The organism is Nodosilinea nodulosa PCC 7104 (genome assembly GCF_000309385.1).
Taxonomy (GTDB): domain Bacteria; phylum Cyanobacteriota; class Cyanobacteriia; order Phormidesmidales; family Phormidesmidaceae; genus Nodosilinea; species Nodosilinea nodulosa.
Window position 1 is genome coordinate 5,849,388 of sequence record NZ_JH976537.1, and the last position, 57,671, is coordinate 5,907,058.

The window sequence follows — 57,671 nt, forward strand, 5'->3', positions numbered from 1 at the left end:
CGCTGAGGGCGTTAAATCCCTGGAGCGCCGGGATAAACCGCTGCAAAAAGGGCGTTACCGTCAGCAGTGCGAAGTAGCCAAACACCACCGAGGCACCCCGGCCAGCAGCTCCAAAATCGACCTGCACGAGCTGAACCTGCTCCGATACCTTGGCTTCAGCCGCCGTCAACGTCGTCAGCCAGCGATAGCTTTCTTTCTCCTCTATCGGTTTATGCTGATGTCGCTCTTGAGCCGAGCGGTCTTTCTGTTTTACCGGGGGAACCGTCACGCACCCAGGTGTGTTGATGCAGCAGGCCCAGGGGCTCACCTGCTCCGCTGACCGCAAAACAGTTATGAACTTTGATCCCTTGCTGTTGGGTTTGATTGAGATAGCCCAGGCCAGTGGTTTGCGGATGACTCGTAAAATCAAAGTCGGTACTATCTTGAATCGACAACACCGTCTCACAACCTCGGGCTCGGGCGACGGTGCCCTCGCTATGACTGTTGAGAATCGCCTCACTGCTCACCGTAGGGTTTGACCAAAATCGGTAAATGCTCTGCGCTTCGCTACTGGTTTGACTCGCTAACGGCACACTGGCCGTGGGATGTCGGCTCAGTGCCGTTACAATCTTGCGCAGGCGTTTTGCGTGGCGCAGGTCTTGGAAATGACGGGGATTGATGTCTTAGCTCATCCAATCGTTCATGGCTTGGCTGACGGTTACAACGGCTTTTATCTTCCCGCAAATGGTTCCCCAAATGCCCGTCCTGTAACGCTTAGACATATTTGTGCCTAACGGATAGCTCCTTGGAGGGGTGCCCGAAGGGCGGGGTGGGTTAAACCTACGGCAAAATACAAGCTTCTAGATAGGGTGAGTTGCCATGCTGGCCTAGACAACCCACCCCTACCCCTCCCAAGGAGGGGACAGTGGGCCTGCTTTGCCAAGGTCTTTTCTTATCCCGAATTCAGGTTGAATAACATGACGAAGGCTATATGGCTACATAACCCCGGCCCTAGCCCCAGAGAAAAGGCCCCAGAAAAAAGGCGCGGCCAGCGCCGCGCCCGACTGCATCAGCACCGCCAGACGGCGGCGCTGGGTAGATGCATTACTGGTTCGGCACGTTGCCTGGACGCACCGTAAGGGTTTGCTCGCGGCCATCGCGCCGCAGGGTAACCGACAGCTCCTGTCCCACGGTGGACTGCTCTACGACCTGCTGCACGGCACCGCCATCTTTGACCGGCTGGCCGTCGATCGCCACAATCACATCCCCCGCCCGCAGGCCGGCCCTGGCCGCAGGGGAGTTGGGCATGACCTGGGCCACCAGCACCCCCTCGTCGTCCTGCACGGTAAAGGGGCGATTGGGCCTGCTGTTGATGTTTTGCTTCATCTCTGGCGACAGAGTCACCATCTGAATGCCCAGGTAGGCGTGCTCGGCGTGGCCAGTGGCCACCAGCTGACTGCTGATGCGCTGCACGGTGTTGATGGGAATGGCAAAGCCAATGCCCTGGGCGCCCTGAATAATGGCGGTATTGACGCCAATCACTTCGCCGTTGAAGTTGAGCAGCGGGCCACCGGAGTTGCCGGGGTTGATGGCGGCGTCGGTCTGAATGAACTCAACCCGCTTGTCGGGGATGCCAACATCGCGGCTGGAGCGCCCAGTGGCGCTGATAATGCCCGCCGTCACGGTGCTGTCGAGGCCCAGGGGGTTGCCAATGGCGATCGCCCCATCGCCGGGCTGGAGCTGGTCGGAGTTGCTAAACGTTACGGGGGGCAGGTCATTGGCGTCGATTTTAATCACCGCAACGTCGGTGACCGGGTCGGAACCCATCACCCGACCGACAAAGCTGCGTCCGTCCTTGAGGGTGACCTGCACCTGGTCGGCCCCGTCTACCACGTGGGCGTTGGTGATAATTTGTCCATCGGCGGAGGCCACAAACCCTGAGCCTACGCCGCGCTGCACCTGCTCGCCCTGGGGCTGGCTGTTGCCAAAGAACTGGCGAAAAAACGGATCTTGAAAGATGGGCGGCAGACTGGTCTGCACCGTGCGAGAGGCATCAATGCGCACCACCGACGGCCCCACTCGGCGCACGATGTCGGCGATCGCATTGGGGGTAGAGACCGAGGGCGCAATGGCCACAGCGGCGGGGCGATCGCTGCTCGGAGGCTGCATCTCGCTGGTCTGGGTGTCGCTATCCTGGCGGCTCAGAAGGCCGTTGTTCCAAAACACGTCGGTGGCGGTGGGCTGGCTGCTGGCCGAGGGCTGCACCAGGGCGCTGAGCGCCTGCCCCCCGATGGTGATCCCTGCCCCTAGCAGCACCAAAGCCAGCGATTTGGCCAGAGGCTGCCCGCCGCGCCCAAACTCATCCTTCTCCATTGTTGTGTCCTTTCGGGAATCTCGCATGATAGGTCTAACCATAGCCCCATGGTATGGCGGGTCAGTGGCGCGATCGTGGCGAAGCTGTGACACTTTGCCCTCAGGCCCTCAGGCCCAGGGGCCGCTAGTATTTAATCCGATCGCGGTCTTTGTCGGGGGCGGCGTGCTTGACCACAAAGTCGATGATTTTGCCCGCCACATCGATATCGGTGGCCGTTTCAATGCCCTCCAGACCGGGGGACGAATTGACCTCCATCACCACCGGGCCGTGGTTGGAGCGCAGCAGGTCGACTCCGGCCACCCGCAGGCCCATGGCCTTGGCGGCGCGAATGGCGGTACTGCGCTCTTCGGGGGTGAGGCGCACCCGGCTGGCCGACCCGCCCCGGTGCAGGTTGGAGCGAAACTCGCCGGGGGCTCCCTGGCGCTTCATGGCGGCCACCACCTTGTCGCCGATCACGAAGCAGCGGATGTCCATGCCGCCCGCCTCTTTGATAAACTCCTGCACCAGAATGTTGGCGTCGAGGCCGCGAAAGGCCTCAATCACCGACTTGGCCGCCTGCTGGGTTTCGGCCAGCACCACCCCAATGCCCTGGGTGCCCTCCAGCAGCTTGATCACCAGGGGGGCGCCGCCAACGATGTCTACCAGGCCGTCAATGTCTTTGGTGGAGTGGGCAAACCCCGTCACCGGCAGGCCAATGCCCCGCCGGGCCATGATCTGGAGCGACCTGAGCTTGTCGCGCGACCTGGAAATGGCCATGGAAGTATTGGCCGTAAATACCCCCATGATCTCAAACTGGCGCACCACCGCCGTGCCGTAGAAGGTGTTCGACGCGCCAATGCGGGGGATCACCGCGTCAATGTCCACCAGGGGCTGGCTCTGGTACATGACCTTGGGCTGGTGGGAGGTGATGTTCATGTAGCAGCGCAGGTGGTCAATCACCTGGATCTCGTGGCCGCGCTCCTCCCCAGCCTGCTTCAGCCGCCGGGTCGAATAGAGGGCGGCATCCCTGGATAAAATCGCAATTTTCATAGCGCTTTAGGCGTCATCCTCGGGGGTGGTTTAGGGGTAATCATGGGTCAAAGGGGGCGATTCGGGAAGGGGGTGCAGGTACGATCGCCCCGGATCCACCAGGTAGCGGCGGCGCACCGCCTGCCGTCCCAGCAGCATCCGAAAGCCCATTTCGTCGCGATTGGTCAAGGTCAGCTCAATGGCCCATACCGAACCACCCACCTGCACCTGGGCGTCAATCACCGGGCGCAGCTCCTCCTGCCCGCCCGAGTTGCGCACCACCCGCTCGTCTAAGAGCGCAGCTTCGGCGGTGACAATGTAATCGTCGTTGCGCTGAATGGGGTGGGCCTGAAAGCGTACCATCGCCCTGCCGCCCCGCTCAAACCGCTCCACCGCAAAGGCGTGGAGGGCCGACGATCGCGCCCCCGTATCAATCTTAGCCTTGATGGCATGAACCCCCAGCCCCGGCAGGGCGATCCATTCTCGCCAGCCAATGATGGCAGCCGGTGCAGCACCAGAATTCATACCGCCGTTGAGACCATAACAGGGAGCATAGCAGGACGGAAGCTAGGGGTCAGGTTAGGGGGCGGCGGTGGCCCCTTCCCCAACGCGATTGGGCGAGGGAGAAGCGCTGGGAGCAGGGGGCAAGGCGGGGGGAATGTCGTCCACCAGGCTGAGCCAGTAGGGGTCCATTCCCAGGGCATCGGCAAAGGCGGGCTGAAGGGCGGGCTGAAACCGCTGGTCGCCCTCCAGGGTGAGCTTGAAGTAGGCCAGTCCCAGCACCTGCATGTAAGACCATACCAGCTCGGGGCGCACCCCGATAATCTCCGGCGGAATAGCCAGGGGCTGATCCCCGGTGGCCACATCGCCAATGGTGGAAAAATGGGTGCCTCGGTCGATCAGCAGCAGGTAGCGATCGGGGGTGGTCAGCCAGGTGAAGGGCACAATCTGCTCCGGAAAGGCCGGGGCAATGGTGTCGGCGGTGCCTCCCACAATCATCACGGGCCGATCGATCCGGCCGTAGCCGGTCGGCCCAAACAGGGCGCTGCCGATCGGATTGATCACAAAAATCGATTTTACCCGGCGATCGGTCAGGCTCGCGCCGGGATCGCCTAGGTGCGCCACCTGGCACTGGAGCAGCAGCGAGGGATTAAAGGACAGGGTGCCGGGGGGACAGGCCGCAGCCAGACCGGCCAGGTCAAAGGTCGCTCCGGCCAGTGCCAGCGCCGTGTAGCCCCCAAACGACTGGCCCACAACTCCCACTCGGCTCAAATCGAGCTGCCCTCGAATAGGAGAGGGGCTTTTGTTGAGGCGATCGAGGGTGTTGAGGGTGAGGGACACATCGCGGGGGCGACGCAGGAACTCTTCGTCTTGCACCACCGCGTCCGATCGCCCTGCCAGCAAGGCGTAGAGCTGCTGATCGTTGCTGCCGGGATGCTCCAGGGTGGCCACCGCAATGCCCCCCTCGGCCAGGTACTCGGCCAGGTAGGCATAGCTGTTGCGGGTGCCACCCAGCCCGTGGGAGATCACCACCAGCGGAAAGCCCTGGCGGGGAACTCCCCGCCGCCCCGGCTGGACCTGGGGCAGGTAAAGCTGCACCGGGCGCGGCAGGCCGGGCACCACCACCCGAATCAGATCTATGCCGTACTGGCGCTCGCTCTGAACCAGCCGCAGCAGCGCCGCCGCATCGACTGGATTGGCCTCGGCCTCTTGCTTAGCCAAGGCCTGCACCTCCGCAAAGGCCGCCTCTGACTGCAAAACCGCCTGGTTGATCTCCTGGGCGATCGCCAATCCCTCCACTAGGTCAATTCGAATCGCAACGGTGGGGTAGGTTTTGAGGACGTTGAGCAGGGTAAAGCCCGACTCAGGGTCAGCGGCGGCCAAAATGAGCGCCCCCCGCAGAGCCTGTACGTTGGCCTGGCGCACCGGCGTTTGCACGACCCGGCTGAGCTGCTCCAGCAGCAGCACCCCCTGCTCGGTATAGAGAAACTGAGCCACGGCCACGGGGCTGAGGGTAGCCGGGGTAGTCAGCACCTCGCGCACCTGGCTGAGCTGAGCGTCGGAGAGCTGGAGCTGCCGGCTGTAGATTTTGAGCTGAGGCGTCAGCTCTCCAGTGGCCGCAAATTGCTCCAGATCGGCAATCGGAATCGATCGCTCCAAGATGCCGTAGGACACCAGCAGCGCCTCGGCGGCCTGGCCCGGGGTTGCCGTCACCAGAGCGCCCACCAGCCCCAAAGCCCCGACCAAACTGCGCCGCAGCCAGGGCCGGGCAGCCTGCGCTGAGGAGGGTATCAAGGGGTGCCTTAGGGGAGGGCCGTTGAGGGTCACAGGGTTACCAGGTCACTAGCGGGCGGTCGCCACAGGATGCTCGAGAACGTAATCCAGGAACCCTTCACAGGCATCGAGCAGCAGCTCGATAACGTAAGTAAAACCTTCGGGACCGCCGTAGTAGGGGTCGGGCACCTCGCGATCGGGGTGGGTACGGCAGTAGTCACAAATCATCCGCACGCGATCGCGGTGCTGGCCTGCCGGGTCCAGGGCCAGAATGTCGCGATAGTTCTGGCGATCCATAGCCAGAATATAGTCGAAGCGATCGAAGTCAGCGGCATTGAACTGGCGCGCCCGACCCACCAGATCGATTCCCCTGGCTTTAGCGGCCTGGGTCATGCGGCGATCGGGGGGGCTACCCACGTGGTAGCTGGCGGTACCCGCCGAGTCGCACACCACCCGCTCGCCCAGCTGCCGCTGCGCAATCAGGTAGTTCATAATATTTTCAGCCGAGGGCGACCGGCAGATATTGCCCAGGCAGACAAATAAAAGGCGGGTGGTCATAGGGCTGAGGGTCTATAGGCCTGGCAGGTTGAGGCCGCCAGTGAGCAGCTCCATGCGATCGCGCATGGTGGCCGTCGATTTTTCGTAGGCGTCTTTCATCGCCGTTGCCACCAGATCAGAGAGTACCTCGGCCCCCTCGTTGAGCGCTTCGGGAGCAATGGTGACGCCCTTGGGCTCCTGGTTGCCGCTCATCGTCACTTTGACCAGACCACCGCCCGACTCGCCTTCGATCTCCATTTGCTCCAGCTCTTCCTGCAGCTGCTTGGCCCCCTCTTGAATCTGCTGGGCTTTCTTGAAGGCTTCGGTCAGCTCCTTCATTTTGCCTAACCCAAACCCAAATCCTTGACCTTGTGACATGGAGTTTCTCTCGAACGTACAGCGTGCTGGTGGCGTCGCGTCAATCAGCTATACGATTCTAGCGCCCAGCGGCAAAATCGAAGAGACTATACCCAGTCCAGATCGGCGTCTATTGTTTTTTAACCGCTAAAATGCCCCTGCTGGCGGTTGAACTGCCCGCCGTGGCGCTGGTAAAAAGTAGGGTTATCTACCCTTGGCTGGGGGTTAGGCAAAACCTTAGGCTCTTAAATATAGAAAGCTCTATACAGACAGCTTCGAGTTGCCCACCTTAGCGCCAAGCGTAAAACGCGTAAAACCATGGGATTTTTTGATTCAGAAATTGTCCAGCAGGAGGCCATGCAGCTGTTTCAGGATTACCAATCGCTGGTTCAGCTAGGAGGCAGCTACGGTAAGTTCGATCGCGAGGGCAAAAAGATGTACATTGCCCAAATGGAAGCGATGATGGATCGTTACCACATTTTTATGAAGCGCTTCGAGCTATCCGAAGACTTTCAGGCCCAAATGACCGTAGAGCAGCTCAAAACTCAGCTGGGCCAGTTTGGCATGACCCCCGACATGATGTTTCAGCAGATGCAGCAGACCCTAGAGCGCATGAAAGCAGAAATCGAGACCTAAGCCCGGCAGCCTCCAGCATTGTTAAACCGATAACTAGGATATAACGGCATGCAAGAGATCGCTGCCGCCCAGGGCGAAGTGCAGCAGTACCGCCGCCGCCTGGATGGGCTATTGCTCTACGGAGGCACGTTTCAAACCCCCGTTGGGCAAGCATTTGCGGCGCTGCTTGCGGCGCTCCAGTCGGGCGATGCTGGCCTGAGCTTAACCGCCTACGGAGGCTGGTTTCAGGCCCTGGCGGCGGCGGGTACAAGCTGGGGCAATCACCTGCTGCGGCAGATTGTCTACGCCGAAAATCCCTTCACGGCCCAGGCCCAGCGCCACAGCTATAGCGATCTGACCCCAGCCCTGATCGAGGCTGCCCGCCACGATCTGGCGCAGCTGCAGGCGCTTTATCAGCTCGATGGCGCTCGGGTGTCGGGGTGGGTACAGGCGATCGCGCGCCTACCCGAGCCCCCTGTTGTCTGGGCGATCGCGCCAGAAGCTGCCTCGCCACTGCCGCTGCCGGCGGCGGCCCCCTGGGCTGAGGCTGTAGCCGAGCTGGCGGCGCACTACCGCCGCCACGGCGCCGGGGTGTTTGCCCAGTACCGTGCCTTTAGCTGGCGCGATGGCCAACTCCAGGGCATTGCCGAACCCGATCCGATTCGTCTGGATCAGCTCACCGCCTATGACCATCCCCGGCAGCAGCTGGTGCAAAATACCCTGGCCCTACTCAAGGGCTACCCGGCCCTCAATGTGCTGCTCTACGGCAGCCGGGGTGCGGGTAAGTCGTCGCTGGTCAAGGCGCTGGTGAATGAGTACGCGCCCCAGGGGCTGCGGCTGGTGGAGGTGGCCAAGGGCGACCTGCAGGCTCTGCCCGAGATTGTAGGAGAACTGCGATCGCGGCCGCAGAAGTTCATTATTTTTGTCGACGACCTTTCCTTTGAGGAAGACGACGATACGTTTAAATCCCTCAAGGTGGTGCTGGAGGGCAGCACCACCGCCCGCCCCGCCAATGTGGTGGTCTACGCCACCTCCAACCGTCGCCACCTGGTGCGGGAATTCTTTAGCGATCGCCCCCGCCCCAGGGACCAGGACGAGGTGCAATCCTGGGACACCATGCAGGAAAAGCTGTCCTTCAGCGATCGCTTTGGCCTCACCCTCACCTTTGAGCCTGCCGACCAGCCCACCTACCTGGCGATCGTCAGGCACCTGGCCCAACAGGCCCAGATTCCTTTGACCGATGAGGAGCTAACGGCCCGCGCCCTACAGTGGGCCACTCGCCACAACGGGCGATCGGGCCGCGCAGCCCGCCAGTTTATTGACTGGTTAACCGCTGAAATTGGGTTGGGCAATCAACCTGGCTGAGAACGTCTGGCCAAGACAATTTAGAGGTGACTCGCCTGGCCGATTGACTGGCAAAAGGTCTGATGTAGGTAGGTATTGAGCGAAGCGTTCGCGTAACGTCTCCGGCGGAGAAAACTCAACACCATAAACGGTTTTGTTGGGTTACGCTGGCGCTTCACCTAACCTACGGCAGCTAAATCCCCCTTTTTAAGGGGGGTGTGGGGGATCGGCAGGTGGCTAAAGCTACAGCGACTCACTTTTCAAACGCCCTTTAAGACCGCCAAAACTCATCGACCTGCAAGTGCTTTAGCTCCGCCTGAATCTCGCGAAAGTAGTCGCTCTCGGTAATTTGTGCCACCTGCTTTTGCAGCTTCGCCTGGTCGATTTCGATGGTCAGCTCCATCAACTGCTGTTTCAACTGGCTTTCGCGCTGCTGCACATGGGCCGCCATCAGCTGAAACATGCGGGCCAGCTGGCCCAGTTCATCGTCGCGCTGGGCTACCTCATCCAGCGTTGCAGGGTCAAAGGTGCCCGCATCGACGGCGGTGGCGGCGGCGGTGACCTGGTCTACCTGCTCGATGTAGTTTTGCATTTCCTGGTTGTGGTGGCGCAGGCTGGCTTCGGCCTGCTTGCGATCGCCAATTTCCGCGCAGATCTGCCCGTACATCTGCTTAAAGGTAGCAATCACCTCCCCCAGCTCATCCCGCCGCTGGTAGCGCAGCGAGGCAAACTCGGCGGCGCTGTCGTCGCAGGCCACGGTTTCGCCCGCCAGAGCCAGGTCGCGGCGCAGGGTCAGAATTGGGGTAATCAGCAGCCGACTCAGCAGCACCATCATCGCCAGGGTAATGAAGGCGGCAATCAGCAGCACCAGCCCGCTAATTCTGAGGATGTAAAACATCAGCGCCCGCTGGGTGCCGTCAGCATCGTGGCGCAGCACAATCCAGTGGTTCTCGGTCAAGTCGGGCAGCATGCCTTCGCCAATGCCCGTCGTCGTCCAGGCGATGTCGTAGCGGCGGCCCGCTGCGGTGGTAAAAAGCTGGCTGCGGTCCTGGCGGGCGCTGGCAGGGGATAGCTGCGGTGGTTCGCCAAAGGCTTCGACCCGGTTGCCTTCGTTGTCGTACACCGCGCCGCCCAAAATGCCCTGGAGCAACGAGTCTTTTTGCAGCTGTTGTAGGTGCTCGGCCAGCTCTGTCCCCGTGGCGGCGGGATAGGTGGTAACAATCCACCGCACCTTGCCCATAGAAACGTCTTCGATCTGATTGAGCAGTTCGCCCCGGCGGCGATGCACCGAGGGCACCAGCAAAATCGCTTCGATCGCCACCAAACTGACAAACATGCCTGCAATAATGCGCGACGAAAGGGGCGATCGAAAGAGACGAAGGGTGTCTTTGAGGGGCTGCATGGGGTGAGGGGGTGAGGGGGTGAGGGGGTGAGGGGGTGAGAGAGAAATTCAAAATTCAAAGTTCAAAATTTGCCCCGGCTACCAGCGGTCGAGGTCTGCATCGCCTTTGATCCAGCTGTCGAGGTCTTTGGGCGGGGGGGCCACATTAAAGGGGTGCAGGCCAAAGTCTTGGGAGAGCTGCTGGCAGACCCGAATGCCGCGCAGGCTGTTGCCCTTGGCATCGAGGGGGGGCGAAAAGGTGCCGATGCCCAGCTTGCCGGGCGAGACGGCGGTGATGCCGCCGCCGACACCGCTTTTGGCGGGCATGCCCACCCGGTAGGCCCAGTCGCCCGATGAGTCGTACATGCCGCAGGTGAGCATGACGCTGACCACATCCTGCACGTAGCGCTGGTCGAGGGCGCGATCGCCCGTCACCGGGTTGACGCCGCCGTTGGCCAGCGTCGCCGCCATCAGGCTCAGGTCGCGGGCGGTAACCAAAATCGAGCATTGCTGAAAGTAGAGGTCGAGGGTTTCGTCGATGCGATCGCTGACCATGCCAAAGTTGAGCATCAGGTAGGCGATCGCTCGGTTGCGGTTGCCGGTGGCCCTTTCTGACAAAAACACCGGCACATGGATGTCGTGGCTGCGGCCCGTGTAGCGGCTAAACATATCCAGCATGCGCTTTAGCCGTTCGGTGCCGTCTTTGCCCTTAATCAGGTCGGCGGTGGCGATCGCCCCGGCATTCACCATCGGGTTGTAGGGGCGATTGGTGGCCTCATCCAGCACAATGGCGTTGAAAGCTTCCCCCGTGGGCTCGACCCCGACTTTGCTATTCACGTAGTCGCGTCCGTGATCCTCCAGGGCCAGCCCGTAGACAAACGCCTTCGAAATCGACTGAATGGTGAAGGGCTGGGCGCAATCCCCCACCTCAAACACCTGACCCTCGACCGTCGCCACCGCCACGCCAAACCAGCTGGGGTCAGCCAGGGCCAGCTCTGGAATGTAGTCGGCCACAGTTCCATCGCTCAGGGGCAAATATTTGCGGTGCAAATCGCTGAGGTAGTTGCGAAAGGGCGAGGTCGCCGCCGCAATCGAATCTGCAAACGCCTTTAGCTTGCCGGTATTGCTCATCACCTGCTACTCCATAATCCGGCGGGCCACCGCCTGAAACTCCTGCGTCACCGAATGCTCGGGGTGGCGCGCGCAAAACACCCCCTCGCTCGCCAGTTTGACCACATCCTCCGAGAGGGGAAACAGCCCCGCTACGGGCACCTCGTAGGTTTCTTCCACCTTTTGCCGCAACGCCCCAGGCTCCAGGCAGGAAAGGGCCTTATTGATCACAATTTGCACATGGCGAACGTTGAGCTGTCGGGCCACATCGAGGGTGACCGCCGTGCCCTGGTAATCTTGCTTGTCGGGCCGCACAATTAGCAGCAAACAGTGGGAAATAGCGATGGTCAAAAAGGTTTCTTTTGACAGCCCTGGGTGCGTGTCAATAAATAGATAATCTAGCTCCAGGGTTTTCACCAGCTGACGAAACCCATCGTTGAGCAGGCGCACATCGTAGCCGTCTTTGAGAATGTGGGCGATGTCGTCGGCTTTGCAGCTAGAGGGCACCAAAAACAGTTCTCCGCCATTGCCAAGGTCCAGGTTTTGGCTGACATCGTAGGCCCCGTCAGCCAACTCGGCCTCGCCCCACAGGTAGCTGTTGAGGGTTTTAGTAATCATCTCTGGCTCCAGGCCAAAAATATTGTGAATGCCTGGGGACGGCATATCGGTGTCGACTACCCCCACCCGGTAGCCCTGCTGAGCTACGGTAGTAGCTAAATTTGCGGTCAAATTAGACTTACCGGTTCCCCCCCGATAGGAGTGAACTGCAATCACTTTTGGCATGGCCGATCGCCCCCGGGCGCAATTACGAGGATTCAGCTTAACTAGAGGAAAAGAACATTCAAATTTGTCTCAAAGGGCGTTTGAAAAGTGGATCGCTGTAGCTTTAGTCACCGACCGATCCCCCCTGCCTCCCTTAAAAAAGGGGTGTAAAAGTCCCCCTTTCTATAGACGCTTGCGGCTTCCCACAAGGTAGAAAGATTTAGGGGGATCTTCACTTTTGCTACAGAAAGCAAAACTTCTCAAACGCCCTCTCAGGAAATATCCATAAATCGAATCAGTGCCTCAGCTGTAAGCTCTATGATGAGGTCACCCTCCAGGTCAGTCAAGATCAGTTTTGGATCAGTAAATTGCTGATCCAAAACTGATCTGAAACCAATCCACGCCTGATCTTTTAATCCTGACATGGTTGAGCCACACTACAGGGGTACACAACGTATAGGGGTGCCCTTTAGCGGCCCGCCAGTTTTACGCTGCCCAGAGTGGCCGAGACTCTTTTGCATCAAACAGTTGCATCAAACGGTGCTGAGTTATAGTCCAGGCCCATCTCAGGAGGCTGCCATGCTGTCTACGCCCTCGGTGAATGCTTTAATGAACACCCCAGGCAGACTACCTTTGTCCCCAGGGCAAGATTTGGTGGTGATTAGCACGGCCCTAGAGGGCTATCGTTTTTTGGCCCAAAGTGTGGCACCCCAGGCGGAGGTACTGCTGTTGCGCCAGGAGCGGGATGGGGTAGCTGCGATCGCCCAACAGCTCGCCATCCTATCCCCCATTTGCCGCCTGCATCTGGTGACGCCAGAGGGAGACGGTTTGCGGCTGGGCCTTGTCACCCTCCGCTTCGACAACCTGCCCACCTACGCCAGCATGCTGGGTCAGTGGCGATCGCACCTGGCCCCGAGCGCAACAATTTTGATCTACAACGGCAAAATGGCCCGCACCGAGGCAGGCCGACTCTTAATCGATGTGCTGCATCACCTGACCGGGGCCGCGATCGCCGCCTGCACCACCCCGCCCAATGCCACGGCTCCCAGCGGCAGATGGGAGCTGGATTGCGCTACCCCGTCGCTATCGTCCTCGCTGGCATTGCCCTTAGCATTAGTCAGTCACAGCCTTGGGCATAGCCATGTCCCCAATCTACGGCGGGTAGCACCCCCCTGATCGAGATTGCAGGCGATCTGGTCTACTCAACATCGACATCGACACGTTTTATAAATCACCTGAAAGGATGATCGTTAAAATGCGGCAAACAGCATTGTGCTGCTTGCCGCATTTCAAGCCGGTAAAAATTAGCTGCGTACCAGGGGTGTATCGACCAAATGCTCTGCTAAGAACCAGACCTGTAGCTCATGGGTCCGCAGCGCCTGGCTAACCAACATATCATTCGTGCCGCTGTCCTGATTTGCGGCGGTTTTGTCGAGCGCCTCTCGCAGTTCTGTAATAATCAATTCGTGTATTTCTAACAGGCGCGACAGCATTACGGGCACTTCTTCCACCCCATTGGGAGGGCGTTTCACTTTAGTGACTTCGGCAACATGGCGCGGATCGGCGATCGCCACTCCCCCCAGCGTTTGGACTCGCTCCCCCATCACATCGATGATTTCGAGCTGCTCGCTGGCGTGTTTGTCGAGCAGCAGATGCAGTTGATAAAACGTGCTGCCGCGCATCATCCAGTGATGCTTTTTGTAGAGGTGATAGAGAATGATAGTGTCGGCTAAAATTTGGTTGATCAGGGTACAGCTTTCGCTGCGGGTCTCTGGGCTGAGGGCGATCGGGGTGTTGACTAAGCTGCCGTAGGCCTGAATCTCATGGCCTTTTTGGTGGAGTAGGGGCTGGCTGTCGCTGGTTTTAGAAAGTTCGATCGAGCTTGGTGCAGACATGTGGTTATCTCCTAAGGCGGTTAATGTTTACAATTTGACGATGCAAAGCTAACAAAACAGGATTGTCTTCCTAAAAGACAAAATTCAAAACTATCGAGACCTCAATGGGTTAGACCTAAACGAAGCGATCGAATGGCCGCCTGGGTACGATCTTTTGCGCAGAGCTTCTTCAAAATATTGCAGACGTGACTTTTGACTGTGCCCGTGCTGATGTATAGCGTCTGGGCGACTTCCCCATTGCTGCACCCATCCACAATCAGCTGCAATATATCTAGCTCGCGCTCAGTCAACGGCTCAGCCATAAAAACTTGCCTGTATTCAGGCTCGATCGCCCGAATTGCTATTATTTCCGCAGGGCTGCTGCCCTTAGATTGATCCAGATAGCCGTATCGAAGAAGCTCGGCGACCTCCTGGGTGACGGTGATGAAAGCACGATTGATGGGGCAATTCATCAAAGAATCCGATTGATTTGATCCTTTGCTATATCCCAAATTGTCGTCGCTCAGTGACATTGTAGATGGCATAGGAATGTTCTCTGTAGGTACTGATTGCTGCGGTAAAACCATACCTGGACTGCGACTCCGCTTGTTTGGCGATCGGCACAAATTATGGTCTGCTTGGCCAGACTGCCAAGGATACCTTGACTTTTCAGCAATATAAATGGATTGCTTCCGTGGGGGTTGAGTCATCTGTGCCGCCTCAATATTCTGATGAATGTTCTGATGCCCTAGTAGGCTATGGGCTGGAATTGGCAATGGCTGCCATCAGTTGTAAAATGTTCCAGCGATCGCGATAGCGGATTCCATTAATAAATAAAGCGGGTTCAGTCACCACACCGCTCTGATGTCCACTGGCGATATCGTCATTAACCCGATCGGCGTAGGTTTGTTTCGAGATATCCTGTAAAAATCGTGAGATATCTAGCCCTAAGTCGTTGGCGTATTCCACCAGAAAACCATTCCCTAGCGACTGCTGATGAATAAACAGGCTCTCGTGCATTGGCCAAAATAATCCCTGAGCGGCAGCAGCCTCTGCTGCTTCGGCGGCGTGCTGAGCCTGGGGATGAATTTGAGTCTGGGGAAAATGGCGGAAAATGAAGCATAAATCAGGTGCTCCAAATGAGTTTCTAAGCTGGTACTGAACGGCTTTGATTAATCGATAAACCTTTGCACTTTGGGGAGATTCATAATCTCCATACATCACTAAAACTGCGGCAGCGCTCAGTGCGCCTTGCCTATGATCCTGTGCTGAAGGTGGAACGGCTAACGAACTGCGGTCACGGTCATCGCTCACTAATACCCCCGAGGTAAAGTGTGGCGATCGCAAGCGAGCATCTAAACCTGACTGTCTGACATATTTCCAACGTAGGTTGGGTAAAACGCAGTGGAACCCAACACGAGCCGATAACCTGATGTCTGTTGGGTTTTGCTGTCGCGCCACCCAACTTTCGGGATATCAATGCTTTCCAAAGTTGTGTCAGTCAACCAGCATCTAACTTCTCTTCTTGCGATCTTTATAAAGTAAGCTTGAAGCCTATAAATCAAATGTTGCATGACTTTTTTGGCATGACCTTACTATAGGTAACTGACTTAGGCTTGTCGTCACCTCAGAGTTGAGACTTTTGCCCCATAAAAGGATTGGGCAACGAATCAACCTGATAGGGGAAACTTAATTCCAACTTTAGTTGGAATCTAAAGCGTACTGTCGGGATAGCGCTCTGAAAGTTCGGCGGCGGTCTCGCCCGTAACGGGAGCAAAGACAGTGACGACCAGACGATTAGGCTCTGGGATGGGCGAGACGACACTTGCCAGAGAGTGCTGCAAGGGTACACAAGCCGGGTATGTTCCGTTCAGTTCAGCCCAGTCGACGTGAGTCTGTCACTTGATGCAGAGCCGATTTTGGTCAGAGGTAATCAGGATTAAACCATTGAGCTGTAGAACCCAGCAACAGGTGAATGCTTCAAGACGTTGAGAGCCGATCGCCTCTACGAAGGCATGGCTATTCAAGGCACAACCGGGCTAACGGCATCTCAAAGAGCCACGCTAAAAACGTTGGGGGCGATCGACCATTAGGACTGTAGCCGAATCAGCGTTTTTGTTCCGGCAGCATCACTAATTGAAAGGGCTACCATCTGGCCGGTTTCACTTTGCCCGGTCAAGACTTCAATGGGCGCATCGATGGTGTGCGCGTAGGTCACTTCGTCTTTGCCGACTTCAATCACCAGGTCATTGCCTTTGCCGGGGCGATCGTAGACGATCGCCATCAGCGGTGCATTTTGAATTAGCTCTTCATCACCGAGTTCTGGATCGATGATTTCAATCAAGATGTGCCGTCCCCGATTGCCGTTGGAAAATTGGTCAAAAAACTCGCCCCAGCGCTCCTGCGGCAGAGATTTGTTAATCTCAATCTTGTTGTTCATAATACGATTCCTTGTGAAAAAGCTTGGTGTAAAAACTCGACATTACAGCAGCGGAAAACCCAGCCGATTTGTATTCCTTTTATCTGCCCACGCCCGCCCCCTGCCCAGGCTGCGGCAACTCGCCGGAGATAATGTCCTACGACTCAAAAGCTGAAATATGCCAACTACTCCAGCTCCCCTACTCCCTCGCAATTGGCAATAGTCACCAACTTGTGCCGCAGTCTACTAGCCAGCCTCCCAAAACATTCATCCTTAAACGAACGTATTGTCGATATAGCACCAGCGCCAATCTTCGCCCGGCTCAAACGACTCGACAATGGCATGCTGAGTAGCGTGAAAATGCTGGGTCGCATGCTTGTTTTTAGAAGAATCGCAGCAGCCCACATGCCCACAGATCAGACAAAGGCGCAGGTGAACCCAGCGATCGCCCATGGCCAGACATGCTTCACAACCGCTAGCGCTCGGTGTTACTTGATGAATTTGGTTGAGATGGGTACAAAGTTGATTCATGGTTTTTCCACACAATGTGAATCCAGCCGATCGCAAGCCATCCGGTATCAATATCCAGCCCCCGTCAAACAATCGATCGCACGACCCCTCCATCAACCCGCAGGGCCGCCCCATTAGTTGCCGACGACAGCGGGCTGGCAACATAGGCCACCATAGCAGCGACTTCCTCGGGCGTGGCAAACCGCTTGATCAGCGATGAGGGGCGCGTTTTTTCAAAGAACTCTTGCTCTACCTGTTTGGGCGTAATCGACTGATCGGCGGCCAATCCTTGAATGAACTCTTCAACCCCTTCTGAGCGGGTGGGGCCGGGCAGCACCGAATTGACGGTGACATTGGTGCCCACTGTTGTTTCAGCTAATCCACGAGCGAGGGCGATCTGGGCCGTTTTGGTAACGCCATAGTGAATCATTTCGGCTGGAATATTCACCCCAGACTCACTGGAGATAAAAATAATTCTTCCCCAATTCTTTTGCAGCATCAGCGGTAGGTAATGCCGCGAAAGCCGCACGCCGCTCATGACGTTGACGTCGAGGAATTTCATCCACTCGTCATCGGAAATTTCGGCAAAGGCTTGAGCACCGTAGATGCCCAAATTGTTAACCAAAATATCGACTTCAGGAACCTGCTGAAACAAATTGGTAGCCCCGGCCTGGGTGCTGAGATCGGCGACAACGCTCTGAAGTTTGGCCTCGGGTGCCAATCGCTTAATCTGAGCGATCGCCCCATCTACTCGTTCAGCGGTGCGGCCATTGATGATGACAGTAGCGCCTTCCTGGGCCAGAGTGGTGGCGATCGCCAGGCCAATTCCTGCGGTCGAACCGCTGACCAGGGCAGTGCGGGCGGTGAGGTTGAGATCCATGGGCATTTTCTCGCTGGTATCCGGGTTTGTAGCGGTGGCGTATCTTGCGCTAATTCTAGGGGAATTGGCCGACGCGATCACCCCCCACCCGGCAGATCACATCTCTACGGAGTTCCTGCGGCTGGGCTATTTTCTCCCAAATCTGCCACACCTGCTATAAAGTTAATTTCAGCATTTGAGCGGTTTTGGCGAGTCAGATAAACAAAGCTATCAATCGACAGTTGTTGCAGCCACGGTTGAAACAGTCTTGCAAAAAGTTCTGTGTCAGCCAATCTCCGCAAACTCAATTTGAGTTGCCGTAAAAATTAATCCGCCCGTAGCCTACAAACTGACCCAAACCATTTTCTCCGGCTGGGTAGGCGGTGACACCAAACTGATACACACCGCCCCAACTTGGGTTGCGCTCAACGGCAATAGCGATGGTAACCGTGCTGCCGGGCTGCACCGGTTGCGCAAATACAACGGTTGCTTCACCGGGATTAGTCGGTTGTTCGCCACCCACGCTGGCAAGCGGAATTTCAGTTGCAGCGGCAACCCGATCGCCGAGAAAAGCCTGGCTGCTGCTGACATCAAATCTGACCGTCTCCAGGTTTTTCTCCTGGACAATGGTGACTGCTTGCAGCGGTTGTCCGGCATCCTCGGGCACCGTCAGCGTAAATTCATAGGTGGTAGGGGTAGCGCTGTCAATCTGAGAAGCTCTGGCCTGAACCAGCTGAGGCGGGTGGCTAAAGAAAGTTTGTCCCTCCAGATTTGTGGCCGAAAATGCTTTTAACTGAGCCACGCGAACTGGCCGAGACTGAAGGATTTGGAGACCTGCTTGGTTGGCAATCGCCGCATAGTTGTCAGCCGCGTGGGAAGCCGACTGTAGCCCAAGGGTGGCGGCGATCGCTAGGGTAATCTTGATAGTGAGTTTACGAAAAGTCACGGCTAATTTCTTGACCTCATGGAGTATTTACAAACTTCAGTATAGGCAAATAATTCCGGCCTGTCGTCCCCCCAAAGTTGACATTTTTGATCCATGAAAAGATCGATTGATTGGTCCATCTCAGAAGGGTAGGTTCGCTACAACTTTAGTTGCAATCCGTCTAGCAACATGGGCCTTAGCCACCTGACCACCTAACATATTGCTAATGTAGATTGGTGTTGAGCAAAGCGAAACCCAACACCAGCAACGTTACGCTAAAACTAATTCGACCTACGTACGATAGTAATGGATCTCAAGGCTTTTGTCAGTCCACTGGATGCCTGAGATATTGCCAATATAGACTAGGTGAAACGCAGTGTTACCCAACAATAGCCGATAATCTGAGGCCTGTTGGATTCTGCTGTCGCGCCACCCAACCTACAGCATATCAATGTTTTCCAAAGTTGTGTTAGATAACCAGCTCAGCTATTCCGTTTGCAGGTTGATATTCTAAATTCATCCTCCAATTTCAGCATATAAAGAATACTCTCTTCTATCCAAAATCGGGCATTGGCGAGAAGTTTCCCATGTTCCAATAGCGCTTGATTTCAACCACTAAAGACCTAATTTATATTCTGTTATTTACAGCCTTGAAAACAGCAGGTTTAAGCCTTCAGTCATAGTAGGATGGGTCAAAACGCTGTCTCGCAGAACGGTGTAGGGCATGTGAGCCTGCATCACCATTTGCACCGTTGAAATCACTTCACCCGCGTCATGGCAAAACAGGGAGCAGCCGAGAATGAGACCTGTCTTCGTATCCACGATCGCCTTCATCATGCCATCCGTTTGCCCCAGCGTTCTGGCTCTGGGAATGGCCGATGTTTCCAGCTTGGCCACGCGAATGGTATAGCCCTGTCGCCGCGCTTCAGTCTCGGTCAGGCCAACCTGCGCCAGTTCGGGATCGATGAACAGACAGGACGGTACCGGGCGATCGCTCGTTCTGCGGTGGCCGCCGTCGATTAAATTGGCTTTGATGATGCGGTAATCGTCCAGCGCCACATGGGTGTATTGCGGGCCGCCGTTGATGTCGCCCAGAGCCCAAACGTCGGGTGCGCTGGTCTCCAGGCGATCGTTGACGGGGATAAAGCCATTCTGATCCATTGCGATACCAGCGGCAGCTAAGTTTAGGGTGTCGGTGGTGGGGGCACGACCGACGGCCACCAGAATATGTGATCCCTGCAGGTTGATGGCTTGATCGGGCAGCTGAAGTTGAAGGCTAGTCACATTGCCAGTGCGCTCGACCTGGAGGACTTTGGCGTTTAACAAGAAATCAATGCCGTCTTTTTCTAAACGGGTTTGAACCGCGATCGCAACGTCAGGATCTTGCTTCGACAAAATCTGCTCACTTTGCCCCACAACAGTCACGCGAGACCCAAAGCGGCGAAACATCTGGGCAAACTCCAGCCCAATGTAGCCGCTGCCCAGCACAATCAGGTGCTCAGGTAACTGTTCCATCTCCATGATCGACTCGCTGGTTAAAAACCCGGCATCTTTCAGCCCCAGCACCGATGGAATCAGCGGTCGCGTCCCCGTGTTGATGAAGATCCGCTCGGCGGTCAGGTGCCGAATAGTGCCCTCCGCCGTTGCCACCTCGATGGTTTTAGGAGCCACAAACCGCCCTGTGCCAATGATCAGTTCGTGACCCAGAGCCGTTTCCAGATTGTGCAAATTGATCGCCCGCAGCGCCTGCACCACCGAGCGCTTGCGCTCAATTACGGCAGCTAAATCGACGATGGGGGTATCCGCCTTGATGCCATAGGCCGCGCTGTGGCGCACGGTGTGGGCAACCTCTGCACTCGCCACCATTGTTTTGGTGGGAATGCAGGCGACGTTGATACATCCGCCCCCAATCATGCTTAAACTGCGTTCTACTAGAGCAACTTTGCGGCCACTTGCAACCAGTGCGGGTGCCAATGTTTTACCCGCTTTGCCGCCGCCAACAATAATGTCATCGTAGTATTCAACGTCCACGGCTATCTCCTTTGGGTATGATAATCAAACGATAGTGTTGTCAACTTACTTGCGATCGCAAAAGCTGGAAAAGCCCGATATAGCTGTTTTGGTTTATTACCTGAGCAAAAAGTCTAAATAAATAACCATCCAACCCTGATTGACTGACAAAAGTTCTGATATAGGTTGGTGTTGAGCGAAACGTTCGCGTTAGCAATGTGTCAGGCAGCCAGAGAGGGCAGCGTTCCGGGTGGCCCCAGAAATTCGTCGCCAATCTCGGCAGAAATTTGCTCAAACAACACCATGTCTGCTGATTCCGTCTCATCTGCGGTCCCGGTTGCGGCAATCAGCCGAGCAAAACTGCTGGGAGCAGAAACGACCAATGCCCGCGCGGGTTGATCGCTGAGCACGCCAACGACGTGGGGAATACCAGGAGAAATCAGAAAACTTTCCCCAGATGTGAGCACCACCTTTTTCTCACCCGCCCACACCGTGAGTTCCCCGTCCAGCACGTAGAGTTGTTCGGAATAGCGCGTGTGGCGGTGGAGGGGCGTCATTGTCCCCGGAGGGTTGTAGCCCTCGATTAAGTCGTACTGCCCATCGGTTGTCGTGTGATCGGCAATGATAGTCAGACGATTGCCAAACAGCCAGAAAGATTGTGTCATCAAATTACCTCGATGAATCCTTGATCTGGAACAGCGAAAACTGGCTGTGAACCCCAGCAGAACTGCTGCACAGCACAAGAGCGCTTAGAGAAGTGCCTGATGAATCAATGGCGCAGTCACCGCAATGTTTTTCATCAGCTCATCTGAAAGTGAGAACCGCTGCTGTAGGTAAAGGGGATCGTTGTAGCTCAGCCATACGTCACCGTCTACCGCTTCCCAGGCCAGCACTTTCAGGGGTAATTCGAGGGCGATCGCCGGTTCTGCAATCATCAATGGCGTTCCTGCCTGGGGGTTACCAAATAGCAACAGCTGCGTTGGGCGCAAGCTTAACCCAACTTTTTCGGCTTCTACTTTTTGATCAATGCGGGCAAAAATGGTAATCCCTTTTGCCTGTAGAACGGCAACCAGGCGATCGATGGTTTCACTCACTGAATACGGACTGGGTTGATGGATAATGCCATTCGTTGCAGTCATAGCAATCGAGTTACGTCTTAGATAAATGGCTCGGAGCAATACCTTAATTACGACAGCGCTTCGACAACGTCGTCCGTAGACCAAACAGCATTCGCAAGATAGCCAAAATTGATCAACGCAGCCTTATAGCCATCGCCCAGTTCTGGATGGTGCGGAGCAGCCGTTGCATCCTTGACGACAAGCACTTCAAAGCCTTGTTCAAGTAAATCCCGGAGATGAGCTTCAATGCAAAGATTGGCAAGCATACCCAGCAGAATAACTTTGCCAATGTTGCGCTTTCGCAGCTGCAAAACTAAGTCGTTATTCTGTGGCCCATAGACCTTATGGGGATTGACCACCACTGTTTTGCCGTCTTCAATGAAGGGCTTATAGCGTTCGAGCCAGTCGGCCCCTGACCCTACAAATCCATCGAGGCTGAGAGGGCCGGTGCGAGCAAATTCCTTGACCCCAAGCATCATCTGCTCCAGATTGCCGAGAAATTTCCAGCCGTAGTCGGTGGGGTAGTAGTAGTGGGGAGAGATAAAAACCTCAAAGTCATTTTGCTTTGCGGCTTTAAAGATGCGCTCAATGTTCTCGACGGTTTTGTTGGCTTTGACGCTAGCGCCGACCAAATCCCAAGAAACCCCGGTTTCACTCAGGACATCGTTTTGTGGATCGATTACGACAACTGCGGTGTCATTGTTGTTGATATTCATCCTTTTTTTCCTTTTTAGGGAGCGATCGCTGCGTGTTCGATGATCTCGGCGACCGCATCTGGATGAGAAACCATCACGACATGGGATGAACCGTTTACGGCGACTGTTTCCCTTGAGTTAGCACGCTCCGCCATGAAAGCATGTACCGCTGCCGGAATGTTTAAGTCGCGATCGCCATAAATGAACCAGGACGGGGTAGATTTCCATGCAGACGCACCAGAGGCTTCGTTCAGTGCAGCTTCTGTAATCGGACGCTGGGTACTCGCCATCAACTCTGCGTCGCTAGCGGGCACATCCGCTGCAAACTGGGCGTGAAACTTGTCCTGCTGAATATACAAGTCCTTACCACCATCGGGCAATACAACGGGTGGTGCGAGGGTTGGCGCAAGGGTGCTGCCGGGATAACGTTCTGAGAGTTCAGTGGCACTCTCGCCCACGTCCGGAGCAAATGCACCAACGTAGACCAATGCCTTCACGTTACTGTTGTCATGAACGGCATTGGTAATCACTGAACCTGCGTAGGAGTGCCCAACTAACACGATAGGACCTTCGATATCCTGGAGAACGCTAGCCACATAGTCCGCGTCGCTCTGAACACCGCGTAAAGGGTTGGCGACTGCAACCGTCGAATATCCTTTCGGAATCAATTGCGACAATACACCGTTCCAACTGGATGACTCAGCAAATGCACCGTGAACCAGAACGATGGTAGGCTTGCTATCCTGCGCGCTTGCAGGATTCATAGTGGTTCCTAACGACGTGATGATGGTAGTGCCTAAAAAGAGTGTGACAATCAAAAGCATGCGAATGCTGTTTCTGAGCGTGAGCCTGTTCATGGTGTGATTTCCTTTGAGGTTGTTTGGTTGTTGGATGGGCAAAAACCTGGAACATAAACCCTAGCCACGTCCAGACTTGTAGTTTTTTTGTGGAGAAAACTATAGATTTTGAACTGGACGCGGTTTAACTACTCGATTTCAAAGCACGTTAGATCTGCGCCATACCGCCATCGACAAACAGCTCAATGCCGTTGACAAAGCTGCTGTCGTCTGACGCGAGAAAAACAACGGCTTTGGCGATTTCATCCGGTGTGCCGACTCGCCCTAGCGGAATGCCGATGGCCTGGCTGTCCACAAATTCCTGCATCTGCTGCTCATTCAATCCGAGCAAGTCGTAGCCCGGCGTCGGCACCACGCCAGGGCTGATGGCATTCACCCGGATTTTGCGCCCTTTGAGGTCGAGAGTCCAGTTGCGGGCGAACGATCGCACCGCCGCTTTGGTCGCGCTGTAAACACTGAAGGCTGGTGTTCCTTTGATCGATGCCGTCGAGGCATTCAAAACAATCGAACTTCCCTCTGGCAACAGAGGCAGGGCTTTCTGCACAGTGAACAACAGACCTTTGACATTGGTGTCAAACGTTTTGTCGAAGTGCTCTTCGGTGATTGAGCCGAGCGGGGCGATCGCGCCTCCTCCTGCATTGGCAAAGACCACATCGAGGTGCCCCTTCTCTTGCTGAATTGTGGCAAACAGGCGATCGAGGTCGGCCAAATTGGAGACATCGCTTTGCACACCCCTGATGTTCTCACCGATCGCCTTCACCGCCGCATCGAGCTCAGCTTGACGACGACCTGTGATGAAAACGTAAGCCCCTTCAGCAACAAATTGCTTGGCGGTAGCCAGACCGATGCCGCTATTGCCGCCGGTAACCAGAGCCACTTTTCCTTGTAGTTTGTTCATGATGGTTAAGATTGCAAACAAGATTTGCAGTGAATGTGAGCTATAAATCAATCACGATTTTGCTAACCGCTGTGCCTTGCTCTGCCGCTTCGTGGGCAGCCAGAGCTGTATCTAATGTGAACCGACGCGGATCGACCACCGGACGCAGCAGATTCGCTTCTACCAACTGGGTCGCTTGACGCAAAATCTCCCCATGGTGCGCGCGACCGATACCCGTCAAGAGCGGCAGCAGGACAAACACGCCAGAATACGTGGCCCCCTTTCGAGAGAGGGGCATCAGGGAATGGGTTCCCCAGCCGTAGCTGCTGACGACGTGACCGTAGCGACAGACGGCCTGAAATGCATCGTCCAACGTGGCGCTACCCACGGTGTCGTAGACCACATCAAACCCCTGTCCCTCTGTAAACCGCTGCACAATCTGCTCGATCGAGGTGGTGCGATAGTCGATGGGCACAGCACCCAGTTGTTGCACCAAGTCATGCTTTGCCGCCGACGCGGTTGCAAAAACCGTGGCACCCCGCGCCTTTGCAATTTGCACCGCAACATGGCCGACCCCGCCTGCACCACCCAGCACCAGAACGGTTTGCCCCTGACGCACGTTGGCCCGGTCCACCAGCCCTTCCCACGCGGTTAAAAACACGAGCGGTAGGGCAGCCGCTTCCCGCAAGGTCAGGTTAACTGGCGCTTTTGCGAGCAGATCGGCATCGACCGCCGCAAATTCAGCGAGAGAGCCTTGCAGCCCACCCACTCCACCGGTCAGCCCGTAGACCTTATCGCCAGCCTGAAACGCGGTGACATTTCGTCCCACGGATTCAACAATGCCAGCCAAATCAGTCCCCAGCACGGCGGGGAGAACGGGCTTCGCGTGGGGCGCTTTGCCGGTGCGGATTTTGCTGTCGAGCGGGTTAACGCCACTGGCCTTAATGCGGACTAAGACTTGGTTGGTATCGGGCTCTGGTCGCAAGATCTCGCCCTGGCGAAACAACGCCGTTTGAAAATCATCGACAATCAACGCGCGCATTGTTGATGATGCTTTCATCATTCAACTCCATAGTTGTAGGGAACTCAGCCGACACCTGACAACAGCAGAGGTAGGTTGGGTGAAACGCAGTGGAACCCACACCAGAGGTGGTTTTGTTGGGTTTTGCTGCCGCGCCACCCAGCCTCCGAGTAATATCTCAATAGTTTCTATTGCAGATATTTCTTCAGTTCGGCTGCCGCTTGGACGAAGAGCGATCGCACCGCCGGAACCTCGGCCAACCCATTTAACAACCCAAAGTCATGAATCATGCCGTTGTAGCGCACCGTTGTCACGGTCACTCCAGCTTCATCCAGTTTGCGTCCATAGGCTTCGCCTCCATCTCGCAAAATGTCGCTCTCGGCCACTTGAATGAGTGCCGGGGGCAATCCTTTCAGTTGCTCAACCGTCGCCTGGAGCGGTGAGGCATAGATATCTTTGCGCTTTTCAGGGTCAGCAATGTACATGTCATACATCCACTTCATCAGCGGTGTGGTCAAAAAGCGCTTATCACCAAATTGCCTATAAGACTCTGTTTCAAAACTGGAGTCTACGATGGGCCACATCATGATTTGCAGCTTAATGTGCGGACCGCCCCTGTCTTTTGCCATCAGCGATGTCACTGCCGTCATGTTGCCGCCGACGCTGTTGCCGACTACAGCTAGATTGCTGCCGTCCACACCAATTTCCTCGCCATGCTCAGCCACCCATTTCGTCGCCGCATAGATTTCATTGATCGCCTGGGGAAACTGAGCATCGGGCGTGCGCGTATAGTTGACAAAGACTCCGGAAAATCCGCTGAGCACAACCAGATCGCGCACCATACGCTTGTGGGTGGGATAATCGCCCAGCACCCAGCCGCCACCGTGAATGAAGATGAACACAGGCAAAATTCCTTGAACGCCCTCAGGCCGAACGATGTTGAGCGTTATTGAATATTCATCAGCGGTAATTGTTTTTTCAGACTCGTCAATGCCTGACAAATCAACATCAGCAGAAGCCTGAGCATCCACCAATACTTGACGCGCTTCGAGGGGAGGGAGGGTTTCTAGAGGTACACCACCTGAATTCAATACTTTCAAGAATGCCTTGACTTCTCTGGAAAGACGTGGATCGTCTGCGACTTCTAAAATAGTTTCTGATTGAGCTTTTACTTGAGCAATCATGACGTTCTCCTTTGGTTGATAAATGGTGAAAATCTGTGAAGTAACACGGTCAAGTCAACGCTTAGTTTTAGGGAGCACGGACTAACATATTGTTGTTCTCATATAGGTCGTTATTGTCTAATTTCTATGCCAAACCATTTAGTGGCGATCGCTGCCTAATTCCTTTTGATGCAACGATTGCAACTGCAATTTTGCCGTCTAGCTTACGTATGATAATCAGCCTTAGATTGTCCAATGTGAGAGGATAATTGCGTGGTTTTCTAGATAATTGATTGAGTTCGAGCAACTTACACATGGGCTAATGCCGGAAAGAGTTTGCCCCGCAGCACGAGTCGTACTGTCCCCAGCGCAATGCTGCCAATCACGATATTTGCACCAATAAAAAGGAGCACTGCCAAACCTTCTATTGTTCCGGTCATGCCGCGTTCAACAAAGCGCAAGGGTGCCAACGCCAAGGCCGCAACGCCCAGTGTAAAAGCCCAATAGGATGCTTCAAACGGTTGTTGGCCCAACCACGGCAGCAGTCGCAATAGTATCAATGCCTGCATTAGGCCATACCCAAAGAGGATTTGGGCAAAGATGTCGGGCTGACCGCTCGTGAGGCTTAAGTAGGCAACACAGCCGACGGCAGGCGGTGCTAGTTGAATACCCAGCGTTGGACGCAGGGGTTTGGGCAGCGCTTCCAGCAGATATAAGCGCTGCATGATGATAGACTCCAGCGCAAACCACGAAAACAGCCCCATCCCAAAAAACAACGCGCCCCATTCTCGATAGCCGAACGCGCTGGCCGCGATCGAACCGACAAACCCACCAGCAACAGCTGTCAGATATAGCACTGGCGTAGTAGATTCTGGCGTGCGTCCGCCCATCCAAAATTGCCCAGACCGATAGACGCCAAAGCTCAATTGACCGATCGCGCCAACTCTAAAGAGTGCAACTGCGATCCCATGGCTATAGGGGGCAATGGCCAACGACACCAGCAATGTAGACACAGGCACCAATCCGATAAAGCAACACAAAACAGGATGTTTGAATTCAGCCAGCGCTTCCGTTCGTGCCCACAGCCACTTGCTGAGATAAAGAAGTAATAACGTAAACCACACCACAACGGCAAGCAGCATGATCGCCTCACCAATCCAGGTAGGCAAATGCCAGATCTTACTCGCCACCCGCCAGCAGTTTCCTAACCCAATTAACCCTAGAATCATGCCAAAAAAGGAAGCAGAAACATTGATGCGATTGGTTTTCAGAGGAGTGAATTTTAGCCGTGGTTTTCTGATGGACATATTCACTAAGCAGGGAGAGGTTGCAGTCGTGATGCGAAAAACTGGGTGATATAATCGGCGATCGCATCCCCATCTTCTTCGAGGGCGAAGTGGCCAGTATCGAGCAAATGAAACTCAACATCCTTCAAATCACGCTGGTAGGGATAGGCTCCCTCAGCGGGAAAGATGAAGTCGTTTTTGCCCCATACGATTAGAGCAGGCGGTTGATAGGTGCGAAAATACTCCTGCCATTGGGGATAGAGCGGCGGGTTGGTGCCGTAGCTATACAGCAGCTGTAGCTGAATCTCACCGTTGCCAGGGCGATCGAGGAAATGTTGATCTATCGTCCAGGTATCGGGGCTGATCGCCTCAGGACTCCGAACGCCGTTGGTGTATTGCCACTTGGTAGCTTCTAGCGTCACCAGGTAAGCCAGCTTACTTTCATTTTCGGGCGATCGTGCTTGCCAATAGGCTTTAATTGGTTCCCAAAATTCGCGCAGTCCTTCGTCGTAGGCATTGCCATTTTGGATGATCAGCCCTTGCACCCGCTCAGGATGGTTTGCTGCAATGCGATAGCCAATAGGTGCACCGTAATCCATCACATAGAGGCTATATTTTTTTAAATCTAGAGCAACAATAAACTTCTCCATGATTTCGGCCAGGTGATCAAACGAGTAATCAAACTCATTTACGCTTGGCATGGAGCTGTGACCATAGCCTGGATAATCGGGGGCAACCAGATGAAACCTATCGGCCAGTGCAGGAATTAAATTGCGGAACATGTGGGAAGAGGTCGGAAAGCCATGTAGCAGTAGAATGGTCGGGCGATCGCGAGAACCGGCTTCGCGGTAGAAAATATCCAATCCATCGATCTCGATCGTGTGAAATGCAGTCATGGGACCATTCCTTATTAGTTAATAAAAACTTATTTCTTGCCCTGACGCAGTATTTGCTCCTGAAAATAATCGCGCCAGCTTGCAGGTAAAGCTTCCAGCTGAGTTGCGCGGCGCAGTAGCTCTGGATTGGTCTGCTCGCGCACATATAGCCGAGTAATGTCGGCAACCGTGATGTTGTTTGAATCCCGGCTGGTTTGCTCGATCGCATCTCCGGCCTCAACTTCGCCCTCTTGCAATACCCGAAAGTAAAATCCGGTGCGGCGGCTATCCAGAAATCGCTTTACCATATCTGGCCTCCCAAATCGAATGCCTAGCTTGTAGCAGGGCATCCGGGGCTGGGTGACAATCAGGTTTACGGCGCCAATTTGAAAGCGATCGCCAATGTTGACATCCTCTTCTTGCAGCCCCGTCACTGTGAAATTTTCGCCAAATATACCGGGGGTTAGCTCGGTATCGGGCAGCTCACTGCGCCAGTAGTCGTAATGCTCAAACGGGTAGACATAGATCGCCTTATCCGCCCCGCCGTGAACAGTGAGATCGGCCTGACCGTCGCCGTCCAAATTCAGCGATCGCACCATTACCCTTGCACTGATAGGATCTTTAAAAATCCCGGTTTTAATTGTTTTTCCTTTCCAGATGACGTCGCGAGGAAGCCCAACATTGACAGAAGTAAGCCTGATCATAGCTATCAGTCCTCTCAGAATTCTCTTGATGCAAACTGCCCAAGCAAATTTTGATCGCCATCAAATTGCATCGATATAGCTGTAGTCAGTCTGATTAAGACATGTCTTCCATAAATGTTCAAACATTAGTAGGGTTTCTAGATGTCCTGACCAACGTGACTATGGCTATAAGTAATGCAGGAAAAACGCCATACCACTTTTCCCAGATAAAACTACCAAACGCTGCAATGGGTAAAACGCTTATGCCCCCACGGCTATGCTGGCTGGTAGCTGAATTTGAGAGAATTGCTATTGCTCGACTGGGTTTAATATAGAGAACTGATGCTCGCCTGTCGCCCACTCAGGGTTGACACTTTTGCCCCGTAACGCGATTGATCAAATCGTCCATCTCACACCGGATAGGGGACTCCAACCTGAGTTGGAATCTGCCCTCAACCTCAGCTGCGGCTATAGGCTGACAATGCCGCGTTTAACCGCCACAATCACCGCCTGGGTGCGATCGTTTACGCCCAGTTTGCTTAAAATGCGGTTAACGTGAGACTTAACGGTGCTTTCACCAATGCACAAAGCGGTGCCAATTTCCAGGTTAGTCATCCCCTGCGCCATAGAGCGCAGCACCTCTAGCTCTCGCTCACTCAGCTCTGGATTGCTCATCCGCTGCACCAGCTTCGCTCCCACCTCTGGCGGCACGTACTTCTGACCGCTATAAATGGTGCGAATCGCATTGAGCAGCTCGTCGGGCTTGGCATCCTTGAGCAGGTAGCCCTGGGCACCGGCCTGCAAGCCGCGATAGATGTCCTCATCGCTGTCGTAGGTGGTTAGCACAATCACTCGCGCCTGCTTAAACTCAGTGCAGATCGCGGCGATCGCCTCTACCCCGGTCACCTGCGGCATGCGCAGATCCATCAGCGTCACATCGGGCTGGTGCTCTCGAAAGAGGGCGATCGCCTGCTGTCCGTCTTCGGCCTGGGCCACCACCGTCATCTCTGGCACCCGGTTGATGATTGTCGCCAACCCCTGCCGGACGATGGAATGATCATCAACAATCAGAATGCGAATCGGACTGGATGGGTCTATCATGATGCTCGCTCTTGGGAAAACACAACAACAATTTCGGTGCCCTGCCCCGGCTGACTCTGAATCGTCAGCTGTGCGCCCATCTGCTCGGCCCGTTCACTCATGCCCAGCAGGCCAAAGCCCCCTTCCGCTGGCAGGTTATCCATCCTGAAACCACAGCCGTCGTCTTGAATGTGCAAGCGACATTGGCCATCTTCGTACCATAATTCAATCCGAATTTCATGGGCACTGGCGTATTTGACCGCATTGGTCAGGGCTTCCTGCCCTATCCGCAGCAGGTGATTTTCGACCTCCGTGGGGAGGGGATAGGCTGTGCCGTAAACGTCATAGATTAAGGCGGTGTCGGCGGCCGCTCTCATTTGAGTCACTAACCGATGCAGGGCGCTGCTTAAATCGCCCTCCTCCAAAAGCTGGGGGCGCAAAGCGGACACCGATCGCCGCGCCTCAGCCAGCCCGGTGCGGGCCAGTTCCTCCATAATCTCCAGGTGGGTCTGGGTCGCCTGGAGATCGTCGGTGAGCACCTGCGTGGCGGCGGTGATCTGGAGCAAAATGCCGGTGAAGGATTGGGCCAGCGTATCGTGGATTTCCCGCGCCATGCGGTTGCGCTCCTCCAGAATTGAGGCGGCTTCAGCTTTGTTGCGTTCCCGCAGGGCCGCCTCTCGCTGTTCGCTAACGTCGAGAATCACCCCCAACATGCGCACGGGCTGACCCGCTGCGTTATAAACGCCTCGACCCCTGGCCACCACCCAGTGGATATCGCCATTGGGGTAAACCACTCGATATTCAGCTTCATAATCGTTGCGGGTGGCCAACGTGGATGCAATCGTTTGCTCAACCCGGTCGATATCGTCTGGATGAACGCGATCGCGCCACGCCTGATAGCCACTTTCAACCTCACCGGGCACCAATCCTATCAATCGAATGTGGTTATCGTCCCACTCGACTGTACCCTCCACAATGTCCCAATTCCAGCTGCCGATGTGGGTGAAGTCCATGGTCAGCCTGCGCTGCGCTTCGCTTTGGCGCAGGGCGTTTTCAATGTGCTGGCGCTCTTCAATCTCCTGCGAAAGCAGCAGTGTTCGCTCGGCAACCTGCTGTTCTAGCGTTTGGTTATAGTCAGCCAGGAGTTTCTCTGCCCGTCTGCGCTCGGTGATGTCTTGAAAGGCGGCGATCGCATATACGACATTCCCCTGTTCATCAAAGACGGGCGTCCCCCAGGCCTCAGCGGGAATAATTGCGTCGTTCTGGTGAATATCTGCATCATCAGTCCTGGTGCGTTCGCCCTTTAGCGCCCGAATAATGGGCAGTCTCTCGGATGGATAGATTTGATCCGTTCCCGTCACATAGAGCTGATAAACCTCCGAAAGTTGCTCCGGTGTCGCGGCAGGATCAACCCCTTTACCCAACAGCTCAATTCCCTGCTGATTGACATAGTAAGGGCGACCCGTCGCATCTAGGATGGCAATTCCCACCGGCATCGCTTCTAAAAATTGAGCCATTTGACTTTCGCTAGCGCGCAGCCTTGAGTAAAGTTTGGCATTTTCAATGGCGATCGCCGCCTGAGTGGAGAGTAGATTCAAAACTTGGGAGCGATCGGGGGTGAATGCTCCCGCTATTAGATGATTTTCTAGATACAGTACTCCGACGAGCTTACTCTGATTCAGCAGCGGCAAGCAGAGCAAAGATTGGGTTTTGTTCTGCTGAATGTAGGGATCATTGGTAAAATTTCCTTCGCGAGTGGCATCATTCAAGATGACAGATTCATGCGTCCGGATCACATACTGAATAATGGATTCAGGTAAGCGATTTGCCATTGAAATCGATTGCAGTATTTGCGTCGTGCAAACGTTCTCACCGTCATTAAGTTCACAAGCCGCCTCGATTACCCATTCTCCTGAATTTTGCAGAAGTAAACATCCAGTTTGCGCCCCAGCATTCTCGATTAAAATTTGCATTAAGGAGTGGAGCAAGTGATCCAGCTCAATTTCGCTCGAAATTGCCTGGGCTGCTTTCATCACTGCGGTCAGATCAAAGGCAACCTGGGAGGTATTAGAGGTAGTTTTACCTGTGGTACGGTTTACGCTGTCAACCACACGCGAAGCTTGAGGGAAAAACTGTGGGTAGCGAGCTTCTAAATCTTTGACTTTTGCCATTGCTCCCCAGCATTCATAGCAGTAGTGCGCTTCTTTCATATAGGTCTGAGCGATTTTTCCACGACCTAGCGCAAGATAATGTCTGGCCGCTAATTCATAGGCCAACGCTTCCTCTTGCAGATACTCGTTATCCCTAGCACCCCGGATCGCTTTTTCATATAGTTCTTCTGCCTCAAAAAACTGATTTAAGATCCGTGCCTTCTCTGCTTCAATTAATTCGTATTTATGCTGAAAATTGGTTGGAGCGGAATGCGCCCATTTCTGCATCTTCTCTTGATTGCTGTTTATTTTGAGCAGCAGATGCCCTCGTTCTGAGAAAGGAACAGATTGATAGAATTGAATTTGGGCTAAAGAATCGTAGAAATAGAATACAGATGCTGAGAAAGTTCCTCCTACTCCATCCAAATAAAGTTCGGCTTGAGAAGCATACTCTAGTGCCTGTGATATCTCCTCGAATAAATAATTTAAAATAAGCTTATCTAAATACAGATAGTAAAGATGTGTTCTATCATTTGCTTTGAGGTGGATTTGCAAATAATGGCTTTCATCATAATTCTCACTAAGTAATCGACCTGGATTCTCAACTTGTTCTTGTAAATTAAAAACAACCTGCTGCAGTCTGCGAAAATGAATTAAAATGTTCTGCTGCTTGAACTGCGCTAAAACCTCGCTGTAGGTCCTGACTGCCAATACAACATTTGCTAATTCCAACCCAGCAAAATACGAATACAAACAGCTAAAGCCCGCAGCATACATGCTGAACTCTACATCTCCAGTTTCTAGCCCAGTTTCATAGGACTCCTGAAGTAAGGGTAAAGTTTGTCGAATATGAGCTTTACAATGTGTGAGATGCGCTCCAACCATCTCTAGAACCTTGGGCTTAAGTTTTTTACTATCTAATCGCTCAGTCAGATTTAGCGCCAATTTGCCAAATTTGTAACCTCGTTCAAAATCCTGCATTATTCCATTAAGAACGACACCGCCATAAGTAGCATAGGCAAAAGATGAGAAGGAAGTATTTCCATACTTAATAGATAAATTTATTTGCTCTAACACAATCAGCGGTAGCAGTGAGGGAGCTGCTTGAAAGGCAGCTCCAACGAGACTCGATAAGATTTGCATAGCAGCCAGCTTATCTGGCTCCGTCATTGACGGTAGCTCCAGCAAGTCTCTTGTGCTTGTGGCATCTAAATTATCTACTTCTTCCTTTAAATACCTTTGAAAGTCAACGTCTGTTTGCAACGTGGGTAAAGTGATGCCCAGCAGATCTAAAACTTCTAAGCCAATCTCAATTGCCTCTGTTTGTCTACTTTGTATCATGCAAATTTGAAGTTTCGTTTCGTAGACTTTTATCTTGTCTAGAACAGTGTTTGCATGCTCTAGAACAACGATTTCCAATTGTTCCATTTGGTGAAGTTCGCCACAAAGATATGCTGCTTCTGTCGCTTCTTCGTATAGCGCCAAGGTCAAAGCATACTGCAACTGCCACCTATCAGCAGTCAGTAATTTTATTCCTGTCGTTAAGTACTGTAGTGCAGCACTGTGAGCTGATGCTCTTTTAGCTTTCTGTCCTGCAATCAGATTCAGCCTAGCTATCTTATCTCGCTCCTGCTGATTCGTGACGAGATGACGACCTAGATTAAGGTGATCAATTACCTCAAATACGTTATGAGGTATAATTTCAGGCTCGCTACTTTGCAGTAAGAGATAGCCAATCTGCAGGTGAACAGCCTGCTGCTGCTCCTTTGCAATTAGGGTGTAAGCAGCCTGCTGTACGCGATCGTGCGAAAACTTGTAGCTCTGAACTAATAGATTTTCATCTAGCTCGGAGGTAGATAGAATCAACTCTGACTGAATCACGGTCGAGAGTTCTGCGTAAATTTCAACTGCTGGTTGCTCACAGATTGCCGAGAGGGTTGCCAAATTAAATTCAGCACCAATACAAGCCGCCAAACGCAGGACCTGTTGAGTTCGCTCCGGCAGCTGCTTCAGCTTACCAATCATTAACTCCACCACATTGTCGGTGATGTTTTTGGCTTTAATCTGAGCAATATCCCATTGCCAGCATTGCTGATGAATGTTGAAGACAACCAGATTTTCGGCATGCAGCGTTTTGATAAATTCACTGACAAAGTAGGGGTTGCCGTTTGTTTTACGCCATACCAACTCTGCTAAAGGTGCGATCGCCTCAGCAGAGGCATGTAGCGTATCTGCAATCAGTTGAGCCACTGCCCCCAGCTCCAGCGGAGCCAGGGTAATCTGATGAATGGCGACGCTTTCCTGTTTTAGTTTCTCCACCGCTGTAAGCAGCGGATATATTTGAGTAGCGTCATTATCTCGATAGGCTCCAATTAAAAGTAGAAACTGCACCGCGCGATCGCGCAAGATCAATTCAATCAACTTAAGGGTAGCCGAGTCTGCCCATTGCAAATCATCCAGAAAGATAACGAGGGGATGCCGATCGGAGCAGCAGGCCCGAATAAACTTTTGAAAGACAAGGTTAAACCGATTTTGGGCCTCAGTCGATCCAACTTCGGGTAAGGGTAGCTGCTGACCAATAATCAGCTCTACCTCTGGGATTACATCAATGATCAGCTGCCCGTTGTTGCCCAGGGCGTTTAGAAGCTGCGATCGCCACTGCTGCACCCGATCCTCAGGTTCGCTAAGCAGCTGCTGCACCAATTTTCGCAGGGCATCGACGATCGCGCTGTAGGGAATGTTGCGCTGAAACTGGTCAAACTTACCCGAGATAAAGTATCCGCGCTTTGCCGTAATCGGCTTGTAGAGTTCCTGCACCAGGGCCGATTTGCCGATTCCAGAATAGCCAGAGACCAACATCATTTCAGCAGGCACCGGACTATTGTCGCGCTCCGTTTCTCTATGTCTCTCTGTCTCTGTATCACTTCCCCCGGCGACCCTCTCAAAGGCCGCCAGCAACGCGGCAATTTCCGCCTCCCGTCCATACAGCTTTTGGGGAATGTGAAACTGATCTGAGACATCTTTCAGTCCCAGTTGGAAATCATTAATTTGACCGCCTGTTGCTAATTTTTCAGCGCACAGTTCCAAGTCTGCTTTGATACCCCAGGCGCTCTGATAGCGATCTTCGGCATTCTTTGCCATCAGTTTCAAAATGATAGCTGCAACAGCTTTAGGGATGGCTGCATTCAAGTCCTGGGGCGGTGTGGGCGGCTTGGCAATATGGCAGTGGACCAGTTCGAGAATGTCTGTGGTGGGAAACGGCAGCTGCCCGGTCAGCAGTTCGTAGAACGTCACGCCGAGCGAGTAAAAATCAGTGCGATAGTCGATCGTCCGATTCATCCGCCCGGTTTGCTCCGGCGACAGGTAGGCAAGGGTTCCTTCCAAACCGTGGGGACTTTTGAAGGTTGAGTTCGTGCGGTTAAAGCGGGTGGCAATGCCAAAGTCGATGATCTTGACCACGCCCGAAGCGGGGTTGAGAACGATATTGCCAGGATTAATATCTTTATGAATAATGCCAGCAGCGTGGATTTGGCCCAGGATATCGGTGAGGGCGATCGCTAGCCCCAAAAAATACGGCAGCGGCATCGGGCCAACGTTCGACGGCTGCCGCATCCAGTGCTCCAGAGACTCACCGCCAAAGTCTTCTAGAAGAATAACCAGCGTGCGCTGATAGGCTTGCTGGTCATAGGCTCTGATCACTCCTGGCAGATTCAGGGAGCGAGTAATGTCATACTCCTGTCGGTAGCGCGTGAGTTCCTGGGGCGAGGGATAGTCCTGCTTGAGCAGCTTGACGATAACCGCCAGTCCATCTTCTCTAGTACCGCGATATACCAGGGAATTAGAGCTTTCGTAAATTTTGGCCTGGATGGCAATACTTGGTAGAGTAACCATAGAATTCCTCTGAACAGGCATGAAAGCCTTGAAATGATTATCTGGCAGATCTATGGAGTTCTCCTGGTCTGGTTAGAAATCATGACCGAGAGGCCTACGATTGATTGATTATGACAACAATTTCGGTGCCCCGCCCCGGCTGGCTTTGAATTGTTAGCTGGGCGCCCATGCGCTCGGCCCGCTCGCTCATGCCCAGTAGGCCAAAGCCGCCCATGGTGGGGAGACTGCCCACGCCAAAGCCCTTGCCGTCATCCTTAATATGCAAACTGCATTGCGTGGCTTCATACACCAGCTCAACCTGAATTTCGCTGGCATTGGCATATTTAACGGCGTTGGTGAGAGCTTCCTGCCCAATTCGCAGCAGGTGATTTTCAACATCGCCAGGTAAGGGGTAGGCCGTCCCCTTAATGGTGTAGATCAGCTTAGCGTCGACCGTCGTTAGCATTTGAGTCACCAGACTTTGGATGGCACTGCGTAAATTGCCGTCTTCCAACAGCTGGGGGCGCAGGGCGGTGACCGAACGCCGCGCCTCCATCAGCCCTGTGCGGGCCAGTTCATCAATCATGTCCAGGTGGAGCAGGGTCGCATCCGGTTCGTCGGCCAGCACCTGGGTGGCGGCTCCCACCTGAAGCAAAATGCCGGTAAACGACTGGGCTAGGGTGTCGTGAATTTCGCGCGCCATTCGGTTGCGCTCGTCCAAAATTGAGGCGGCCTCGGCTTTTTTGCGATCGCTGATGTCGTAAATTGACGCGATTTTAACCACCTGCTCCCGGTAGGTTGCCCCCTTGACGCGAATCTCGGTGGGAAAGGTGGTGCCATCGTTGCGCAGACAGCTAGTCTCCTGAAATCCTTCATCCTCGGCTTGCAGCTGCCGGACCACCCGATCGCGGTCGTCTTCAACCACCAGATCGCCCACGGGCATACCCACCGCCTCCGCCAGGGGGTAGCCAAACATCCGGGTAAAGGCGGCGTTGACATCGACGATGCGCTCCTGCTCCAGGATGACGACGGCCTCGACGGCGGCCTCCGCCAGCTGACGAAACCGGGCTTCGCTCTCCCCCAAATCGCGTTCGGCCTGCTGCCGCTCGACAATCTCCTGCTGTAGGGTCAGGGTGCGCTCGTCGACTTTTTGCTCCAGGGTGCGGGCGTAGTCGTTGAGGTTGTCCCACAGCAGGTAGCTGTTGCTGGCGATCGCCGCGCCGACCAAAGCCAGCAGCGGCGGCACCACCACAATCCACCAGCCGGCCAGAAACAGTCCGTAGGCGACCCCCAGCAGCGCCCCCCCCAGCAGCACCACCCGCAAAACGGTTTGGCGCGGCGATGAAGATTTCCAGCCGATCACGGCTCCGATCGCTGACCAGCCGATAATCCACAGCCATTCCAGCAGGTCTGGCCAGACCTGCAGCAGCGGGCGACCCTCCAGGGCGGCGCTGAGCAATTGGCTGGCAAGCAGCGCATGTACCTCAACCCCAGCCGGGGCCGTCAGGGTATCGGTCGTGTAGGCGGTGAAAAATTTGTCTTCGATGCTCTCTGCCGTAAGCCCAACCAGGACGATGCGATCGCGCATTAGATCCGGCGGCACGTCGCCCTGCAGCAAATCCGTAAGTGAAACCGTGGGAAACCCGCCGTGAAATCGAGGAAAATTGGCCAGAATTTGATACCCTCCGGCATCCATGCCCACATAGCCGCCCGCGTTGGGGGTCAGGGGAGTGAAGGTGGCCCGCCCCAGCCGAAACGTCATTTGATCGGGGCTGAGGGGCTGCCGCTTGATGTCCTGTTGATCCAGATAGGCAAAGGCTAGCCGCGCCCCCAGGGTAAAGATCGAGCGATCGTCTGGCGTTCTCAGGTAGAGCAGGCTGCGGCGAACGCGGTTATCTGGGTCCAAAAGCAGATCGCTGGCGGTAACTTGATCACGCTGCTTTAGCTCAGAGGGCGCATGAATGCGCTCTCCCTGCGCCGTTTTAATTACCTTCTCCACACCAAATAAGTTAGGCGTAGACCTAAATACATCGACCAGATCTGAATGACCGGGCTCAACGGGCAGATCGCGAAACAAATCTAGGCCAATCACCCTGGGCTGCTGCTGGCGGATCAGCGACAGCGTACGCGCCAGGGTGGCATCGGACATGGGCCACTGCCCCAGCTGCTTAATATCCGACTCATCGATCGTGACTAAAACGATGCGTGGGTCTACAGGTTCCACCGGGCGCAGCCGAAACATCTGGTCGAGGGCGATCAGTTCCATGAACTGAAGCGCCCCGGCCAGACGCAAAATCAGCAGGCCTGCGGCAATGCTGGGAGCCGTAATTAAGACGCCACGCCATTGCCCCAGGTGCTGGTTTAAGGTTGTCCACATAGACTCACGCGATCGCTCAATGCAGATGATTTAGGAGCTGGAATTAAGTAGGTTTTGAGGTTTGAGTAGGCGGCTGAATTCAAAGTTCAAAATTCAAAATTCAAAGTTCAAAGTTCAAAATTCAAAATTCAAAACTTGGCTTTGCCTAGTATGAGATCGAGTTGCTTTCGACGGGAGTATCGATTCCACCCGATTGCAGCAGCTCGTGCCAGGTTGTAGCAAGGCTGGTGTCTTCTGGATCGGTGCGCCGGAGCTCAGCCAGCAGGGCGAGGGCATCGTACCAAACGCCATCTTGCTCGTATAGCGCCAGGCGATCGCTGGCCGAGGCCTGCTCTAGCTGCGCCGCCCGAGCCGGGTCGAGGTCGAGGCGCTGAACGGTGCCGGTGACAAACTGATCTTCCAGGCGATCGTTCGGGTCGCAAATGATGGCAAACGTCCAGGTATAGGTCTTGCCCACCGCCAAAGCCGCCGTCTGGTCGGGCAGGCTGATGCTGACGATGGCGGGCGTTGTAGGCAGGGGCACGGTGGTGCGATAGAGGCCCTGCCCGGCCTGGTTGCGGAGACTAAACTCTGCGCTCTCAGCATTAGTGGTAGGCACATAGACCAGAAAGGTAGGGTGGGTCGCTAGGGTTAGGCCCGGTTTGGTAATCGGACTCAGCGCCGTCAGCAGGGGGCCGGGAGTGGCTGAGTTGGGGGCTGCCCCGGCGTCTTGAGGACAGGCGGAGGCATTGCGCCGTCCCCCTGGGGCCGAGCTGCCCGGATTGGTCGGCGGCGGCGGCGGGTTGCTTTGCTTCAGGCGAGTGGCCCCTTTGCTCACGGGGGCCGCCGCCCAGATCGATGGAGGATTTTTGGCCCCAGGCTGGGGAGAGGCGATCGCCCCAGCCCCTGGGTCTAGCCCCAGGAGAACGCCAGCGGCAGCGCCATAAACGAGAGCCCTATAAACGAGAAATTTAATCATGGTTTTAAAGCCAATTTCCTAACAGAATAAACGGTGCCCAGTAGTAGGGAGAGAGGTAGTCGTCCTGGTGCAGCAGGGTGACCTGGGCGCGACGCAGGGCCTCGGCCTTGGTGACGCCGGGCAACCCCAGCTGGCGGTAAAACTCAATCATCAGGGCAGCGGTGGAGCGATCGCCCACCGACCACAGCGAGGCCAGGGTGCTGCGCGCCCCCGATCGCACCGCCACCCCGGCCATGCCCAGGGCGGCCCGGCGATCGCCCGTGGCGGTCTGGCAGGCGCTCAGCACCAGCAGCTCGATTGGCGTGCGATCGCCCTCGCGAAAGCGCAGCAGCTGATCGAGCTGCTTCACGTCAATGCGGCCATCCCAGGTCAAGATAAACGTGTCTTCCGCCCTGGAGCTAAACTGGCCGTGGGTGGCCAGGTGAACCACAGAGGCCGGGGTAGACTCCACCTGGGCCTCAAAGGACTGCTTGGTAAAGGCCTGATCCAGCAGCACTCGGCCCGGCAGTTCGGCCTGAATCTGCTGAATTTCCACCGCCACGTTGGGCAGAGCCGTAAAACCTTCGCGGGCCTGACTCAGCCCCGCCAGCAGCAGGCGCAGGCGCTGCCGCTCCAACGCCTGGGGTTGCAGCAGCTGCAATCCAGGGGTGAGCACAACGCTGTAGGTTTCCACCAGGTAGCGATCGCCGTCGTGGAGGGCGGTCATGGGCAAGTTTCGCAGCGGGCCGTCGGGCACAAAAACCAGGGTGGTGATGCCGCTGGCCGTGAGCTGATCGGCGATCGGGCGCAGCAGCAGATCGTAGACCCGCTGGGCGGCAGGCAGCCAGTCTTCGACAAAGGCGGTCGGCCTGAGCGACTGGCGCATTTCGGTCAGAATGCCTTCGACCTCCGCCTGGGAGAGCTGGGTTTTGTGGTAGCGCAGTGGCTGGTTGGGCAACGCCAGAATCACCGCCAGCTGGTTCGGCAGAATGATTGGGTAAATCACCGCGGCGTGGGGATCAATCTGGTCGATGTCAACCGGGCGCGCATTCACGCAGGCCTCTCGAAAGAAGTTGTCGAGTTCGGCCAGCTGTAGCGCTTCGATCACCTGCCGCGCCTGCTTCAGGTTTTCCTGACTGGGCGACTGGTCTGGGCCGGAGGCATCCGATTGCAGCAGCAGCTCCACAAACTGGCGATAGACCGGCTCGACGCTCTCTCGAAAGGAAAACTGCACATCCTGACTAATCGCCACCAGATCGCTGCGCAGCGATTGCAGCGATTTAACCGCGTCTCCATAGGCCGCCGTGGCCTGGGGCAAATTGCCGGTGCAGGGCTGGGTGCCCCGGCAGCCGATGCGGCCCAGCTGCCACTGCCACTGGTAGGCAATGTCGGCGGCACCGATAGCCTGGGCCAGCTCCAGCGCCTGCCGGGTTAGATCCTGAGCTTCGTCCCACTGGCGGGTGGTTTCATACAGACTGCCCAGGGCGCCCAGGGCATAGGATTCGGCCCGAGTATCCCCCATCTGGTGGACGTATTGGGCCGCCGTGGCCAGGCCTTGAGCCGAGGTTTTAAACAGCTCGGGCGGCAGCGTTTCTCCGGCGGCGCTGGCGGCTTTGCCGCTCAGCTTGACCACGCTCTGGGCCAGATCAATCTGCCCATAAATGGCCAAATTCCCGGACGGCAATCTGCGCAGGAGGGACTGAATGGGCGACACCAATCGTTCAGCCTCGGCCCACCGCTGGGCTTCCACCAGAAGACTGAGCTGGGCCAGCTGCGCTTGAGCCACCGCTGCGGGGGAGGGTGCGATCGCAGCCGCCTGCTGGTAAAAAGCCATTGCCCCGTCGGGGTCTGCCTGGGCGCGCGCCGTGTTGCCCAGGCTGAGCAGAATGCCGCTAATGTCGGCTGCGGGCGCTGACGGAAGCTGCCGGGCGATCGCCAAACTCTGCTCTAAAACCTGGCGCGATCGCCCCAGGTCCCCCACCCCCCTCAACACCCTGCCCAGGTTGCGCAACCCCGTCACCTTCAGCGACGAATCGGGCTGCGCCTGCAATGATTGCTCGACCTGAGTTAGCAGGGCTCTGGCCTGCCGGTAAAACCCGTCTGCCTGTAAGGCTCTGGCCTGATTGATCTGGCTGCCCACGATGCCGTCGGCATCATCGGTGGCCCGGTAGGTTGCTTCCGCCGCCTGCCATGTGGTCAATGCGTCTGAGGCCAGCCCCTGATCGAGCTGTAGCTGGCCCTGAATGGTGAGCACCTGCGCCCGCACCCCTGCCGCCTCTGAACTGGCGGCGGCGGGCACATCGAGCAGCGACATCGCCTGCGTGATGGCATCATTGGCGGCGGTCCACTGGCCTAAATCGCCAAAAGCCTGGGCCATAAAACTCAAGATCAACGCCTGATTGAGGGCATCACCCGCCTGTTCGTAACCCGTGACGGCCTGCTGCCAGAGGGCGATCGCCTGCGTCGGCTGACCCGCCTGATAGGCAGCCTCGGCCTGCTGCACCAGTTGATTGAGCGCATCGGATTCAGCCGATGGCGGCAGGGGTGATACTGCGATCGATGGATCTGAGTCTTCCACTCCGATCTCGCGGCCAGCATCCTGAGCGGCAACCACAATAGTAGTCTGAAGAATAAGCGTGATCAAAAAGCCTAAGGCCGCCAATTGCAGCAGTCTCAGCCATCTTGTTCGGGCAAAAATACGCCCCGGCAAAGATTTCCCTTGAGTGATTTGCCTCGTCCGGTCAGCCTCATTCATCTACCGACCTCCTTTGCAATCGATAAACAGACTCAGCGGGTTATGGGCAACGGCGGCTGGGGCAACGAGCCAGACGGCTCCATTGGGCGCAATCTGCAATGCGGTAGCTTCAATCAGGGACGGATTAGAGAGTCGCCCATCGGACATTGAGGCATTCGCAGGGGGATTGCCTGACTCAGACGGCGAGGCTGACCAAGTCACCTCTAGCCTGCGGCGGTCTTGCCAGCCGGCATCGTCATCCAATTGCTGCTCTGGGTTGGGCGGCAGACCACCTCGCCCCGTGACCACAAAGGAATTGCCCCGGCTGGCCGGACAGCCCTGGGCAATGAGTCGGGAAGGATCGATCAGGTTATCCGGTAGCTCAACCAAGCCAAAAGTGGGGTTGAGTTGATTAACGTTGAGTTGCACCGTGCCGCTAGAGGCAGAATTGACTCCGGTGGCGGTAATGTCGCTCAAAGGCGTATCTTGGGGACGAGCCTGAATGCCAAAAATACCGGCAGCATTGATCGTCACATTGCCACCCCGAGCGTTCACCGAATTGGCACGAATGTCGCTATCTTCGGCAGGAATAGCGATGATTGAGCCTGCATTAACCTGAATATTGCCCCCATTGTCACCCGCCGAAGTTGTGATTTGACTGTGGTTTCGCAGCAGTAGAAAATCTCGCACGTTGAGGTCAATATTGCCCCCTTCCCCAGAGGCCGTAGCGGCAGTAATTGAACTGCCACGGTCTACGACAATCGAATTAGCATTCACCCTCAATGTGCCAGCGCTGCCGGTGCCATCATTGCTGGCGGTGACGTTTGCTTCATCCGTGAGGCTTAAACGGGGAGTATTGATGGTCACACTACCAGAATTGCCGCCTGGTCTGTCGGGAAGTTGATAAGCTCGTCTTAAAAAAGCACTTGGAATCGGGGCAGATGAACCTACATAGTTGGGAAGGGAAGGCAATGAGGAACGACCACTGACTTCTACAGACTCACTGGCATTGACTGTGAGACTACCTGCACGTCCCGATCCTAATGTGGCAGTCGAAACGGCTCCTCCCTGAATAACTAACCTTGAAGTGTTGACTGTGAGTTGACCCGCATCTCCAGAACCAAGAGTGAGAGCCTGCAAGACACTTCTAATGGAAAGACTGCTCTGTCCACTCAGTTCTATTGAATCCAGCGCATTCACAGTGACATCACCACTGCGACCGATTCCAAAAGTTACCGATCCGATGGTTCCTCCCCTGAGAATCGTTACCTTTTGCGTTGACACAGTGACATCGCCTGCATCTCCAGAACTGAAAACGCTATTGCCAATGGCACTGAGTAGACTGGGGTCAATGAATGAAAAACCAATGACTTGAATTGAGTCAGAGGCTTGCATAGTTACATTACCTGTCTTGCCGGAGTTGTAGGAGCGAGCAGATATTTGTGCGCCATCTCGAACCGTTAATTGTCGAGTTGAAACGTCAATGTCTGCTCCACGTCCAACTCCCACAGTTTGACTTTCCAAGCCACCAGAAATTCTACCGTCTAGGCTACTACTGCTCAGTTCTAAAGACTGGGCAGCATTCACTCTAATGCTCCCGTCTGATTGAATCCCTTGGTTTTGAATCAACAAGAGTGAACCATCTGCCAGCGAGACCTGATTGCCCTGTATCTGAATCAACCCGCCGCCACTGGCATCAACTAACGCCTGTTGGGACAGACGGATATTGCCAAAAGTCTGCGCCCCTAACTGGCTTAGGATAAAGCTATCATCAAAGCTCACTTGCCCATCGCGCACGCTGCTTAACTCAATTTTTCCTTGTTCTGCTGTCAGAGTGCTGCCTGTCAGCTCAATATTTCCTCCAATCAAAGCAAGAGTGCGTCCTGCTGGTACTTGCAGCCCCGTTGGGTTAGCTGCTCTAGCAATGGACGAAAAATATGGCACTGGGACGGATAAATCGTACCCAGTTCCCTGCACCGAAATTGGCCCTGGACTCGCTCCCATCTGCAAGCCAACCGGGGCAGTCACCGTCAATAGCGGCGTCGTTTGAGGATTGATTACACCGTACTGAAATCCATCGGCAAAATTGATGCTGCTGGCCGTTGTGGCCACAAAAGAACCGCCAATATTTAACGCTCCATTAGGGCCAAACAAGATGCCGTTAGGATTGAGCAAAAACAGATTAGCTGTACCATTCGCCTGAATTAGCCCATCAATATTGGAGATTGACCCACCCGTAACTCGGCTAAAAATAGTCTGCACATCGGCGGCATTATTAAAGTAAATAGACCCCCCGGTGGGTACCGAAAGCTGACTGAAACTGTGGAACAGATTGCCCCCGCGCCTGGCCCCACCATCCACCTGAAAGTTGGGATCGCCTGAAACCTGCGATCGCTCTCCCACCGGCAGCGTATCGTCAGAAACCACCTGCGCCACGATGGGTTGAGCAAACCCAAAAGCCCCTAACCCACTGCCCACTATTAATAACAACCTATTCCAGTCGTGTCGGCTCATATCGTGCTCTTCGTTTCCATCGTTGGCTAGGGTTTATAGGACCAAATAAGTTCGGTCAGTAACAGGCCTTCGCAGCACCTACGAACTTCCCTGGCAGGCGACGGACAGACTCAGCGGGCCGTGGGCAGCGGTAGCAGCGTCTGGGGCAACGAGCCGGACTGCTCCATTGGGAGCAATCTGCAATGCGGTGGCTTCAATTAGAGGCGGGGTAGAGGGGCGTCCGTGAGACATAGAGACGTTCACAGGGGAAAGGTTTGGCTCAGGCAGCGAGGCTGATCGAGCCACCAGCCTGCGGCGATCTTGCCAGTCGGCATCGTCATCTAGCTGCTGCTCTGGGTTGGGCGGCAGGCCACCTCGCCCCGTGACCACAAAAGAATTGCCCTGGCTGGCCGGGCAGCCTTGGGCAATCAGGCGGGAGGGATCGATCAGGTCAGTGGGTAGCGCGACTAAGCCAGAGGTGAAATCAACGCCTGCGGTGGTGACGGCGATCGCCCCGCTTAGCGATGAGGTGGCCCCGGTTGCCGTGATGTCGCTCAGGGGGGTGAGGGACGGACGAGGCTGAATGCCAAAAATCTCAAAGGCGTTGATGCTGACGTTGCCCCCCCGAAAGTCTTCGGAATTGGCGCTGATGTCGCTATTTTCCCCAGGCACCGCAACCAAAAATTGGGTGTCAATCGCGACGTTGCCACCGGGAATGTCAGAGCCTGTGGCGTTGGTGGTGATGTTGCTGCCGTTTCGCAAAACGATCAGCGGCGATCGCAGATTGACATTGCCACCCCCGCCCGTCGTATCGGCGCGAATGCTGCCCTGCTGGTCCAGAAAAATACGATTTGCCTCTGCAAATAGAGAGCCTGCACTGCCAGTACCCGCACTGCTGACGGTCACTTCCGCCTGATTTTGAATGTTGAGGGTATCGGTTAAGAGCGTTAAGTTCCCCCCCGCCCCACTGCCCTCTGTGCCAGCGGCAATGATGGAGCCAGCTCCGGTCAGCGTAATCGATTCTGGCGCAGCGATGGTCAATGCTCCCCCCTGACCGCTGCTGGAGGTGGAGGCAGAGATTTGAGCACCGTCCTGAAGCGTTACTCGGACATTCTGCCCATTCCCTCGGGGCTGAATGGTTAGGTTCCCAGCAGGCCCGGTATTGGTGGTGCCAGCAAAGAGACCGCTGGTTGCACCCGACAGCTGTAAATCTGGCGTGTCTACGGTGATGTCGCCAGCACGACCGCTACTAGAGGTTGTGGTCAGCAGTCGCCCACCGCTGTTTACGCCTACCCTATCGGCACTGACGGTAATGTTGCCCGCGTCTCCATCTCCAGACGTGGATGCCGAAAGCTGAGCGTTATTGATAGCTGAGAGCGATCGCGCTGTGATATCAATATCACCCCCTCGACCGACGGCTCCTGGATCAAGCGTGCTGATCACATCGCCCCCATCAAAGGAAACGGTGCCCCCGGATTGAATCTTAATATTTCCTGCATTGCCCTGGCCCTCGGCATTGGTGATGATTCTTCCCCGGTCGGCGACCGTCAGGGAGCCTGTGGTAATCGCGACATCGCCGCCGCTTCCCGTCGAGCCTTCGGTTGCCGAAGTGAACACTCCACTGATGTTTTCAGTAAAAATAGGGGCTGCGCCACGAATCTGCACAGAATCACTAGCGTTGATCACAACGCGACCTGCATTGCCGGTGCCGCCCGTATTGGCGGTATTCACAGCACCGCCATTGGTCAGAAACAGCGAACCCGTGGTGATAGTTACATCTCCCCCCTGGCCTGTAGCGCCTGGCTCCACTTGGGTGAAAATCGTGCTGGCATAGTCGCCAGTGGGGTTTTCACCGTCAATGGAGACGCGATCGCGGGCATCAATAATCACGCTGCCCGCATTGCCTTGCCCCCTTGTGCTGAAATCCAGCACCCCCCCCTCTGCAAAAGTCAGGGTTCCTGTGGTGATGGCAATACCACCCGTGTTACCGATCGCGTTAGTTTGTACGACGCCGAGCACGTAACTGTCATTAAAAGAGACGGCATCACGGGCATTAATAATCACCCTGCCTACGTCCCCCTGCCCGCTGGTAGCAGCAATCAGCCGAGAATTTCCTTCAAGAAATAGCGATCCTGTGGTGATAGTCATATCACCGACATTGCCCGTGCCTCCGGGAAGCACTTCGATGCGGGCGGTCGCGTTATTTAATAGGTTGACTGATTCTGTGGCATCAATCTGAATGCCCCCTGTTTGGGCACCAACAAAGCCTGAACCCCCATCAATGCCGACTCGAATTCTACTTTCATCACTCAGCGTCACATTGCGGGCTGCGATCGCAGCACTACCGCCTTCATCCGCAAGCAGCGTTATTCTGGAATCGTTGATTAGCGAAACATCGGCGCGGGCAATACTGTCGGGAAAAGTCAGTTGCCAATCGTCGAGAGCCGTCACCAAACCAATGGTTCCCGCCCCACCTACGCTGCCTATATCGACATAGCTACCCGGACTGGCTAACCGCCCATCATCCAACACCACCGGGCCGCCAACCAGCAGTAAATTTTGCCTGAGGGGAACCTGCAACCCCGAGTCATCAAACGTGGATTGATTGACAATTGGCTGGGGCATTTGGTTAAAAAACAGCGCGTTAGGATTGACAGTCAGCAGCTGACTGGGCAATGGCTGAGCGGCATCGCTGCTAAACACCTCCCCATTGGGAAAGCCGATCGCATTGGCCGTTGTGGCCACAAAAGAACCGCCAATATCCAGCGCTCCATTGGGGCCAAATAAAATGCCGTTGGGGTTGAGAAAAAACAGGTTAGCGGTGCCATTGGCCTGAATCAAACCATCAATAGTAGAGGCAGATGCACCCGTAACCCGAGTCAATATGTTTTGTACATCGGTGGCATTGTTGAAGTAGGCAGAGCCACCGTCGGGCACCGAAAACTGGCTAAAACTGTGGAACAGGTTGCCCCCCCGCCTCGCTCCCCCATCAATCTGAAAATTAGGATCGCCTGAAACCTGCGATCGCTCCCCTACCGGCAGCGTGTCGTCAGAAATGACCTGGGCCGCGATGGGTTGAGAAAGCTCTAAAACCCCCAGCACAATGCCCACTATCACTAATCCTGTGCTCCAGTAGGGTTGGCTCATTTGATGCTCTTCACTTCCATCGCTGGCTAGGGTTTAATCGAAGCTATCTGACTTGGAAAGCGACCCGTTTTAATTAAACTAATGACAAGAACCTCTGATTGATTTGATTCAGCGCTACTATTTATAAACAGGTTCTTGATCGGCTATTTTTAAATCGCAGGATTCCGATTCACCTCATCACCTAGACCCATGACTATTGCCCTCGTTCTACTGATACTCGGCTTGTTGACCCAGGTGATTGTTTTGGTCACCTGGCGATCGCCGCTGGTGCGCTTCAATCGCAGTTGTCAAACCTGTGGCTATCAAATTCCGCCCATGGAGCGTCCCCCGGCCTTCCACGACTGCCCCGAGTGCGATCGCCTATTTAGCCTCAGTGACCCGCTGCCCCGCCGCTAGGTTTGGCTGGCTTGAGCAGCAGCACCAGCAGGGCCGCCGCAAACAGGGCATAGCCCATAAACAGAAAGCAGTCGTTAAACGACATGACGTTGGCCTCCCGGTGTACAAGTTTGGCAATTTGAGCGATCGCCTGATGGTGGGCAGCAACCGGGTCAGCCCCCTGCCCGGTAAAAAACTGGGTCAGTTGGTCAATGCGATCGCGGGTAATCGGGTTCGAGAGCGAAACCGCATCCACCAGCCGGTTGGAGTGAAACCGCTCCCGCTGGGACTGAATCGTGCCCAGGATGGCAATGCCCACCGAGCCGCCCAGGTTCCGCGACATGTTGAAAATGGCCGAGGCCGAGCCGATCTGCTTGGGCTCAATGCCAGCGGTTGAGATGCTGGAGAGGGGTGTGATAATCAGCGGCTGGCCCAGGGCTCGCACAATCTGGGCCGGAATCAGCTGCTCCATGCCCGTGTCGTGGCTCATGTGGGAATTCATCAGACAGCTGACCCCAAACAGCGACAGCCCGATCGCCACCAGCAGCCGCAGGTCAACCCGCTGCATGATCTTCGGCACAAACGGGATGATAAACAGCTGAGGAATCCCGGCCCACATGATCGTCTGGCCAATTTGCAGGGCGTTGTATTTCTGCACCTGGGCCAGGTACAGCGGCAGAATATAGGTGGAGCCATACAGCCCCAGCCCCAGGGCCAGGGTAATTACCACCGAGAGGCCGAAGTTGCGTCGCCCCAGCAGGCGCAGATTCAGCAGCGGTTGCTGGCGGGTGAACTGAATCACCACAAACAGCGGCAGGGCGATCGCCGCCACGATCGCCGCCCGCTGAATCTCCACCGAGCCAAACCAGTCCTTGCGGTTCCCCTCATCGGCAAAAAACTCAAAGGCGGCAAACCCGATCGCCATCGTGGCAATGCCCCACCAGTCGCCCTGCCGCAGCAGATTCAGCTGCATCGGCTTGGGGGCCAGCCCATACCACACCCCCGCAATCAGCATCAGACCGGGAATGATGTTGATGTAGAAGATAAACTCCCAGCCGTAGTTGTCGGTCAGCCAGCCGCCGATTGTCGGTCCGATGGAGGGGGCAAAAATGGCCGTAATCGAGAACATTGCCAGCCCGATCGGCTGCTTGGAGGGCGGCAGCGTCAGCAAGATCACCGTAAACGACATCGGAATCAGCACCCCGCCCGCCAGCCCCTGCCCGGCCCGAAACAGCACCATCATCGGCAGGTTGACGGCAAAGGCGCAGGCGATCGAGAACAGCAGAAACAAGACGGCATTTCCCAGCAGGTAGCGCCGCAGCGAAAACACCTGGGACAGCCACCCGGTGGTGGGGATAACCACAATCTCAGCGATCAGGTAGCCAGTCGAGATCCACGAGCCTTCATCGATGGTGGCGCTGAGCGCTCCGGTAATGTCGTTCAGGGAGGCATTGGTCACCTGGATATCCAGCACGGCCATGAATGCGCCCAGCAAAGTGGCCACCACCCCAACCCAGTCTCGAAACGAAACCGTTTTTTCGGCGGGCGCAGGGGCAGCGCGGGGGAAAGCGGCGGCAGGCGACAGCTGGCTCATTTGGTTTCGACGGTGGTGATCACCGACATACCCGAGGTAATCAGCGTTTCGTAGCCCCGAATGCTGGCGGCATTGAACACAATTTTGACGGGAATTCGCCGCACAATTTTGGTGAAATTGCCCGTGGCATTGTCCGGGGGCAGCAGGGCAAAGTCGGCCCCCGAGGCGGGCGCGATGCTATCGACGGTGCCGGTAAACCGATGGTTTGGAAAGGCGTCAATCTCGATGTCAACCGGCTGCCCGGGCCGCATATGCTCTAGCTGGGTCTCTTTAAAGTTGGCCACAATCCAGGGCGTCGGCTGGACGACCGACATCAGCGTTTGGCCGGGCTGCACCCGCTGCCCCACCTGAACGGTTTTATTGCCAATGCGTCCGGCCATGGGAGCGGCGATCGCCGTATACGACAGCTGCAAGTCTGCGTTTTTAAGTTCGGCTTCCGACTGCGCGATCGCCGCCAGGGCAGATTGGTACTGCCGCCGGCTGGCTTCCGTTTGCTGGGCTCCGGCCTGGGCCTGCTGCAGCGTGCCCTGAGTGGCTTGCAGCTTGCCCTGGGCATTGTCTAAGCTTTTCTGGGCCTGCACCACCCGCGCCTGGGCCTGGCGAATTTGCTCTTGCAGCGCCGTTTGCTGGGCCAACAGGGCGTTGTAGGTGGCTTTAGCCGCATCTAGCTGCTGCTGGGGCAGCGCCCCTTGTTGCACCAGTTCGGTGTAGCGATCGAAGTTGAGCTTGGCATTGGCCAGATCGGCCTCAACCTTGGCCAGGTTGGCCTGGGCCACGGGCACGCCCGCCTGGGCCTCTGCCAGCGCAGCCTCCAGGGTTGAAATGCTGGCCTCTGCCGCGTCGATATTCCCCAACGCCGAAGTAGTCTGCCCCTGGGCGGTGGTCGCCACCACGCCAATATTGGCCTGGGCCACATCGGCCTGATGCCGCGCCACCTCCAGGGCCGCTTGAGACTGCTGCCGCGCCACCTCGTAGTCCCTCGGGTCGAGATGCACCAGCACCGTACCCGGCGCGACCTGCTGGTTATCCTGCACCTCAACGCTAATCACGGTGCCCTCAATGCGGGCGTTGATGGGGTGAATATCGGTGGTCACATAGGCGTCGTCGGTGGACTCGTGCACCGACGCAAAGCGCCACCAGCGATAGCCAAAAATACCGCCAGCCGTCAACCCCAGGGCCAGCAAAACGACCAGGAGCCACTTGCGGCGGGCCTGGGGCGGCTTTGCAAGCGGCACCGGCGGTTCAACCGCTGCTGCGACAGCAGGTAGTTTGCCGTCTAAGGCGGGTGGTTTATGGCCGTCGAGGGTTTGATTGTCATGGGCTGAGCGATCGAGTTCCATGGCTAAATCAAACGCATGATGTTTAGGACGTTACAGGGGCCAAAATTCAGAATTGTTTTGGAAATAACCGCAAGCTGAGCGGAGTCGAAGAAAATAAGCTCGTTTTCATCGTTGACGGCGAAAGCCTTTTCATGAGCGGTTGGTTTGGAAATGGAATCAAGAATGGACTCGAGTAGCAGATGTAGCTTTCCTTTTGCCAGCAAGCGTTAGCGGTGCGGTGACAGATGGGAATCACTATACGTAATCGCCTCTATCTTGTCGTCCCTTCCGAGTTGAGGCTTTCGCCCCACAGAACGGTTGATTGATCGGTCCACCCTAAGGAGGAATGCGATCTCCAACTAAAGTTGGACTCAAGCTAGAGCTGAGGGCCTGGTAAACCGCTGGTTGACTGGCAAAACCATTGAAACCCTTATCCTGCCGTAGGTTGGTGTTGAGCGAAGCGTAACCCAACACCATTACCGATTTTGTTGGGTTACGCTAACGCTAACCCAACCTACGGCAGCAAAGGTTGGGTAACCCTGCGTTTCACTCAGCCTCCACTGAAAATGGTTCAGGCAGTCAAGATGAGGGCACCCCAAACCTGTAAGTTTATGGTTCTGGTAAATAACTCTGGCGATAACGTTAGCTAGAATGCTCCCCAAACGCGCTGGAGATTTTCCTCGTTTATCTGTATCAAGTTTTGATCAAATGACATCGATAAAAAAGGCTGTGCCAAAGCTGATGAAACGGAAGCTTCTGTAATTAGCAGGCTGTTGAGCAATACCAGAACTGGAGTTGTCACAGCAATGATGATGTGGGTCGTCACGAAAATTTTTGGCATCGGTACAGTCCTCAATTTGAAGTGGATTGAATAAATCGAGAGCCCTGCCGGGGATATATAGCTAGCCAGTCAGGTTAAAACATTTCTGCTCAAAACGCCCAAACGCCCAAACGCTTCTGAATGTCTTAACCTGATCGACTACGACTATAACCGGAAGGCATTTTCACCTCGCGTTTGCCCTCAGACCACCGTCACGCGCTAAATCCGCCGTCAATCATCAAATTTGCGCCAGTGATATAGCCCGATTCAGGCCCCGCCAGATAGGCAACCATGGCCGCCACCTCTTCGACCGTGCCGTAGCGAGCCACCGCGATTTGCGTTTTGAGCATCTCCGCCATTTCACCCTCCGCAGGATTCATGTCCGTGGCGATGGGGCCGGGCTGGACGTTGTTGATGGTGATGCCGCGCGGGCCTAGATCCCGCGACAGCCCCTGCACTAGGCCCTGGAGGGCCGACTTGCTCATGGCGTAGACGCCGCCGCCCGGAAAAGGCATCCGTTCGGCGTTGGTGCTGCCGATGTTGATGATGCGCCCGCCCGACTGCATGTGCTTGACGGCGGCCTGAGTGGCGACGAACACGGCCCGCACGTTGATGGCAAAGGTGCGATCGAAGTCCTCCAGCTTGAAGTCGTCGATGGGGGCGATCGCCAGCACGCCCGCGCTGTTGACGAGGATATCGATACCCCCTAGCTTGGCGACGGTCTGTTCAACGGCGGCGGCCACCGCACTGGCATCGGCGCTGTCGGCCTGAATGGCGATCGCCTGCACGCCAAAATCCTGCGCGGCCTGGAGCACAGCTTTAGCCGCATCGGGGGAGCTGGCGTAGGTAAAGGCAACGTCAGCGCCTTCGGCAGCCAGTCGCTTGACGATCGCGGCTCCAATGCCGCGACTGCCGCCCGTAACCAGGGCGCGTTTGGTCTTCAGGGTGTGGGTCATGGTCAATACCTGGAGTGGGGGTTAGTTTGAGATCGGTAAACGTCTAGACCAATTATGGGAAACTGCTGCTGCACCTGCTGGGCCCCATCGCCATCGAGGTGAAACCAGGTGCCAGAGCCACAGAAAAAGCCGTAGCGTAGGGCAATACCTTCAAGATTGGCAAACGGTAAAGGGAGTGCGTCATACTTTGAGCGGAGAAAATAAATCAAGGCGGCCGCTGAGATAGGCGCAGCGCAGGGCCAGGATTTGGGGCACTCGCTCAGGCTTCCATCGTGCCCCGGTAATCTGCACCCGTTCATCGATCTGCTTAATCCAAGACTCAACGGGGCCAGAGCCAATGGGCAGTCCCTCCATCTGGTAATACCGATAATTGGGAACCCGACTGCGATGGGTTTGCAAATACGTCTGAAAGCGCCGTGAGGGGCCTGTTTTAACCGGGGCGAATAGGGCAATCGTTTTATCAACTTGCCCCTCCCACAATAGGGATTCAGCGTCCTGCAAGCGTTTCAACGACCCACCGACCTTGTGCAAATTCTCAGTCAAGTGATACCAATCCAAGATTTCCTCGGCGATCTGGGGCACGTCAAGTTGGGCAAACAGCGACCAAATCCCAGCATGGCCATCCCCTAAGCAGTAGAACAAACTGACGAAGGTTACGTGATGCAGCCAGTCCAGCAAGGCCGAATTGTCCTGGAACCACGCCATACCCGGCCCGTCACCATTGACTCGAACGGCTTTGTACTGTTTCCATTCGCTGGGCTGACCGGGGTCGCCGACCAATCGCACCAGGCCCCCATCCAGGTCAACTTCAGCGACGGGTTCGGTGATCTCAGGAGCATCGATAGGCGTGCGATTGACGATGCGCTCTTGAGTTTTGGCACTGACCCTGACCCCGCACAAGAGATCAATATCTCGGGCCGCTTGCTGGTAGGAGGCTTTGGCGCTCATCCGCTGGCAACACAACTCCAGCAACGGACTCTGTTGAATACCGGGCTTAACGCCCAGTTTCTCGGCTTGGGTGGGGCCGAGACGCAGCTTGCCCAGCAGGCTATTCAGCCCTCGTCGGTAGCCTGAGTCTGGGCCGACAACTGTTTCGATAAAAAAATCCCCAACTCTGGCGAGATATGGCGCAGCAGTTGGCTGCGGACGGCCATCTCAATTTCGCTCAGGTTGCCCATGGGCAGCCCCTTGGTCTGGGCATCGGCATACAGCAGTTTAGCGATCTCACTGACGTGCCCTTGAAGTTGTTGGTGTTGTTCAGGTGTCATAGCGGTAGCCCTGGATGACCTACCCCACTATCTTCATTTTTCTCTCGCTAAATGTTGACGCACTCCCAACGGTAAATGCCGCGTGGGCCAGCAATTGGGCCAACCAAGAATGGGCTTGAATAACAGGCACAACCTTCCTTTTTGCTAGCAAACCCCAACGCTGCCGTGAAAGATATGGGCTCACTATAAGCAATAGCCTCAATCTTGTCGTCCCTTCCAGGTTGAGGGTTTTGCACCCTAGAAAGATTGATGGATCGATCCATCCCCAAAGGGAATGCGAACTCCATCTAAAGTTGGAATTTGGCATAGATGCGCCCTAGATGGCACCTTGATCGCAATTGATCGCCACAGTAATTTCGGTCCCCTGACCTGGCTGGCTTTGAATCACCAGTTGCGCGTTAATGAACTCAGCCCGTTCGCTCATGCCCAGCAAGCCAAACCCGCCAACAGTGGGGACATTGCCTACCCCAAACCCGCACCCGTCATCCTTAATGTGTAAGCAACATTGGGTGGCTCTATACACCAGCTCCAGGCAAATTTCACTGGCATTGGCGTGTTTGATGGCATTGGTCAAAGCTTCCTGCCCAATTCGCAGCAGGTTGTTTTCCACCTCGATGGGCAGGGGGTAGGCGGTGCCTTTAAGGTCATACTTCAGGGTCGTATGGACAGTGACCCTCATCTGCGCCACCAGACGGTGTAGGGCACTGTGTAAATTACCCCCTTCTAATAGTTGCGGTCGCAGATCGGTCACCGATCGCCGCGCTTCCGCCAGCCCGGTTCGAGCCAATTCCTCAACCATGTCTAGATGGCTCTGGGTGGCATCTAGGTCGTCAGTGAGCACCTGGGTCGCCGCGCCGATCTGGAGCAAAATGCCGGTAAAAGACTGGGCCAGCGTGTCGTGAATTTCCCGCGCCATGCGGTTGCGTTCGCTCAGAATCGACGCTTCCTCCGCGCGTTTTTGTTCCCGCAGGGCGGCGTTTCGCTGTTCGCTAATGTCGATAACCAGGCCGTAATATCCTTTGACTCGATTATTTTGGTCGAAGTCGGGAATGTAGGTCGCGCTGATGTATTTGTTGTCCGCTGGATAGGGCAGTTCTAGCTCATAGGTGGTGAGCTGCCCGCCCAAGGCCTGGTAAATATAAGCTGTTGCGCATCTAAATTGCATCAATAGCACTTCCCTTGTTTTTCACCTTCCGATGCCAATTTATGGCCAGTTCTCCTTCATTGAGAAGCTTATTGATAAGAGCCTCGAGATCTTCAATAGACTTAAATAAACGATTTGAGATGAACTCTTTTGCTGAATGCCAAACCAATTTGACCAGATTGTAGTCCGGGCTATACTCAGGTAAAAACTCCAAAACTAAATTTGGCATCTCTAACTTTATCTTCTCTGTAAATTCCTCCTTTTTGTGAATACTCGCATTGTCTAAAATAATCACAACCTTAGGCCCGTCTTTCTCAAATTCGCTCACGCTCCTATCCTCGCCAGCCCAGTCATAAATAACCTCCTCGTAAAAGTTCTTGAGAACCTTATAAAAATTTTCACCGGTTCCTTTGGGGAGAAAGTCCACCAACCGCTTCTTGTCCGAATAGCGGATTCCTCCCATCACATTGATACGTCCTTTCCGTCGAATTCCAGAAACCTTCTTGCGCGTCCCTTTCTTGACCCAATCCTTTCGACGTGTCACTCTCAAACTAAAGCCACATTCATCCCAAAACCAGACCTGGAGCTTCTCTGGGGATTCTTTAGTAATTCTTAAATACTCCTCCAGTTTTGCCTTGAAGAGTTTTCGCTTCTCTGGATCTTGCTTCTCCTCTAAGCTATATTTGGCCCAGAGGTAAACGTACTTTTTTGACTTGAGAATCCTCCTCACTTGACTCCCACTTAGCTGAATCCCGGTTTCTTGTTCTAAATATGTGGCGAGCCGAGCCGCCGTCCATCGACCAAATTCGTACCCCAATTCTTGAGGCTCTTTCTCAATGACATCCAATAATAAGTTGACATATTGATCGGTGGCCTTATGATAATTCCCATGCATTCGTTCATCGGTTAAACTGGCTAAGTCACTTGGATTTCCGTGGGCACACCAATAGGCTACTTTCCTTAAGGAGCAACCTAGAAAGTCTGCAATCTCTTGCTGTTTTCTGCCATCATTTCGCAATAGCAGAATTAGAATACGCTCACGAACGTCGGGATGCTCATGAAATTTAAGCTGCTTCTGCAATTCCTGTTTCTCTTCGGCCGTTAGGTAATTCTTGATTGGCATGTATAACTCACCAAAATACACTCCCTAATATGTAGTTTAGATGCTTAACAGCTTACGGCTGAATCGTTTGATAGGCCGCTTCACCTAAAATCTCGTGGTTGTGTTTGCCGATAAACTGATCTCGGCTGAGGCCAAACCAGTCCTCACAGGCCTGATTGACAAACTGATAGCGCTCATCGGTATCGGTATAGAAAATACAGACAGGAACAGCATCCGTGATCAGCCGCAATTCCTGTTCTCGCAGGCGAAGCTCGTCGTAGACATCCCGCAGGGCGGCTTCGCTTTCCCGCAGGGCGGCCATTCGTTCTGCGACCTGCTGCTCCAGCGTGCGGTTGTAATGGGTCAGCAGGTTTTCTGCCTGTTTACGCTCGGTAATGTCCTGGAAGGCGGCGATCGCGTAGGCCACATTCCCCTGCTCGTCAAAAATGGGGGTGCCCCAGACTTCAATGGGAATAGTTTGACCGTTTTGGCGGATTTCGATATCGTCAACTCGGGCGCGCTTACCGCTCAGCGCCTGGACAATGGGCAGTTGCTCATTCGGATAAAGCTGATCCGTGCCCGCCTGGTACAGGTGATACAGTTCGGCCAGCTGATCGGCAGAGGCGGTCGGATCGATGGTTTCCCCCATTAGCTGAAGTCTTCGCCGGTTTGCATAGTAGGGGTGGCCGGCCGCATCCAGAATGGAAATGCCAATGGGCAGCGATTCCAGAAAGGCTTTGAGGCGGGTTTCATTTTGCGCCAGGGTTTGGTTCAAGGACTGCAATTCGAAGAAGGCCGTTTGCAGCTGCTGGGCCATCTGATTAAAGGAGTTGGCCAGTTCTCCCAGTTCATCCGATCGCTTAATGTTGACCGTTTGATGCCACTGACCATCGGCGATCGCCTTCGCCGACTGATTCAAGCTCAGCACGGGTCGGGTAATCCAGCGAGCCGTTAATACGCTCAAAATTAGCGCCGCCGCTAGCGCCAGAAGGCACAGCAGCAGCGTATCGCGAATGTTGGCCTGAATCTGGCCCAAATAGTCTGCTTCGGGCAGCACGATCACAATCAGCCAGTCCAGCCCGTAGCGATCCTGGAAGGGCACAACCTGCACAAACTGCCGCGCCCCGTCAATGTCAAACGCCAGCCGCTGCGCCGCTTGAATTTGATCAAAGCCATTAAAGCGCTGGGTCAAAAAGTCAGCCGTTGCTCGAATTGTCGAGTTACTGCTTTGACTGGCCAACAGCCGCTCGCTCTTTTCGCCTTTACTTTCGACAATGGGTTCAGCCGTGGAGGTGGAAACCAGCGTTCCTGAACGCTCGATGATGAACGCGCTGCCGGTTTTGCCAATATTCAAACTCTTCAAAAACTGGCTCATTTCCTGGGGCAGCAAAA

At 55.2% G+C, this 57,671-nt stretch carries 46 protein-coding genes and 4 pseudogenes (1 of these 50 only partly in view); 4 read left to right on the forward strand and 46 right to left on the reverse strand.

All coding sequences use genetic code 11. The features are described 5' to 3' along the window. The 8 genes and pseudogenes from LEPTO7104_RS43790 to LEPTO7104_RS0127205 form a co-directional block, all read right to left on the reverse strand. Window positions 1-114, reverse strand: a pseudogene (locus tag LEPTO7104_RS43790) (phosphate ABC transporter permease subunit PstC); the annotation flags it as partial. A gap of 95 nt (window positions 115-209) precedes the next feature. Continuing rightward, window positions 210-659 carry a transposase DNA-binding-containing protein gene (locus LEPTO7104_RS43795; protein ID WP_071527331.1) on the reverse strand — a complete coding sequence of 150 codons (450 nt, stop codon included), beginning with the start codon at window positions 657-659 and terminating at the stop codon, window positions 210-212. A 424-nt stretch (window positions 660-1,083) separates the two neighbouring features. Further along, window positions 1,084-2,352: an HhoA/HhoB/HtrA family serine endopeptidase gene (locus tag LEPTO7104_RS0127180; protein WP_017301744.1), complete on the reverse strand. Its 1,269-nt coding sequence runs from the start codon at window positions 2,350-2,352 to the stop codon at window positions 1,084-1,086. A 124-nt stretch (window positions 2,353-2,476) separates the two neighbouring features. Then, on the reverse strand, window positions 2,477-3,382 hold the full coding sequence (rimK, locus tag LEPTO7104_RS0127185) for a 30S ribosomal protein S6--L-glutamate ligase (RefSeq protein WP_017301745.1): 906 nt from the start codon (window positions 3,380-3,382) through the stop codon (window positions 2,477-2,479). Window positions 3,383-3,412: 30 nt separating this feature from the next. Next, window positions 3,413-3,886, reverse strand: coding sequence for an ATP-dependent zinc protease family protein (locus tag LEPTO7104_RS0127190; RefSeq protein WP_017301746.1), 474 nt, complete (start codon window positions 3,884-3,886; stop codon window positions 3,413-3,415). Between the two features lie 54 nt (window positions 3,887-3,940). Next, complete coding sequence (locus tag LEPTO7104_RS35610; protein WP_051158542.1) at window positions 3,941-5,656, reverse strand: alpha/beta hydrolase; 1,716 nt, start codon at window positions 5,654-5,656, stop codon at window positions 3,941-3,943. A 48-nt stretch (window positions 5,657-5,704) separates the two neighbouring features. Beyond that, entirely contained in the window at window positions 5,705-6,193 is a 489-nt protein-coding gene (locus LEPTO7104_RS0127200; protein WP_017301748.1) for a low molecular weight protein-tyrosine-phosphatase, read from the reverse strand. 12 nt (window positions 6,194-6,205) lie between these two features. After that, window positions 6,206-6,550 (reverse strand): YbaB/EbfC family nucleoid-associated protein, encoded by a 345-nt coding sequence (locus tag LEPTO7104_RS0127205; protein ID WP_026073130.1) that lies wholly within the window; start codon window positions 6,548-6,550, stop codon window positions 6,206-6,208. Window positions 6,551-6,847: 297 nt separating this feature from the next. On the opposite strand from LEPTO7104_RS0127205, the gene LEPTO7104_RS0127210 reads away from it, so the two are divergent. Both LEPTO7104_RS0127210 and LEPTO7104_RS0127215 read left to right on the forward strand, forming a co-directional pair. Beyond that, window positions 6,848-7,165 carry a DUF1825 family protein gene (locus LEPTO7104_RS0127210; protein WP_017301750.1) on the forward strand — a complete coding sequence of 106 codons (318 nt, stop codon included), beginning with the start codon at window positions 6,848-6,850 and terminating at the stop codon, window positions 7,163-7,165. 48 nt (window positions 7,166-7,213) lie between these two features. Continuing rightward, on the forward strand, window positions 7,214-8,509 hold the full coding sequence (locus LEPTO7104_RS0127215; protein ID WP_017301751.1) for an ATP-binding protein: 1,296 nt from the start codon (window positions 7,214-7,216) through the stop codon (window positions 8,507-8,509). A 250-nt stretch (window positions 8,510-8,759) separates the two neighbouring features. Here the strand turns inward: LEPTO7104_RS0127215 and LEPTO7104_RS0127220 are convergent, their stop codons facing one another. The 3 genes from LEPTO7104_RS0127220 to LEPTO7104_RS0127230 form a co-directional block, all read right to left on the reverse strand. Continuing rightward, a complete protein-coding gene (locus LEPTO7104_RS0127220; protein ID WP_017301752.1) occupies window positions 8,760-9,890 on the reverse strand; it encodes a methyl-accepting chemotaxis protein in 1,131 nt (376 codons plus the stop codon). A 78-nt stretch (window positions 9,891-9,968) separates the two neighbouring features. Next, window positions 9,969-11,000, reverse strand: coding sequence for a glutaminase A (glsA, locus tag LEPTO7104_RS0127225; protein WP_017301753.1), 1,032 nt, complete (start codon window positions 10,998-11,000; stop codon window positions 9,969-9,971). 6 nt (window positions 11,001-11,006) lie between these two features. Further along, on the reverse strand, window positions 11,007-11,762 hold the full coding sequence (locus LEPTO7104_RS0127230; protein WP_026073131.1) for a MinD/ParA family ATP-binding protein: 756 nt from the start codon (window positions 11,760-11,762) through the stop codon (window positions 11,007-11,009). A 558-nt stretch (window positions 11,763-12,320) separates the two neighbouring features. On the opposite strand from LEPTO7104_RS0127230, the gene LEPTO7104_RS0127240 reads away from it, so the two are divergent. Beyond that, complete coding sequence (locus LEPTO7104_RS0127240) at window positions 12,321-12,917, forward strand: DUF4347 domain-containing protein (RefSeq protein WP_196358158.1); 597 nt, start codon at window positions 12,321-12,323, stop codon at window positions 12,915-12,917. 128 nt (window positions 12,918-13,045) lie between these two features. Here the strand turns inward: LEPTO7104_RS0127240 and LEPTO7104_RS0127245 are convergent, their stop codons facing one another. The 27 genes and pseudogenes from LEPTO7104_RS0127245 to LEPTO7104_RS0127370 all read right to left on the reverse strand — a co-directional run bounded on the left by LEPTO7104_RS0127245 (window position 13,046) and on the right by LEPTO7104_RS0127370 (window position 47,701). Beyond that, entirely contained in the window at window positions 13,046-13,636 is a 591-nt protein-coding gene (locus LEPTO7104_RS0127245; RefSeq protein ID WP_017301757.1) for a Dps family protein, read from the reverse strand. 101 nt (window positions 13,637-13,737) lie between these two features. Continuing rightward, window positions 13,738-13,968: pseudogene (locus LEPTO7104_RS43800) on the reverse strand (helix-turn-helix domain-containing protein); the annotation flags it as partial. Window positions 13,969-14,371: 403 nt separating this feature from the next. Beyond that, entirely contained in the window at window positions 14,372-14,929 is a 558-nt protein-coding gene (locus LEPTO7104_RS0127255) for a DsbA family protein (RefSeq protein WP_026073132.1), read from the reverse strand. Between the two features lie 775 nt (window positions 14,930-15,704). After that, window positions 15,705-16,055 (reverse strand): DUF5335 family protein, encoded by a 351-nt coding sequence (locus LEPTO7104_RS0127260; RefSeq protein ID WP_017301760.1) that lies wholly within the window; start codon window positions 16,053-16,055, stop codon window positions 15,705-15,707. Window positions 16,056-16,307: 252 nt separating this feature from the next. Next, on the reverse strand, window positions 16,308-16,565 hold the full coding sequence (locus tag LEPTO7104_RS0127265; RefSeq protein ID WP_026073133.1) for a ubiquitin carboxyl-terminal hydrolase 14: 258 nt from the start codon (window positions 16,563-16,565) through the stop codon (window positions 16,308-16,310). Window positions 16,566-16,629: 64 nt separating this feature from the next. Next, window positions 16,630-17,424: an SDR family NAD(P)-dependent oxidoreductase gene (locus tag LEPTO7104_RS0127270; RefSeq protein ID WP_017301762.1), complete on the reverse strand. Its 795-nt coding sequence runs from the start codon at window positions 17,422-17,424 to the stop codon at window positions 16,630-16,632. A gap of 104 nt (window positions 17,425-17,528) precedes the next feature. After that, window positions 17,529-17,696 (reverse strand): hypothetical protein, encoded by a 168-nt coding sequence (locus LEPTO7104_RS40500; protein ID WP_155523807.1) that lies wholly within the window; start codon window positions 17,694-17,696, stop codon window positions 17,529-17,531. A gap of 11 nt (window positions 17,697-17,707) precedes the next feature. Next, window positions 17,708-18,349 carry a DUF2808 domain-containing protein gene (locus LEPTO7104_RS0127280; RefSeq protein WP_017301764.1) on the reverse strand — a complete coding sequence of 214 codons (642 nt, stop codon included), beginning with the start codon at window positions 18,347-18,349 and terminating at the stop codon, window positions 17,708-17,710. Window positions 18,350-18,970: 621 nt separating this feature from the next. Then, window positions 18,971-20,359: a mercuric reductase gene (locus LEPTO7104_RS0127285; protein ID WP_225887058.1), complete on the reverse strand. Its 1,389-nt coding sequence runs from the start codon at window positions 20,357-20,359 to the stop codon at window positions 18,971-18,973. A 200-nt stretch (window positions 20,360-20,559) separates the two neighbouring features. Next, window positions 20,560-21,003 carry a cupin domain-containing protein gene (locus LEPTO7104_RS0127290; protein ID WP_017301766.1) on the reverse strand — a complete coding sequence of 148 codons (444 nt, stop codon included), beginning with the start codon at window positions 21,001-21,003 and terminating at the stop codon, window positions 20,560-20,562. A gap of 84 nt (window positions 21,004-21,087) precedes the next feature. Then, complete coding sequence (locus tag LEPTO7104_RS0127295) at window positions 21,088-21,477, reverse strand: DUF302 domain-containing protein (RefSeq protein WP_040695687.1); 390 nt, start codon at window positions 21,475-21,477, stop codon at window positions 21,088-21,090. Between the two features lie 47 nt (window positions 21,478-21,524). Next, window positions 21,525-22,172, reverse strand: coding sequence for a cysteine hydrolase family protein (locus LEPTO7104_RS0127300; protein WP_017301768.1), 648 nt, complete (start codon window positions 22,170-22,172; stop codon window positions 21,525-21,527). A 14-nt stretch (window positions 22,173-22,186) separates the two neighbouring features. Then, a complete protein-coding gene (locus tag LEPTO7104_RS0127305) occupies window positions 22,187-23,008 on the reverse strand; it encodes an alpha/beta fold hydrolase (protein ID WP_040695689.1) in 822 nt (273 codons plus the stop codon). A gap of 148 nt (window positions 23,009-23,156) precedes the next feature. After that, on the reverse strand, window positions 23,157-23,906 hold the full coding sequence (locus tag LEPTO7104_RS0127310) for a glucose 1-dehydrogenase (RefSeq protein WP_017301770.1): 750 nt from the start codon (window positions 23,904-23,906) through the stop codon (window positions 23,157-23,159). A 40-nt stretch (window positions 23,907-23,946) separates the two neighbouring features. Next, on the reverse strand, window positions 23,947-24,945 hold the full coding sequence (locus tag LEPTO7104_RS0127315) for a zinc-dependent alcohol dehydrogenase family protein (protein ID WP_071527333.1): 999 nt from the start codon (window positions 24,943-24,945) through the stop codon (window positions 23,947-23,949). A gap of 149 nt (window positions 24,946-25,094) precedes the next feature. Continuing rightward, entirely contained in the window at window positions 25,095-26,090 is a 996-nt protein-coding gene (locus LEPTO7104_RS0127320) for an alpha/beta hydrolase (RefSeq protein WP_026073135.1), read from the reverse strand. Between the two features lie 287 nt (window positions 26,091-26,377). Continuing rightward, window positions 26,378-27,376, reverse strand: coding sequence for a dicarboxylate transporter/tellurite-resistance protein TehA (gene tehA, locus LEPTO7104_RS0127325; protein ID WP_051158637.1), 999 nt, complete (start codon window positions 27,374-27,376; stop codon window positions 26,378-26,380). Between the two features lie 5 nt (window positions 27,377-27,381). Beyond that, complete coding sequence (locus tag LEPTO7104_RS0127330; RefSeq protein ID WP_017301774.1) at window positions 27,382-28,251, reverse strand: alpha/beta fold hydrolase; 870 nt, start codon at window positions 28,249-28,251, stop codon at window positions 27,382-27,384. 29 nt (window positions 28,252-28,280) lie between these two features. Further along, complete coding sequence (locus tag LEPTO7104_RS0127335) at window positions 28,281-28,931, reverse strand: MOSC domain-containing protein (RefSeq protein ID WP_026073137.1); 651 nt, start codon at window positions 28,929-28,931, stop codon at window positions 28,281-28,283. A gap of 450 nt (window positions 28,932-29,381) precedes the next feature. Next, the gene (locus tag LEPTO7104_RS0127340) at window positions 29,382-30,014 is read right to left on the reverse strand and encodes a response regulator (RefSeq protein ID WP_017301776.1); all 633 of its coding nucleotides are present in this window, start codon (window positions 30,012-30,014) and stop codon (window positions 29,382-29,384) included. Beyond that, the gene (locus LEPTO7104_RS0127345; RefSeq protein ID WP_040697715.1) at window positions 30,011-36,034 is read right to left on the reverse strand and encodes an AAA family ATPase; all 6,024 of its coding nucleotides are present in this window, start codon (window positions 36,032-36,034) and stop codon (window positions 30,011-30,013) included. The genes LEPTO7104_RS0127340 and LEPTO7104_RS0127345 overlap by 4 nt, the downstream gene beginning before the upstream one ends. A 94-nt stretch (window positions 36,035-36,128) precedes the next feature. Continuing rightward, the gene (locus tag LEPTO7104_RS43805) at window positions 36,129-37,376 is read right to left on the reverse strand and encodes a PAS domain-containing sensor histidine kinase (RefSeq protein ID WP_422879854.1); all 1,248 of its coding nucleotides are present in this window, start codon (window positions 37,374-37,376) and stop codon (window positions 36,129-36,131) included. 12 nt (window positions 37,377-37,388) lie between these two features. Then, window positions 37,389-38,390 (reverse strand): annotated as a pseudogene (locus tag LEPTO7104_RS43810) (CHASE2 domain-containing protein); the annotation flags it as partial. Between the two features lie 145 nt (window positions 38,391-38,535). Further along, window positions 38,536-39,348 carry a DUF928 domain-containing protein gene (locus LEPTO7104_RS37480; RefSeq protein WP_017301779.1) on the reverse strand — a complete coding sequence of 271 codons (813 nt, stop codon included), beginning with the start codon at window positions 39,346-39,348 and terminating at the stop codon, window positions 38,536-38,538. Between the two features lie 4 nt (window positions 39,349-39,352). Further along, a complete protein-coding gene (locus LEPTO7104_RS0127360) occupies window positions 39,353-41,989 on the reverse strand; it encodes a CHAT domain-containing protein (protein WP_017301780.1) in 2,637 nt (878 codons plus the stop codon). Window positions 41,990-42,082: 93 nt separating this feature from the next. Continuing rightward, on the reverse strand, window positions 42,083-44,575 hold the full coding sequence (locus tag LEPTO7104_RS38720; protein WP_040695692.1) for a two-partner secretion domain-containing protein: 2,493 nt from the start codon (window positions 44,573-44,575) through the stop codon (window positions 42,083-42,085). 78 nt (window positions 44,576-44,653) lie between these two features. Beyond that, on the reverse strand, window positions 44,654-47,701 hold the full coding sequence (locus LEPTO7104_RS0127370; RefSeq protein WP_017301782.1) for a two-partner secretion domain-containing protein: 3,048 nt from the start codon (window positions 47,699-47,701) through the stop codon (window positions 44,654-44,656). Between the two features lie 189 nt (window positions 47,702-47,890). Between LEPTO7104_RS0127370 and LEPTO7104_RS0127375 the strand changes: the two genes are divergently transcribed. Then, window positions 47,891-48,097, forward strand: a complete 207-nt coding sequence (locus LEPTO7104_RS0127375) for a hypothetical protein (protein WP_017301783.1) — start codon at window positions 47,891-47,893, stop codon at window positions 48,095-48,097. Here the strand turns inward: LEPTO7104_RS0127375 and LEPTO7104_RS0127380 are convergent. The 8 genes and pseudogenes from LEPTO7104_RS0127380 to LEPTO7104_RS35630 form a co-directional block, all read right to left on the reverse strand. After that, complete coding sequence (locus tag LEPTO7104_RS0127380) at window positions 48,072-49,670, reverse strand: MDR family MFS transporter (protein WP_017301784.1); 1,599 nt, start codon at window positions 49,668-49,670, stop codon at window positions 48,072-48,074. The genes LEPTO7104_RS0127375 and LEPTO7104_RS0127380 overlap by 26 nt on opposite strands. Beyond that, window positions 49,667-51,010, reverse strand: a complete 1,344-nt coding sequence (locus tag LEPTO7104_RS0127385) for an HlyD family secretion protein (RefSeq protein ID WP_017301785.1) — start codon at window positions 51,008-51,010, stop codon at window positions 49,667-49,669. The genes LEPTO7104_RS0127380 and LEPTO7104_RS0127385 overlap by 4 nt, the downstream gene beginning before the upstream one ends. Window positions 51,011-51,635: 625 nt before the next feature. Further along, complete coding sequence (locus LEPTO7104_RS40505; RefSeq protein WP_155523809.1) at window positions 51,636-51,830, reverse strand: hypothetical protein; 195 nt, start codon at window positions 51,828-51,830, stop codon at window positions 51,636-51,638. A gap of 191 nt (window positions 51,831-52,021) precedes the next feature. Further along, complete coding sequence (locus tag LEPTO7104_RS0127395; RefSeq protein WP_017301787.1) at window positions 52,022-52,765, reverse strand: 3-oxoacyl-ACP reductase family protein; 744 nt, start codon at window positions 52,763-52,765, stop codon at window positions 52,022-52,024. A 180-nt stretch (window positions 52,766-52,945) separates the two neighbouring features. Next, window positions 52,946-54,033, reverse strand: a protein-coding gene (locus LEPTO7104_RS0127400) for an ISKra4 family transposase (RefSeq protein WP_422879839.1) whose coding sequence is annotated in 2 segments (ribosomal slippage) — window positions 52,946-53,871 and window positions 53,871-54,033 — 1,089 coding nt in all. Because the reading frame shifts where the segments join, the coding sequence is not laid out codon by codon here. A gap of 316 nt (window positions 54,034-54,349) precedes the next feature. After that, window positions 54,350-54,994 (reverse strand): annotated as a pseudogene (locus LEPTO7104_RS0127410) (sensor histidine kinase); the annotation flags it as partial. A gap of 193 nt (window positions 54,995-55,187) precedes the next feature. Further along, window positions 55,188-56,300, reverse strand: a complete 1,113-nt coding sequence (locus LEPTO7104_RS0127415) for an IS630 family transposase (protein WP_017301790.1) — start codon at window positions 56,298-56,300, stop codon at window positions 55,188-55,190. 52 nt (window positions 56,301-56,352) lie between these two features. Beyond that, a protein-coding gene (locus LEPTO7104_RS35630) for a PAS domain S-box protein (RefSeq protein ID WP_017301791.1) crosses the window boundary here: on the reverse strand, window positions 56,353-57,671 show its 3' portion. Its footprint extends 598 nt past the window's final position; only the last 1,319 of its 1,917 coding nucleotides appear in the window; its start codon lies off the right edge, out of view — the gene reads right to left on this strand; its stop codon occupies window positions 56,353-56,355.

Excerpts from the sequence above, each read along its gene's own strand:
- LEPTO7104_RS0127180 (WP_017301744.1), bottom strand. The coding sequence starts at position 2,352 with ATGGAGAAGGATGAGTTTGGGCGCGGCGGGCAGCCTCTGGCCAAATCG.
- rimK (WP_017301745.1), bottom strand. The coding sequence starts at position 3,382 with ATGAAAATTGCGATTTTATCCAGGGATGCCGCCCTCTATTCGACCCGG.
- LEPTO7104_RS0127190 (WP_017301746.1), bottom strand. The coding sequence starts at position 3,886 with ATGAATTCTGGTGCTGCACCGGCTGCCATCATTGGCTGGCGAGAATGG.
- LEPTO7104_RS0127200 (WP_017301748.1), bottom strand. The coding sequence starts at position 6,193 with ATGACCACCCGCCTTTTATTTGTCTGCCTGGGCAATATCTGCCGGTCG.
- LEPTO7104_RS0127205 (WP_026073130.1), bottom strand. The coding sequence starts at position 6,550 with ATGTCACAAGGTCAAGGATTTGGGTTTGGGTTAGGCAAAATGAAGGAG.
- LEPTO7104_RS0127210 (WP_017301750.1), top strand. The coding sequence starts at position 6,848 with ATGGGATTTTTTGATTCAGAAATTGTCCAGCAGGAGGCCATGCAGCTG.
- LEPTO7104_RS0127215 (WP_017301751.1), top strand. The coding sequence starts at position 7,214 with ATGCAAGAGATCGCTGCCGCCCAGGGCGAAGTGCAGCAGTACCGCCGC.
- LEPTO7104_RS0127220 (WP_017301752.1), bottom strand. The coding sequence starts at position 9,890 with ATGCAGCCCCTCAAAGACACCCTTCGTCTCTTTCGATCGCCCCTTTCG.
- glsA (WP_017301753.1), bottom strand. The coding sequence starts at position 11,000 with ATGAGCAATACCGGCAAGCTAAAGGCGTTTGCAGATTCGATTGCGGCG.
- LEPTO7104_RS0127230 (WP_026073131.1), bottom strand. The coding sequence starts at position 11,762 with ATGCCAAAAGTGATTGCAGTTCACTCCTATCGGGGGGGAACCGGTAAG.
- LEPTO7104_RS0127240 (WP_196358158.1), top strand. The coding sequence starts at position 12,321 with ATGCTGTCTACGCCCTCGGTGAATGCTTTAATGAACACCCCAGGCAGA.
- LEPTO7104_RS0127245 (WP_017301757.1), bottom strand. The coding sequence starts at position 13,636 with ATGTCTGCACCAAGCTCGATCGAACTTTCTAAAACCAGCGACAGCCAG.
- LEPTO7104_RS0127260 (WP_017301760.1), bottom strand. The coding sequence starts at position 16,055 with ATGAACAACAAGATTGAGATTAACAAATCTCTGCCGCAGGAGCGCTGG.
- LEPTO7104_RS0127265 (WP_026073133.1), bottom strand. The coding sequence starts at position 16,565 with ATGAATCAACTTTGTACCCATCTCAACCAAATTCATCAAGTAACACCG.
- LEPTO7104_RS0127270 (WP_017301762.1), bottom strand. The coding sequence starts at position 17,424 with ATGGATCTCAACCTCACCGCCCGCACTGCCCTGGTCAGCGGTTCGACC.
- LEPTO7104_RS0127290 (WP_017301766.1), bottom strand. The coding sequence starts at position 21,003 with ATGACACAATCTTTCTGGCTGTTTGGCAATCGTCTGACTATCATTGCC.
- LEPTO7104_RS0127295 (WP_040695687.1), bottom strand. The coding sequence starts at position 21,477 with ATGACTGCAACGAATGGCATTATCCATCAACCCAGTCCGTATTCAGTG.
- LEPTO7104_RS0127300 (WP_017301768.1), bottom strand. The coding sequence starts at position 22,172 with ATGAATATCAACAACAATGACACCGCAGTTGTCGTAATCGATCCACAA.
- LEPTO7104_RS0127305 (WP_040695689.1), bottom strand. The coding sequence starts at position 23,008 with ATGAACAGGCTCACGCTCAGAAACAGCATTCGCATGCTTTTGATTGTC.
- LEPTO7104_RS0127310 (WP_017301770.1), bottom strand. The coding sequence starts at position 23,906 with ATGAACAAACTACAAGGAAAAGTGGCTCTGGTTACCGGCGGCAATAGC.
- LEPTO7104_RS0127315 (WP_071527333.1), bottom strand. The coding sequence starts at position 24,945 with ATGAAAGCATCATCAACAATGCGCGCGTTGATTGTCGATGATTTTCAA.
- LEPTO7104_RS0127320 (WP_026073135.1), bottom strand. The coding sequence starts at position 26,090 with ATGATTGCTCAAGTAAAAGCTCAATCAGAAACTATTTTAGAAGTCGCA.
- tehA (WP_051158637.1), bottom strand. The coding sequence starts at position 27,376 with ATGTCCATCAGAAAACCACGGCTAAAATTCACTCCTCTGAAAACCAAT.
- LEPTO7104_RS0127330 (WP_017301774.1), bottom strand. The coding sequence starts at position 28,251 with ATGACTGCATTTCACACGATCGAGATCGATGGATTGGATATTTTCTAC.
- LEPTO7104_RS0127340 (WP_017301776.1), bottom strand. The coding sequence starts at position 30,014 with ATGATAGACCCATCCAGTCCGATTCGCATTCTGATTGTTGATGATCAT.
- LEPTO7104_RS0127345 (WP_040697715.1), bottom strand. The coding sequence starts at position 36,034 with ATGGTTACTCTACCAAGTATTGCCATCCAGGCCAAAATTTACGAAAGC.
- LEPTO7104_RS37480 (WP_017301779.1), bottom strand. The coding sequence starts at position 39,348 with ATGATTAAATTTCTCGTTTATAGGGCTCTCGTTTATGGCGCTGCCGCT.
- LEPTO7104_RS38720 (WP_040695692.1), bottom strand. The coding sequence starts at position 44,575 with ATGAGCCGACACGACTGGAATAGGTTGTTATTAATAGTGGGCAGTGGG.
- LEPTO7104_RS0127370 (WP_017301782.1), bottom strand. The coding sequence starts at position 47,701 with ATGAGCCAACCCTACTGGAGCACAGGATTAGTGATAGTGGGCATTGTG.
- LEPTO7104_RS0127375 (WP_017301783.1), top strand. The coding sequence starts at position 47,891 with ATGACTATTGCCCTCGTTCTACTGATACTCGGCTTGTTGACCCAGGTG.
- LEPTO7104_RS0127380 (WP_017301784.1), bottom strand. The coding sequence starts at position 49,670 with ATGAGCCAGCTGTCGCCTGCCGCCGCTTTCCCCCGCGCTGCCCCTGCG.
- LEPTO7104_RS0127385 (WP_017301785.1), bottom strand. The coding sequence starts at position 51,010 with ATGGAACTCGATCGCTCAGCCCATGACAATCAAACCCTCGACGGCCAT.
- LEPTO7104_RS40505 (WP_155523809.1), bottom strand. The coding sequence starts at position 51,830 with ATGCCAAAAATTTTCGTGACGACCCACATCATCATTGCTGTGACAACT.
- LEPTO7104_RS0127395 (WP_017301787.1), bottom strand. The coding sequence starts at position 52,765 with ATGACCCACACCCTGAAGACCAAACGCGCCCTGGTTACGGGCGGCAGT.
- LEPTO7104_RS0127415 (WP_017301790.1), bottom strand. The coding sequence starts at position 56,300 with ATGCCAATCAAGAATTACCTAACGGCCGAAGAGAAACAGGAATTGCAG.